General features: G+C 72.2%; 50 protein-coding genes (1 of these 50 running past the window's edge). 26 read left to right on the plus strand and 24 right to left on the minus strand.

The genetic code is table 11. The annotated features are described in order from the left end of the window. Positions 1-120: 120 nt before the first annotated feature. From ACFWI4_RS23740 to ACFWI4_RS23750, 3 genes are all read right to left on the minus strand, one after another. Positions 121-756, minus strand: a complete 636-nt coding sequence (locus ACFWI4_RS23740) for a PDZ domain-containing protein (RefSeq protein ID WP_387199537.1) — start codon at positions 754-756, stop codon at positions 121-123. 105 nt (positions 757-861) lie between these two features. Beyond that, positions 862-3,039, minus strand: coding sequence for a germacradienol/geosmin synthase Cyc2 (gene cyc2, locus ACFWI4_RS23745; RefSeq protein WP_387199541.1), 2,178 nt, complete (start codon positions 3,037-3,039; stop codon positions 862-864). Between the two features lie 160 nt (positions 3,040-3,199). After that, positions 3,200-4,399 (minus strand): damage-control phosphatase ARMT1 family protein, encoded by a 1,200-nt coding sequence (locus tag ACFWI4_RS23750; protein ID WP_387199544.1) that lies wholly within the window; start codon positions 4,397-4,399, stop codon positions 3,200-3,202. A 498-nt stretch (positions 4,400-4,897) separates the two neighbouring features. Here ACFWI4_RS23750 and ACFWI4_RS23755 point away from each other — a divergent pair, with 498 nt between their 5' ends. Next, entirely contained in the window at positions 4,898-5,848 is a 951-nt protein-coding gene (locus ACFWI4_RS23755) for a lytic polysaccharide monooxygenase (protein ID WP_387199547.1), read from the plus strand. An 18-nt stretch (positions 5,849-5,866) separates the two neighbouring features. Here the strand turns inward: ACFWI4_RS23755 and ACFWI4_RS23760 are convergent, their stop codons facing one another. Further along, a complete protein-coding gene (locus ACFWI4_RS23760) occupies positions 5,867-6,532 on the minus strand; it encodes a Tat pathway signal sequence domain protein (RefSeq protein ID WP_387199550.1) in 666 nt (221 codons plus the stop codon). Positions 6,533-7,247: 715 nt separating this feature from the next. Between ACFWI4_RS23760 and ACFWI4_RS23765 the strand changes: the two genes are divergently transcribed. From ACFWI4_RS23765 to ACFWI4_RS23775, 3 genes are all read left to right on the plus strand, one after another. Continuing rightward, complete coding sequence (locus ACFWI4_RS23765) at positions 7,248-7,922, plus strand: DUF6230 family protein (protein WP_387199553.1); 675 nt, start codon at positions 7,248-7,250, stop codon at positions 7,920-7,922. Beyond that, a complete protein-coding gene (locus ACFWI4_RS23770) occupies positions 7,922-8,335 on the plus strand; it encodes a DUF6114 domain-containing protein (protein WP_387199556.1) in 414 nt (137 codons plus the stop codon). Before ACFWI4_RS23765 ends, ACFWI4_RS23770 begins: the two co-directional genes overlap by 1 nt. Positions 8,336-8,531: 196 nt before the next feature. Further along, complete coding sequence (locus tag ACFWI4_RS23775) at positions 8,532-9,776, plus strand: cytochrome P450 (protein WP_387199559.1); 1,245 nt, start codon at positions 8,532-8,534, stop codon at positions 9,774-9,776. On the opposite strand, the gene ACFWI4_RS23780 is transcribed toward ACFWI4_RS23775, so the two are convergent. Further along, positions 9,773-11,260: an ATP-binding protein gene (locus tag ACFWI4_RS23780; RefSeq protein WP_387199561.1), complete on the minus strand. Its 1,488-nt coding sequence runs from the start codon at positions 11,258-11,260 to the stop codon at positions 9,773-9,775. The genes ACFWI4_RS23775 and ACFWI4_RS23780 overlap by 4 nt on opposite strands. A 206-nt stretch (positions 11,261-11,466) precedes the next feature. Here ACFWI4_RS23780 and ACFWI4_RS23785 point away from each other — a divergent pair, with 206 nt between their 5' ends. Further along, positions 11,467-12,438, plus strand: coding sequence for a helix-turn-helix domain-containing protein (locus tag ACFWI4_RS23785; protein ID WP_387199564.1), 972 nt, complete (start codon positions 11,467-11,469; stop codon positions 12,436-12,438). An 81-nt stretch (positions 12,439-12,519) separates the two neighbouring features. Here the strand turns inward: ACFWI4_RS23785 and ACFWI4_RS23790 are convergent, their stop codons facing one another. Next, positions 12,520-13,908 (minus strand): YhgE/Pip domain-containing protein, encoded by a 1,389-nt coding sequence (locus tag ACFWI4_RS23790; RefSeq protein WP_387199567.1) that lies wholly within the window; start codon positions 13,906-13,908, stop codon positions 12,520-12,522. 490 nt (positions 13,909-14,398) lie between these two features. Between ACFWI4_RS23790 and ACFWI4_RS23795 the strand changes: the two genes are divergently transcribed. Beyond that, on the plus strand, positions 14,399-15,487 hold the full coding sequence (locus ACFWI4_RS23795) for a YbhN family protein (RefSeq protein WP_387199570.1): 1,089 nt from the start codon (positions 14,399-14,401) through the stop codon (positions 15,485-15,487). A 26-nt stretch (positions 15,488-15,513) separates the two neighbouring features. Here the strand turns inward: ACFWI4_RS23795 and ACFWI4_RS23800 are convergent, their stop codons facing one another. From ACFWI4_RS23800 to ACFWI4_RS23820, 5 genes are all read right to left on the minus strand, one after another. Further along, positions 15,514-15,915 carry a hypothetical protein gene (locus tag ACFWI4_RS23800; protein WP_387199573.1) on the minus strand — a complete coding sequence of 134 codons (402 nt, stop codon included), beginning with the start codon at positions 15,913-15,915 and terminating at the stop codon, positions 15,514-15,516. A 107-nt stretch (positions 15,916-16,022) separates the two neighbouring features. Continuing rightward, the gene (gene msrB, locus ACFWI4_RS23805) at positions 16,023-16,430 is read right to left on the minus strand and encodes a peptide-methionine (R)-S-oxide reductase MsrB (protein WP_387199576.1); all 408 of its coding nucleotides are present in this window, start codon (positions 16,428-16,430) and stop codon (positions 16,023-16,025) included. Between the two features lie 45 nt (positions 16,431-16,475). Then, positions 16,476-17,864, minus strand: coding sequence for a UDP-N-acetylmuramate--L-alanine ligase (gene murC, locus ACFWI4_RS23810; protein ID WP_387199579.1), 1,389 nt, complete (start codon positions 17,862-17,864; stop codon positions 16,476-16,478). A gap of 134 nt (positions 17,865-17,998) precedes the next feature. Further along, positions 17,999-18,472 (minus strand): indole-3-glycerol phosphate synthase, encoded by a 474-nt coding sequence (locus tag ACFWI4_RS23815; RefSeq protein WP_387199582.1) that lies wholly within the window; start codon positions 18,470-18,472, stop codon positions 17,999-18,001. 112 nt (positions 18,473-18,584) lie between these two features. Then, positions 18,585-19,397, minus strand: a complete 813-nt coding sequence (locus tag ACFWI4_RS23820; RefSeq protein ID WP_387199585.1) for a pyrimidine reductase family protein — start codon at positions 19,395-19,397, stop codon at positions 18,585-18,587. On the opposite strand from ACFWI4_RS23820, the gene zapE reads away from it, so the two are divergent. From zapE to ACFWI4_RS23845, 5 genes are all read left to right on the plus strand, one after another. Then, on the plus strand, positions 19,396-20,541 hold the full coding sequence (gene zapE / locus ACFWI4_RS23825) for a cell division protein ZapE (RefSeq protein WP_387199588.1): 1,146 nt from the start codon (positions 19,396-19,398) through the stop codon (positions 20,539-20,541). The genes ACFWI4_RS23820 and zapE overlap by 2 nt on opposite strands. Before the next feature lie 104 nt (positions 20,542-20,645). Continuing rightward, complete coding sequence (locus ACFWI4_RS23830) at positions 20,646-21,776, plus strand: SPFH domain-containing protein (RefSeq protein ID WP_387199591.1); 1,131 nt, start codon at positions 20,646-20,648, stop codon at positions 21,774-21,776. A 223-nt stretch (positions 21,777-21,999) separates the two neighbouring features. Then, on the plus strand, positions 22,000-22,938 hold the full coding sequence (locus tag ACFWI4_RS23835) for a polysaccharide deacetylase family protein (RefSeq protein WP_387199594.1): 939 nt from the start codon (positions 22,000-22,002) through the stop codon (positions 22,936-22,938). 9 nt (positions 22,939-22,947) lie between these two features. Further along, positions 22,948-23,148 carry a hypothetical protein gene (locus tag ACFWI4_RS23840; protein WP_387199598.1) on the plus strand — a complete coding sequence of 67 codons (201 nt, stop codon included), beginning with the start codon at positions 22,948-22,950 and terminating at the stop codon, positions 23,146-23,148. Between the two features lie 75 nt (positions 23,149-23,223). After that, positions 23,224-23,976, plus strand: coding sequence for a peptidyl-tRNA hydrolase (locus ACFWI4_RS23845; protein WP_387199601.1), 753 nt, complete (start codon positions 23,224-23,226; stop codon positions 23,974-23,976). Between the two features lie 10 nt (positions 23,977-23,986). Here the strand turns inward: ACFWI4_RS23845 and ACFWI4_RS23850 are convergent, their stop codons facing one another. Then, on the minus strand, positions 23,987-24,460 hold the full coding sequence (locus tag ACFWI4_RS23850) for a hypothetical protein (RefSeq protein ID WP_387199604.1): 474 nt from the start codon (positions 24,458-24,460) through the stop codon (positions 23,987-23,989). Positions 24,461-24,751: 291 nt separating this feature from the next. Between ACFWI4_RS23850 and ACFWI4_RS23855 the strand changes: the two genes are divergently transcribed. Both ACFWI4_RS23855 and ACFWI4_RS23860 read left to right on the plus strand, forming a co-directional pair. Further along, complete coding sequence (locus ACFWI4_RS23855) at positions 24,752-24,982, plus strand: DUF397 domain-containing protein (RefSeq protein ID WP_385394385.1); 231 nt, start codon at positions 24,752-24,754, stop codon at positions 24,980-24,982. 129 nt (positions 24,983-25,111) lie between these two features. Next, positions 25,112-26,035 carry a helix-turn-helix domain-containing protein gene (locus tag ACFWI4_RS23860; protein WP_385394383.1) on the plus strand — a complete coding sequence of 308 codons (924 nt, stop codon included), beginning with the start codon at positions 25,112-25,114 and terminating at the stop codon, positions 26,033-26,035. Between the two features lie 28 nt (positions 26,036-26,063). Here the strand turns inward: ACFWI4_RS23860 and ACFWI4_RS23865 are convergent, their stop codons facing one another. Next, the gene (locus ACFWI4_RS23865) at positions 26,064-26,882 is read right to left on the minus strand and encodes an SAM-dependent methyltransferase (RefSeq protein WP_385394380.1); all 819 of its coding nucleotides are present in this window, start codon (positions 26,880-26,882) and stop codon (positions 26,064-26,066) included. A gap of 350 nt (positions 26,883-27,232) precedes the next feature. Here ACFWI4_RS23865 and ACFWI4_RS23870 point away from each other — a divergent pair, with 350 nt between their 5' ends. The 4 genes from ACFWI4_RS23870 to ACFWI4_RS23885 all read left to right on the plus strand — a co-directional run bounded on the left by ACFWI4_RS23870 (position 27,233) and on the right by ACFWI4_RS23885 (position 32,227). After that, positions 27,233-28,687, plus strand: coding sequence for a DUF692 domain-containing protein (locus ACFWI4_RS23870; RefSeq protein WP_387199609.1), 1,455 nt, complete (start codon positions 27,233-27,235; stop codon positions 28,685-28,687). 291 nt (positions 28,688-28,978) lie between these two features. After that, positions 28,979-29,602, plus strand: a complete 624-nt coding sequence (locus tag ACFWI4_RS23875) for a DUF4142 domain-containing protein (RefSeq protein ID WP_387199612.1) — start codon at positions 28,979-28,981, stop codon at positions 29,600-29,602. A gap of 87 nt (positions 29,603-29,689) precedes the next feature. After that, positions 29,690-30,463 (plus strand): TIGR04222 domain-containing membrane protein, encoded by a 774-nt coding sequence (locus tag ACFWI4_RS23880; protein ID WP_387199615.1) that lies wholly within the window; start codon positions 29,690-29,692, stop codon positions 30,461-30,463. 147 nt (positions 30,464-30,610) lie between these two features. Beyond that, positions 30,611-32,227: an alpha/beta hydrolase gene (locus ACFWI4_RS23885; protein ID WP_387199618.1), complete on the plus strand. Its 1,617-nt coding sequence runs from the start codon at positions 30,611-30,613 to the stop codon at positions 32,225-32,227. 119 nt (positions 32,228-32,346) lie between these two features. On the opposite strand, the gene hemQ is transcribed toward ACFWI4_RS23885, so the two are convergent. Continuing rightward, positions 32,347-33,078, minus strand: a complete 732-nt coding sequence (gene hemQ, locus ACFWI4_RS23890) for a hydrogen peroxide-dependent heme synthase (protein ID WP_387199621.1) — start codon at positions 33,076-33,078, stop codon at positions 32,347-32,349. A 5-nt stretch (positions 33,079-33,083) separates the two neighbouring features. Next, positions 33,084-34,538, minus strand: coding sequence for a protoporphyrinogen oxidase (gene hemG / locus ACFWI4_RS23895; protein ID WP_387199624.1), 1,455 nt, complete (start codon positions 34,536-34,538; stop codon positions 33,084-33,086). A gap of 157 nt (positions 34,539-34,695) precedes the next feature. Between hemG and ACFWI4_RS23900 the strand changes: the two genes are divergently transcribed. Next, a complete protein-coding gene (locus ACFWI4_RS23900) occupies positions 34,696-35,850 on the plus strand; it encodes a DUF4349 domain-containing protein (RefSeq protein ID WP_387199627.1) in 1,155 nt (384 codons plus the stop codon). 27 nt (positions 35,851-35,877) lie between these two features. Then, on the plus strand, positions 35,878-37,296 hold the full coding sequence (locus tag ACFWI4_RS23905; protein WP_387199630.1) for an FAD-dependent oxidoreductase: 1,419 nt from the start codon (positions 35,878-35,880) through the stop codon (positions 37,294-37,296). A 279-nt stretch (positions 37,297-37,575) separates the two neighbouring features. Here ACFWI4_RS23905 and ACFWI4_RS23910 read toward each other — a convergent pair whose 3' ends face one another. Then, complete coding sequence (locus ACFWI4_RS23910; RefSeq protein WP_387199633.1) at positions 37,576-37,908, minus strand: hypothetical protein; 333 nt, start codon at positions 37,906-37,908, stop codon at positions 37,576-37,578. Positions 37,909-38,116: 208 nt separating this feature from the next. On the opposite strand from ACFWI4_RS23910, the gene ACFWI4_RS23915 reads away from it, so the two are divergent. Then, the gene (locus tag ACFWI4_RS23915) at positions 38,117-38,935 is read left to right on the plus strand and encodes a rhomboid family intramembrane serine protease (RefSeq protein WP_385394357.1); all 819 of its coding nucleotides are present in this window, start codon (positions 38,117-38,119) and stop codon (positions 38,933-38,935) included. 44 nt (positions 38,936-38,979) lie between these two features. On the opposite strand, the gene hemE is transcribed toward ACFWI4_RS23915, so the two are convergent. Further along, positions 38,980-40,047, minus strand: coding sequence for a uroporphyrinogen decarboxylase (hemE, locus tag ACFWI4_RS23920; RefSeq protein ID WP_387199636.1), 1,068 nt, complete (start codon positions 40,045-40,047; stop codon positions 38,980-38,982). 185 nt (positions 40,048-40,232) lie between these two features. On the opposite strand from hemE, the gene ACFWI4_RS23925 reads away from it, so the two are divergent. The 5 genes from ACFWI4_RS23925 to ACFWI4_RS23945 all read left to right on the plus strand — a co-directional run bounded on the left by ACFWI4_RS23925 (position 40,233) and on the right by ACFWI4_RS23945 (position 47,500). Then, positions 40,233-40,910 carry a DUF3000 domain-containing protein gene (locus tag ACFWI4_RS23925; protein ID WP_387199639.1) on the plus strand — a complete coding sequence of 226 codons (678 nt, stop codon included), beginning with the start codon at positions 40,233-40,235 and terminating at the stop codon, positions 40,908-40,910. Between the two features lie 301 nt (positions 40,911-41,211). Next, on the plus strand, positions 41,212-41,874 hold the full coding sequence (locus tag ACFWI4_RS23930; protein WP_019073943.1) for a response regulator transcription factor: 663 nt from the start codon (positions 41,212-41,214) through the stop codon (positions 41,872-41,874). A gap of 215 nt (positions 41,875-42,089) precedes the next feature. Continuing rightward, positions 42,090-43,367: a ribonuclease D gene (locus tag ACFWI4_RS23935; protein ID WP_387199642.1), complete on the plus strand. Its 1,278-nt coding sequence runs from the start codon at positions 42,090-42,092 to the stop codon at positions 43,365-43,367. Between the two features lie 783 nt (positions 43,368-44,150). After that, a complete protein-coding gene (locus ACFWI4_RS23940) occupies positions 44,151-45,377 on the plus strand; it encodes a thiolase family protein (protein WP_387199645.1) in 1,227 nt (408 codons plus the stop codon). Further along, complete coding sequence (locus ACFWI4_RS23945; RefSeq protein WP_387199648.1) at positions 45,374-47,500, plus strand: 3-hydroxyacyl-CoA dehydrogenase NAD-binding domain-containing protein; 2,127 nt, start codon at positions 45,374-45,376, stop codon at positions 47,498-47,500. Before ACFWI4_RS23940 ends, ACFWI4_RS23945 begins: the two co-directional genes overlap by 4 nt. Positions 47,501-47,607: 107 nt before the next feature. On the opposite strand, the gene ACFWI4_RS23950 is transcribed toward ACFWI4_RS23945, so the two are convergent. Next, the gene (locus ACFWI4_RS23950; protein ID WP_387199652.1) at positions 47,608-48,624 is read right to left on the minus strand and encodes a hypothetical protein; all 1,017 of its coding nucleotides are present in this window, start codon (positions 48,622-48,624) and stop codon (positions 47,608-47,610) included. 159 nt (positions 48,625-48,783) lie between these two features. Here ACFWI4_RS23950 and ACFWI4_RS23955 point away from each other — a divergent pair, with 159 nt between their 5' ends. Further along, positions 48,784-49,176, plus strand: coding sequence for an NTP pyrophosphohydrolase (locus ACFWI4_RS23955; RefSeq protein ID WP_387199655.1), 393 nt, complete (start codon positions 48,784-48,786; stop codon positions 49,174-49,176). A 292-nt stretch (positions 49,177-49,468) separates the two neighbouring features. Here the strand turns inward: ACFWI4_RS23955 and ACFWI4_RS23960 are convergent, their stop codons facing one another. The 6 genes from ACFWI4_RS23960 to ACFWI4_RS23985 all read right to left on the minus strand — a co-directional run. Further along, a complete protein-coding gene (locus tag ACFWI4_RS23960) occupies positions 49,469-50,992 on the minus strand; it encodes an amino acid permease (RefSeq protein WP_387199658.1) in 1,524 nt (507 codons plus the stop codon). A gap of 147 nt (positions 50,993-51,139) precedes the next feature. Beyond that, entirely contained in the window at positions 51,140-53,068 is a 1,929-nt protein-coding gene (gene dxs / locus ACFWI4_RS23965; RefSeq protein ID WP_387199661.1) for a 1-deoxy-D-xylulose-5-phosphate synthase, read from the minus strand. 260 nt (positions 53,069-53,328) lie between these two features. Next, positions 53,329-54,642 carry a sugar ABC transporter permease gene (locus ACFWI4_RS23970; protein WP_387199664.1) on the minus strand — a complete coding sequence of 438 codons (1,314 nt, stop codon included), beginning with the start codon at positions 54,640-54,642 and terminating at the stop codon, positions 53,329-53,331. Beyond that, complete coding sequence (locus tag ACFWI4_RS23975) at positions 54,639-55,430, minus strand: ATP-binding cassette domain-containing protein (RefSeq protein WP_339135838.1); 792 nt, start codon at positions 55,428-55,430, stop codon at positions 54,639-54,641. Before ACFWI4_RS23975 ends, ACFWI4_RS23970 begins: the two co-directional genes overlap by 4 nt. Before the next feature lie 274 nt (positions 55,431-55,704). Continuing rightward, on the minus strand, positions 55,705-56,811 hold the full coding sequence (locus ACFWI4_RS23980) for a sugar ABC transporter substrate-binding protein (RefSeq protein WP_385394314.1): 1,107 nt from the start codon (positions 56,809-56,811) through the stop codon (positions 55,705-55,707). A 121-nt stretch (positions 56,812-56,932) separates the two neighbouring features. Then, positions 56,933-57,033, minus strand: the final stretch of a protein-coding gene (locus ACFWI4_RS23985; protein ID WP_385394311.1) for an ROK family protein. It continues 1,099 nt past the right edge of the window; only the last 101 of its 1,200 coding nucleotides appear in the window; its start codon lies off the right edge, out of view; its stop codon occupies positions 56,933-56,935.

A 57,033-nucleotide genomic window follows, 5' to 3' on the forward strand; every position in this document is an offset into this window, starting at 1 on the left:
TCAATCAGCCCCCGCCCCGGGGGCCCCCCCCCGCGCCCCCCATGCCGCGCCCCCCCCCCGCGCCCGGGGGGGGGGGGGGGGGGGGCCGCCCCGGGGGGGGGGGGGGGGGGGCCGGGCGTCTCAGGTCGCGGTGCCCGGTACCGCCGTCAGATGCCCGCGGCCGCCGTCGGCGTGGCGCACCCGCAGGGTGACCTCACGGCCCGGTGCCGCGTCCGCCACCGCGCGGGCGAGGCCGGCGGCCGAGGTGATCCGGGTCCCGTCGAGGGCGAGCAGGACGTCACCGCGTACGAGACCGGCGGTGCGGCCGGGACCGGGGTCGTGCACCGCGACGACGAGCGCGCCCGCGCCACCGGGGGCGTCGACCGCCTCGACCCCGAGGGTGCCCCGGCGCGCTTCCGTGTCGGCCGGCCCCGGCGCCCCGGACACGGCCGGGGCGGAGGCCGTTCGCCATGGCCACCCCGCCGCCACGGCCTGCTCGCGGAGGCCCGACAGGCCGCCCGCGCCGATCACCGTCACGCCCACCGCGCCGATCCCCACGCCGGACAGCACGAGCACCGCTCCGGCGAGGACCCCGGCCGACAGGGTGAACAGCCGCCCGACGCGCCGCCGCTCCTCGCGCGGGCGCCCGCTTCCACGGGGTGGCCGGGCGCGGTCCGGCGGGCGGGTGCCGCCGGACGCGCGAGCACCGCCGGACGGACCGGTGCCGCCCGGATCCCGGCCCGGCATCGGTTTGGGACGCAACGCGGCCTGTTCCATGAGTCTCCTCCGGCAGGTGTTCCACGGACCGCCTTCGGCTCTTGCCCTACCCATCGCACCGGCGCGCGACGATCCCCGAACGAGTGAGACCGGACGGGCCGTCCGTCAGGGCGCCACGGTCTCCGCCGGCCGGGCCAGGGGCGGCGCGGGCATCTGGTCCGGTACGAAGCCGTGCGCACGGCGGGCCAGGTCGGCCGCGCCGTAACGGCGGCAGTCCTGATGCCATTTCAGGACTCCGGCCAGCCAGTTCTCCAACTCGTGGACGTAGCCGTCCAGTGCCGCACGCTCTTCCTCCGAGAGCTTGAAGTCCTCGTACAGGAGCGGCAGTTCGTGGGCGACGACATGCTGGAACTGCTCCATGCGCCGGGTCATCAGGTCGTGGACGATGCCGAGCGCCGTCGGATAGTCGCAGCCGAAGAAGTTCTGCACGACCAGGATCCCGTTGTGGATCTCGCCCTCGTACTCGATCTCCTTCTGGTACGAGAAGACGTCGTTCAGGAGCATCGCGTAGTCCATGGCCGCGTTCTCCAGCGACCGGACGGGGCCGCTGCGGTACACCTCAGGGGGAACCGTCCGTCCGTGTCCGAGGCGGGACAGGCTCATGGTGAGTTCGGAGCCGAAGGTGGCCCGGCGCATCTCCAGGTAGTCCACCGGGTCCGGGATGCGGTTCTGCGCCTGGTTGGACAGCTCCCACAGCCAGCTCTCCGTCATCACCTCCACCGAGGCGCGCAGGGCGCTCGCCTCCTCCGGGGTCGTCCGCGCGGTGGTGCGCCGCCACAGGTCGGTCAGCCCGCGTTCCATGCCGTTGACCGGGACGGGCGGCTCCTGGCCCTCCTCGGGCATGCAGGCGGACAGGCGCGCGGTGGCGAGCCTGGCTGCGGCCAGGTCACGTCGGTCGCCGAAGTACAGCGGGTAGTAGTCGTCGGCGTACGTGCCCCAGGCCAGCCACTGCGCGCCGAGGTCGAGGGCCTCGGGCGTCGCGTCGGGGTGGATGCCAGCGGCGCAGAGCGGCAGGTCGTACGCGATGAGCTTGTCCTCGTCCCAGACGCCCTCCTGGAGCATGCCCATGGCGTGCATCCAGCCGCCGAGACGGCCGCGGGCGCCCGCGAGGTGCGGGCTGAGGCTGACCTCGAAGGGCATGTGGAAGTCGGGGAGCACGGACGGCCCGACCTTCTGGAACGGGACGTGCGTGTACGCGCGCAGGCGCTCCGCCCCGGCCGCGGAGAGCAGGGCCCCGATGTCCGTGGCGGACGTCCCGGGCCCGCTCGGGACGGGGGTCCGCGTCCCGCCGACGGCTCCCTCGTTCATGTAGCGGCTGGAGCGCAGGTGCCATTCGTGTCCGCCGGACTGCCAGTCCTGGAGGCCCCGCGCGTACGCGGCGACGGCGCCGGCCTCCGCGGCCGTGAGCCCCTTCTCCAGGGCGAGGGCGGGGACCTCGGTGAGCGCCGTGTGCTCGAACTGGTGGAGCCGGGAGGTGAGGACGTCGTTGACGGTCTCGGCGGCCTGCTGCGTCGTGCAGCCGAAGAACGACTCCAGGACGAGGACGCCGTTGCTGAGCTCGCCCTCCTCCTCGACCTCCCGCTGGTAGGAGAACAGGTCGTTGCGCAGGTGGACCCCGTCGGAGAACGTCTCCATCAGGACCCGCAGCGGCCTCGACCCCGCGACGGACTCGGGCACTTCGGCGGTGGCGAACTCCACGAGTCCCGCCGACCAGGGGGCTCCGCCCACCTTGCGGCGCATCTCGATGTACTCGACCGGGTTGGCGATCCGTCCCTCGTCGATGTTGGACAGCTCCCACATCGACTCGTTGAGCAGGTGCTCGGTGGACTCGGCGAACCGCCTGCGCCAGGCCGTGGACATCGAGGGCACCGTGCGCGCCCACAGGTCGGCGAGTCCCGCCTCGACGGGGTTCTCCGGTTCGGGGACGGGGTCCGACAGGTCGAGGGGCATGAAGAGGGGGAGCCGGTCCAGATAGGCCTTGCCCCCGGCGCGGTCCTGGGTGCGTTTGAAGGTCTCCAGGAAGTGGTCGTCGAAGAAGAACACCCACACGTACCAGTCGGTGATGAGGGACAGGGCCGGTCCGTCGCAGTCGGGGTGGGTGTAGGCGCACAACAGGCCGTAGTCGTGGGCGTCGAGGTCGGTCTGCTCCCAGATGCCGGAGCCTTCGAGCATGCCCATGCCGCGGGCCCACTCGGACGAGTGGGCGCGCGCCTCGTCGAGGTGCGGGTTCAGCCGGGCGGCGTAGGGCATGTAGAAGTGCGGGAGTCGGAACGGCTGCGTCATGGCCGGGCCCTACCCAGGGCTCCGCGCGCACATCCGCAGGCCAGAGCATGATCACACCATCGCGTGAACCCGGCCGAAAGCCGCACACGACAGCCATGTCGTCAGGTCGCGGACACTCCGCCCGAAGCGACCTGACCGCTCCTGGCCGACGGGGCGGCGGTCATCCGCGGCGGGCCTGGATCAGCGCGTGCGTTCCGGCGGTACGCCAGCGGTCGCCCTCGGCGGCGTCGAGGTCCGCCTCGACGGCGGCCGTGAGCCCGACGGCCACATCGGACTTGAGCGTCCGCAGCGCGGCCACCGCGCCCGGGAACCCGGCTGTCGCGACGGCGAACGGCGTGGTGGCGGGATGGAGGCGGTCCCCGATGAGCCGACGGTAGTTCAGATCGCCCTTCAGCAGGGTCACGTCGGCCGCCGCGAACTCCCGCCGCAGTTCCTCGGGCAGATCGTCGTACGACATCGGGCCGCAGGCGAACGGATGGGTCCTGACGGTGAGCCGGCCTGTGGACAGGGCGGCCCACAGGCGGTCCCCGGCCTCGCCCGCGGCCCCCTTCGCGGCGGTCAGCCTGCGCAGCGCGTCCAGCACGTCGGCCGTGGTGGCGTCGGAGACGTAGTACGGGTACGGCTTCACGTGCAGGGCGGCCCGCCCGACCCGGCCGTGCCGGAGCAGATGGTCGACGAGGAGGAGGTCGGGGACGAGTTCCCGGCCCGCGTTGTCCGCGACGACGCAGAGGATGCCGCCGGTGAACAGGGACCGCAGCAGCTCCGTGTCGTCCGCCACGAGCCGGTGGTCGGCGGCCGCCGCGCCCGGGCCGCCGGACAGGCTGAACCCGAGGTCGGCGCGGTTGCCCCACAGGGAGCCGTGCAGCAGGGCCGTCTCCTGCTCGTCGGCGGTCCGGAGCGCGAGGTCGTCCAGCGCGGCGAGTTCCGCCGCGGCCTCGGGGGTGTCGAGTTCGGCGAGCTTGAAGGGACGGAAGGGGTCGATGCCCTGCCAGGGTCCGGGCGCGAAGTACCCGACGGCTTCGAGGAGTTTGCGGTAGAAGTAGCTCTCGGACCACAGGAAGGGCAGGTCGAACCAGGACCGGCCGTAGTACTCGCGTCCGCCCCAGGCGTCCCAGCTGTCGCGGTCGGCGGCGGGCTCGGCCAACGGCTCGACGACGCCCTCGGCGCAGTTGCGGAGCAGGGCGTCGAGGGCGTGGCGCTGCTCGGGACCGTACGGGAAGGCGTCCCGCACCTTGCGGATGAGCGCCGGATGCCGCTCCGCCAGCACCGTCCACGGGAACGAGCCCGGGACCGAGCTGACGACGACCGGGACGTCGTCGGGGCCGGCGGCGGACGGGGCGGGGACGTCGGGATCGCGCATGCGGCTCACCGTACCGGCTGAACAGAAGGGGCCGTCCGACGCGATGCGCGCCGGGCGGCCCCTCCCCCCGTAGAGCTCAGCGTTCTGCCTGGGTCGGTCGGCATCGAGCTGTCGGCGCCGCGGTGTGCCGCGCACGGCCCCGGTCACGGGCACGGGGTGCGCGGCCGCCGTCGGCGGTCGCGCTGAACGATAGGCAGGGGGCGGAGCACGGGGATAGCGGGAAAACCCTCGATCCGACGGGCGCACGGCCCTCGATCCGACCGGCACACGGCCCGCGGTCCCGCCGCCCGTCACCGCGAGGCGCGTTCGACGCGGGCCCTTTCAACGCAAGGTGCCTTCAACGCGAGGCCCGATCGACGCGAGGCGCGTTCGACGCGGGCCGCGGCGCTGAACGCACGGCGCCCGGGATCCGTATCCCATCGTGCCCCGCGCGAGGAGCGCCTCCCGGTCCGCGCGCGGTGGCCACCGCTTCGCCCACGCATCGAGGAGACGTCCCGGATGACCGCCTACCGCACCGCCACCGCGGCCGCCGTCGCCCTGGCGGCTCCGCTGCTGCTCACCACGTGGGCCGCGGGGACCGCGTCGGCGCACGGCGCACCCACGTCGCCGGTCAGCCGGGTGTACGCGTGCTCGCCCGACGGCGGCAGCCAGGGCACGGCGGCCTGCCGGGCGGCGATAGCCGCGAACGGCCAGTCGTTCGTGGCGTGGGACAACCTCCGGGTGCCCGATGTGAACGGCCGGGACCGTTCGGTGATCCCGGACGGAAAGCTGTGCAGCGGGAACCTGCCCGCCTACAAGGGTCTCGACCTGGCCCGCGCCGACTTCCCGGCCACGCCGCTGGTGGCCGGCGCGTCCCTGACCATGAAGTACAGCTCGACGATCGCGCACGCGGGGACCTTCAAGCTCTTTCTGACCAAGCAGGGTTACAGCCCGACGCGCCCGCTGAAGTGGTCGGACCTGCCGGACAAGCCGTTCGCGACGGTCACCGACCCGGCGCTGGTCGCCGGCGCCTACCGCATCAAGGCGACGCTGCCGACCGGACGCACGGGCCGTCAGATGCTGTTCACGATCTGGCAGACCTCCAGCACCCCGGACACGTACTACTCGTGCTCGGACGTCGTGTTCTCCGGCGGGAGCGCGGCCTCGGCCGGGAACAGCGGCACTTCGGCGACCGCCGCGAGCGGTTCCGGCGCGAAGAGCGCCAAGGAGTCCCCGAAGGCGACCCGTTCGTCGAGCCCGACGCCGAGCCCCGCGAGCGCGTCACCGTCCGCCGACTCGCCTTCCACCGCGGCCGGTTCGGCCGCCGAGAAGGCGGGGACCGACCATCTGGCCCCCGCCGCCGAGAACACCTCGGGCGGCGGCCCCGCCCTCCCCATGGTCGCCGGAGGGGCGGGAGCGGCGCTGCTGCTCACTGCCGGCGTCGCCGTGGTGCTGCGACGCCGGCAGTGAACCGGTCTCCCGTGGGGGCTAGTTGACGAACACCGCCGGGCTGCCCGTCTGGCTGGTGTCGGTCACCGGTGCGTACTTCGCGGTGAAGTAGCCGTTCGCGAAGCAGAGGGACGAGCCGGAGAACTTGGTGAACTGCTGGCTGGTGAAGTTGATGCTGTTGTCGCTGTTGTCCGCCGTGCCCGAGAGGCTGTTCGCCCGGTAGACGCAGGTCAGCGTGCCCAGCAGCGAGCGCAGCTTGACCGTGGTCTGGATGGTGGAGCCGGCGGCCGGGGTGACCGTGACGGTCCCGTCGGAGCCGACCGTGGTGCTGTAGGGCAGGTTGTCGACGGTGATGCTGGTGACGCCGAGGACGCCGACGACGTTGCTGCTGCACGAACTGGCGTTGAAGGTCTGGCCGGTGAGGGACTCGGTGGCCGTGCCGGGGGACGCCGGGTTGTCGGCGGCTGCGGCCGTGAAGGTCGACGCCGAACAGGAGACACCGCTCGTGCCGGTGCTGCTGGAGTAGAGCGTGGCGTTGGTGCCGCTCGCCAGCGAGGCGGCGAGGACGTCGCCGACCGCGACGGGGGTTCCGGCGGCGCTGCCGGTGGTGAGCACGGCCACGTCGTCGGCGGAGGCCGGGACGACGGCGGACGCCGAGAGGGCCGCGACGACGCCGGCCAGGGCGAGCAGGGTTCGAGTACGCATGGGGGGGTGCCTCTTCTCCGATGGGGGTGTGGGTGCCTGACCGCGCCGGGGCGCGGGGGTGCGGGTCGAGAAGGTGGCGCGTGTGCGGGATGGAACGGCCGCGCGACGGCGGGCGAGGATGCCGTGCCCGCGTGCGGGTGCGGTGCGGGGAGTGACCGCCGCCGGCCCGTGACGCCTTCTCCGTACGCCACGGTCCGGCAGCGACAGCCGGGCGACCGGCACGGCCCTCGGGGGGAAGGTGACCGCACCGGTGCCACGGGAACGGGGAACGGCCGGGAGGCGCGCAATTCGGCGTACGCGCGCCACGGTCGCTCCGGAACACGCCATGACCGCCCCGCAGAGCGGGGTCCGGGAGGTGACGGGCGCGTCGGCCGACGGATCCGGCGCCACGGATCCGTGAAACAGGGAGAGTTGTAGACCTGATGGATGGTCAACGTCAAGGCGCAGCAAGGAAGTTGAAGGTCAGTGCGACTGTCCGGCGGACGACTGTTCACGGGTGGGACACAACTGGCACGGTTTTCCCACACGCGCCTTGACCCGTTCGTGTAACCCCCGGTAACTTCCTCGAAGGCTACTGCCGCGTAACGAGAAAGCCCTTGCAACCGCCGGGAGGCGCGAGGGGGCGTGCGCGGCAGCCGCTGTCCGCGCCAGGACAACGTGCCGATGGAGCCCCACCCGCATCGATATCAGCATCGAACGTGCCCAGGGAGCAGACATGGCCTCGTCCCCGGACGCCACGGCGTCCAACGGTTCCACACCCGAGACCCCGGAAAGCGGTTCAGCCGCCGACGGCCAGGACAGACGCGGACGGGTCCGGCTGCGCCGCGCCGCCGTGATGGCGGTACCGGCCACCGTGGTCGCCGCGGGACTGATGATCGCGACGGCGCAGGGCGCCCTCGGCGTCCAGTTCGCCATCTCCGGCATGCCCTTCACGGTCACAGCGACCGAGCTGAACGGCACCGGCTTCGAGCAGTTCGGCGGCCTCGACAACATGGCGGACGACAGCCCGAACGCCGGCGACACCGGCGGCCAGGTCCTCATCGTCACCTCGGCCATCAAGAACGCGACGCTCGACCACCTGTGCCAGAGCGTCGACCTGGGCGGAACGAACCTGCTCATCACCGCCGGCAGCGGGTCGGACAAGGTTCAGGCGACCGACCTGACCACCGACTCCACCGAGCTGTCGGGCAACGCCTCATTCAACAACATCGAGATCGGCAACGACGCCAGCACGCTCGACAAGGCCGGGGTCCAGGGTCCCAAGGGCGTGTTCAGCCAGCAGGCCGACACCGTGCGCATCGCGAACCTGCGCCAGACCAACTACGCGACCACAGCAGGGGTGTTCAAGCTCCCCGGTCTCAAGCTCCGCTTCAGCGACACAGGCTGCTGATGAGTGCCGAGACACAGGAGGAGGAGGCCCTGGACGTGCGGGAGACCTTCCGGCGGTGGCGCGCGAACCGCCCGTTCTGGGGCGGGCTGTTGCTCGCGCTGGGAGGGGCGGAGATCCTCCTCACCGAGAAGGCGTCGCTGAAGGTCGTCCTGCACATCGGGATGCAGGGCCTCGCGGGGTATCTGCTGCCGACGACGATGCTGCTGTGCGGTCTGCTGATCCTGTTCAACCCGGCCCAGCGGCTGTTCTACTCCCTGCTGGGCATCCTGCTGTCGCTCGGCACCTGGGTCACCTCCAACCTCGGCGGCTTCTTCGTCGGCCTGCTCCTCGGGGCCGTCGGCAGCTGTCTCGCCTTCGGCTGGCTCCCCGACCAGAAGCCGCGCAGGCGGCTGCTGCGGCGCGGGCACGCCTGAGGCGGGGGGAGAGAGAACGGCAGGATCTCGACCCCGGCTGGCCAGCCCGCATACATCAGGAAGGGGCAATTGTCCCCACGCGCAGGGAAGTTGGCACCGTACGCATCCGGCACCACCGGCGTCCCGGCGGTTCCGCGCCGTCGCGTAGCGTGACGCGCCGTATGCGAATCGGAGTTCGACTGCCGGGAGGTTCCCGATGGTAGATGCACGTCCTTTGGTGATCGACGCGACCGGACGCGACATCCATGGAGAGGCCGCCCTGATCCGCGCGAGAGGACCACTGGCCCGGGTGGAGCTTCCCGGCGGTGTGCGGGCCTGGGCGGTGAGCGGTCCCGAGCTGCTGAAGCGGCTGCTCACCGACCCCCGGGTGTCCAAGGACGCAGCGCAGCACTGGCCGTTGCTGGCGAACGGCACGATCACGTCCGAGTGGCCGCTGTTCGCCTGGGTGTCCGTGCAGAACATGTTCACGGCGTACGGGGGTGAGCACCGGCGCCTGCGCACGCTGGTCTCCAAGGCGTTCACCGCCCGCAGGACGGCCGCGCTCCAGCCGCGCATCGAGGAGATCACCCGGGAGCTGCTGGACCGCGTGGCCAAGGCCGGCCGCGGTGCCCAGATCGTCGACCTGCGCGAGGAGTTCTGCTATCCGCTGCCGATCCAGGTGATCAGCGAGCTGTTCGGACTGCCCGAGGACCGGGGCCCCGAGCTGCGCGAGCTGGTGGACAGCATGTTCGACACCTCCGCCGAACCGGGCGAGATGACGGCGGCGTACGAGCGGTTGCTCGTCGTTCTCGCCGAACTCGTCGCCGACAAGCGGAAGTCGCCGGGCGACGACCTGACGTCGGGGCTCATCGCGGCCCGCGACGACGACGACGGCGGCGCGCTCAGCGAACAGGAGCTGCTCGACACGCTGATCCTCATGGTCAGCGCCGGTCACGAGACGACGGTCAACCTCATCGACAACGCCGTGCACGCCCTGCTCACCCGGCCCGAGCAGCTCGCGCACGTCCGGGAGGGCCGGGCCGGCTGGGACGACGTGGTGGAGGAGACGCTGCGCGCGGACGCGCCGGTCGCGAGCCTGCCACTGCGGTACGCGGTCGAGGACATCGACCTCGCCGAACTGGGCGGCCCCGACGGCATCGTGATCGCCCGGGGCGAGACGATCCTCGCGGCGTACGCCGCCGCCGGACGTGATCCCGGACGCCACGGCGAGGACGCCGAGCTGTTCGACGTCACCCGGGCCGACAAGGAGCACCTCGCCTTCGGCCACGGTGTGCACCGCTGCCTCGGGGCTCCGCTCGGCCGTCTGGAGGCCCTGGTCGCCCTTCCGGCCCTGTTCGAGCGCTTCCCCGGGCTCCGGCTCGCCGTCCCGGAGGAGGAGCTGCGGCCGGTGGACTCCTTCATCTCCAACGGCCACCGGTCACTGCCGGTGCACCTCTCCTAGGGACGCGCCCCTGCGTCCGGCGGGACCCCGCCGACGGCCGGCGTGTCATCGGGCGCACCGGCGGCCCGCTCGGGCAGGGCCTGCCGCTCGGGCTCGGCGGCGGTCCGTTCCGAAGGGGCCGGGCGCTCGGTTTCGGCCTCCGCCCGCTGCGACGGGGCCGGGCGCTCAGGTACTGCGGCCGTTCGTTCCGGTGACGTCGGGCTCTCAGGTGCTGCGGCCGTCGGGTCAGGCTGGGCTGCGCGTTCCGGGGCTGGGGCGGCCGGGCGCTCAGGTGCCGCGGTCGTCCGGTCCGGCGGGGCCGGGCGCTGCGGGGCCCTGCGTCGCCGTTTGGGGAGGCCGCCGACCGTGGTCGTGCCGACGGGCGCCGCCGACCGTCGGGTGGGAAGCGGCGACGGTACGGACCCCGCCCTCCCGGCGGTCGGCGCGAGCACGGCCCGCGGGGGCGCCTCCACGGCCGGGACCGGTCGCGTGAGCAGCGCCGCGGGCAGGAACAGCACCGCCCGGACACCGCCCTGGGGCGACCGCTCGTCCACCGCGACGCTGAATCCGTAGCGGGCGGCGAGTACGCCGACGACGGCGAAGCCGAACCGAGGAGGATCACCGAGCCGGGTCACGTCCACCGGGTCGCCGCCGGTCAGCAGCCCGGCCGCCCGCTCGATCGCCCCGTCGTCCATGCCGGAACCGGCGTCGTCGACGACCACGCGGGCACCGTCGCGCTCCGTCAGGACGGTCACCTCGACGGTGGTGCCGGGCCGCGAGTGGCGGGCCGCGTTGTCCAGCAGCTCGGCGACGGCGAGGACCACCGGTTCGACGGCGCGGCCCTCGACGGCGACGTCTGCCTCGCCGTCGACCCGGACGCGCCGGTAGTCACGGACGCGGGAGGCGGCACCCCGCACCACCTCGGTCAGCGCGGACGTGCCGCGCCGCCGTCCGGGCCAGGACCCGCACAGGACGGCGATCGCCTCCGCGCGACGACCGAACTGCGCGTTGGTGTGGTCGATCTCCAGGAGGTCGCGCCGGATGCCGGGGTGGTCGTATCCGTCCCGCATCCCGGCGATGGCCGCCCGCTGCTCGTCGGCGAGGGCCTGGATCGAGCGCATCGAGGCCCTGAGCGCGGACTTCGCCGAACGGTCGGCGCGCGCCCTGGCGTGTCCCACCGCTTCCGAGAAGCGTTCGGCGACGAGGTCGAGCTGCTTCGCGAAGTCCGTGCCGGCCAGCCGCGCGTCGGGCGGGCGGACGGCGGGCCGGCCGGTGTGCCCGGCGCCCTCGTCCAGGTGCCGGTGCGGGGTGTCCTCCGGTGCGGGCAGTCGGAACTCGGCCAGCAGGCGCAGTGCTTCGTCGCGGGCGCGCAGGTCCCGGGAGAGATCGTCCGCCCGTCGGCGCTGCCGTCCGCTGATCCCGCGCTGGCGCGTCAGCAGCACGCCGACCGCGAGCAGGCCGGCGGTCAGGCACCAGGACACGGCCTCCGGTATCCGTTCGGTCATGGTCCTCAAGTCCTTTTGCGCAACGGCGCATCACTGGGGCAGAAGCAGGAAAAGTGAGGGGTGGGGCGCGAGTTGACGGGGCGGACGACGGTAGCCTCACGTCGGTTTTCGGGCTTTCCCTCGCGCGCAAGGAAGTTGCGCCCATGCGCACCGGCTGTGTGCTCTAGGCTGACTCCGCGTAACTGCCCTCACCCGTACGGGAGTCGATGGTGGCCTTGCCCACGGCGAACTACCTGGTGGAAGCCCGGTCGACGGGCTCGGTGGAACCGACCGAGCGGACCGACTTCTGGAGCGAGCACATCGGGTCGTACCAGTCCCGGATGGGCTACCGGTTCGGACGCACCGACGACTTCCGCGGAAGGACGGTCCGTCAGCGTACCGAGGTGTATCAGCTCGTCAGATTCCGGTCGGACGAGATCGAGTACAGCAGGACCGCGCGGCAGATCCGCGAGGACCCCGACGGGGACTACCGGTTGCTGCTTCCGCTGACCGGGCAGATCGTCCTGCGCCAGAACGGTCACGAGACGCGTCTGGCACCGGGGACGGGCACCCTCGTGTCGTTCGGATCGCCCTTCCAGTGTCTCCAGGACGCCTCTACCCAGGCGTTCGTCCTCACGATCCCGGCCCGCGAGCTGGACGGCCCGCTGAACCGCAGGTCGCCGCTGGCCGTCGGCCTGGATCTGAGCAGGGGCCTCGGCCGGGTCGTCCGCTCGATGATCGACGGTCTGTACGCGGAGCGCGAGGACCTCGACGACTGCCAGTTCAACGCCGTGTCCGACCGTGTGGTGGAGCTGCTGTGCATGCTCACCACCGGTGACGACCGGCCCGACGGCGCCGGCCGGCTGACCGACGTGGAGGCGGTGGTGCGCCGCCATGTCCGCGAGCACGCGGCCGATCCCGGTCTCACGGGTACGTCCATGGCCCGCGCCCTGGGCTGGTCGCTGCGCCAGATCCAGCTGGCCCTCCAGCGCGCGGGCACCACACCCCGCGACCTGATCCGCGAGGAGCGGCTGCGTCTGGTCCGCGAACGGCTCCGGTGCGGCGACTGCGAGCATCTGACGATCACGGATCTGGCCTACGCCTCGGGATTCTCGTCGGCGAGCACCCTGAGCACCGCCTTCCGGCAGCGGTACGGGGTGAGCCCCCGGGAGATGCGCAGCGGCGTCCGCGGAACGTGACCCGGGCGGCTCCACGCCACCGACACCGACGCCGACGCCATTGCCGGTACCGGTACCGGCACCGGTCCCCTTCGCAGGGCCTCAGGCGGAGGGCGCGGGACGGCCGGCCCGGTGAGGCGGGTGGGGCGGCGGCTGGGGTGTCAGCCGGTCCAGGCCCTTGCGGTCGTAGTAGCGGGTCATGGCGAACCCGAAGACGAGGGCGAGCACCGCGCCGACGCCGATCATGAGCCAGGCGCGGCCGAGCCCGGCATCCGCCCGGGCGTCGAAGAAGAGGATGGCGCGCACCCCGTCGCTGAGCTGGCGCATGGGCTCGAAGACGGACAGGAAGCGGTAGAAGCCGGGGACGGCCTGGAGCGGGACGGTGGCGCCCGAGGAGGGCAGGCCCAGCACGATGAACACGAACATGGACACGAGCTGCCCGATCCCGCCGAACGCCGCGTTGATCGCCTGGACGCCCAGTCCGACGGCGAGGCTCGCGCAGTAGGAGTAGATCCACAGCAACGGCAGATGGGTGGCGTCCATGCCGAGGATCGCGACGGTGGCCAGCATGACCAGGGAGACCGTGAGCACGGTGATCCCGGCGGTCATGACCATTTTCAGGAGGAGCGTCTGGGTACGGCTGATCGGGACGGTCGGGCGGCGGGTGTGCCAGGGGCCGATCTCGTTGTCGGCGTAGCCGAGGGCCGTGTCGACGCCGGTGCTGATGAGGTTGCCGCCGAGGAACCCGGCGAGCACCAGGAGCAGGGTGTAGTAGAACGCGCTGAGTCCCAGGCCGCTGTGCGCGCCGATGGGGTGCCCGATGCGGGTGACGACCTGGACGGGGTCGGCGAGGAGCAGCCGGGTGGTGGAGTCGGCCCGCGCGGTCACCGGGGACGACGTCAGCTGTTTCCCGATGGTCACGGAGGTCTGCTGCGCCGCGGCCGTGGTGATCCGGCCGGCCAGCGACGAACCCAGGCTGCCCACACCGGGGTTGGTGAGGACCGTGATGGTGGGCCGGACCGTGGCGTTCGCCGTGGTCAGCGCGGTCAGGGAGTCGGTGAAGTCCGCGGGGACGACGAGGGCTCCGTAGATCTTGCCGGAGGAGAGCTGGTCCTGGGCCTGCGCGCGGGTGAGCCGGCGCCAGCTCGCCGCTCCCCCGGTGCCGTTCGCGGCGATGGCCGCGGTGACCTGGGTGCCCACGTTCTGCCGCTGCCCCGGCGGCGGTTTCCCGGTGTCCTCGTTGACCAGCCCGATCGGCAGATGACGCAGATGACCGTTCGGGTTGACGATGCCGCCCATGTAGAGCAACGACAGCAGCAGCGCGAGCAGGCCCGTCAGCACGGTGGGCAGCAGCCACAGTTTCGGGCGGCGCAGGAGGGTCGCGGCGCGGGCCTGGGCGGGGCGTCGAGTGGCGTCACCGGCGCCCGCGTCCGCTGTGTCCCGGGGCTCCTCGGCGCCGTCGTCCGCGGGGTGGTTGCTGTCGGCGTCCATGGTTCTCCGTAGGTTCCGGGGCGGTACGGGGCGGCGCTGGGCGCGCGGCCCCCGGCCGGGGAGTCCGGGACCGCGCGTGAGGTCAGGATCGGGGGTCCGCGCGGGTCACGGACGACGACTCGCCGTACCCGGGACGCCGGCCCCCGGCTTCACCCCGGGCGGCGGCCCCCGGCTTCACCGGCGGCGCTGCACACCCCGGCCGCCGGGCGGCGTCGCACGGCTCCGCATGCGCGCACCCACCGGCGGCCCTGACCCAACCCTTCTCGGCGCCCCTCCCGGGGCCGGATTCTGCGGTCGCGGGGGCGCCCTTCGGGTCGTACGTTCGTCAGCGCGGTCGGCGTCTCCGGCCGTGTCGCCCACACGGTGGTCCCGCTTCCTCTCCCGGACACCGTGGCGTCACACCGAACGGGAACGTTTTCCCCGTCCCCGTTGCATCGCCTCGGATCCGTCCGTCCGTAGCCGGGCGTGACGCGGAAGGACGTCGTGCGCCGTGTCCCTGCCCCCGCTCGAGAGCCTCCCCACTCCCGCCCCGGCCACCGCCACGGCGACAGCCGCACCCGTACCCCCACCAGCACCCGGTGACGGGCCGTGCGTCACCCGATCGGACGCCGCCACCCGCCTGACCTCCCTCACCCGCCTCACGTCCCTCAACCGCCCCGCCCGGCTGGTGCTGGCGCTGCTGCCCCTGCTGATCATCGGAACGTGGGCGGCGCTGGACCGGAGCGCCTGGCACGACGGCGCCGCACGACTGGCGGACGCCGACCCCTGGTGGCTGCTCTCGGGCGTCTTCTTCACCTTGCTGGGGTGGGTGGTCGCCGCGTGCATCCGGCAGGGTGCCCTGCCCGAGAGGCTGCCGCCCGGCCTGCTGCTGGCGTCACAACTGGCCGCGGGCGCCGCCAATCTCGTCCTGCCGTCGAGCCTGGGCGCGCACGCGGTGACCCTGCGGTTCCTCCAGGGCCGGGGCATCCCGCTGGCCCGCGCCACCGCGTCGCTCGCCCTGTACTCGCTGGTCAAGCCGGTGGCGAGGATCCCGGTGCTGATCGTCTTCCTGGTGGCCCTCGAGGACACCCGCAGGCTCGGCGGACTCGTCCCGGACAGCCGGACGCTGCTGCCGGTGGCGGGTGGCGTGGCGCTCGCCCTCGCGGCCGCCTGTCTGCTCCTGGCGGTCGTCCGCCCGCTGCGCCGCCCGTCCCTCGGCTTCCTGCGCACCGCGCTGACCGATGTACGGATCCTGCACACCCGGCCCAGCCGCGTCCTCGCACTGTGGGGCGGGTCGGCCGCCGCCCCGGTGCTCCAGGGGACGGTGATCGCCTCGGTCGGCTTCTCGCTCGGGCTGCCGCTGTCGTGGGCGCAGGTGGTGTTCGCGCTGCTGGTAGCCAGTACGGCGGCCGGTGCCGTCCCCGCGCCGGGCGGGATCGGCCCGGTGGACGCGGCCCTGGTCTTCACGATGGCCGCGCTGGGCGCCCCGATGACCCTCGCGACGGCCACGGTCATCACCTACCGCGTCCTGACGGTCTGGATCCCCCTGCTCCCCGGCACCCTCCTCCTCTCGGCCCTGGTCCACCGAAAGGTGCTGTAGGACCACGAACGCCTGGGCCGACCAGATCAGTTGATGCGTCGAGACCGAGCGTCCAGGGCGACAACCAGGGATCCCGACCCTTCGGCCAGATAGTCGTGTCCCGGAAAGTGGTCCACATGAAGGTGGTCGCCCTGATCCGCCTCCAAAGCGAAGCCTTCGATGTTCTCGGCAAGGAGGGAAAGGGATTCCAGGCCGCCTTCAACCGTCAATGACTCACTGTCCCCGGCGGAGGAAATCCTGATCTTCCCACTCGCTTGGCGAACGTCGATCCGCGCCAAGGATCTGCCGTAAGGAGCCGGATCCGACACCTTCGCGAGCACGGCTTCCCCCTCCCCCCTCCGCAGCTTTCGCCCCAGAGCCAGCAGCTCGGAGGGGCTTCCGGACAGCTCCAGTTCCTCTGTCGAATCGCCGCGCAACACCTTGAGCATGACAACTCCCTCAGCAGGCGCTCCCCGCACGACTGCTCGTGCGGGGAGCGCCTGTGTCCGGGCTCGGGTGGGCCGGACCCGGATCCACGTCCAGGGCCGGTGTCGGGTCAGTTCTCGTCCGGTGTCAGCCGGAGGGAGATGCTGTTGATGCAGTAGCGCTGGTCCGTCGGGGTCGGGTAGCCCTCGCCCTCGAAGACGTGGCCCAGGTGCGAGCCGCAGCGGGCGCAGCGGACCTCCGTGCGGACCATTCCGTGCGAGCGGTCCTGGATCAGCTCGACGGCGTCGGAGTCCTTCGGGTCGTAGAAGGACGGCCAGCCGCAGTGCGACGCGAACTTCTCCGTGGAGGTGAAGAGTTCGGCGCCGCAGGCACGGCAGGAGTAGACGCCCTTGGCCTGGGTGTCGGTGTACTCGCCGGTGAAGGCGGGCTCGGTGCCCGCCTTGCGCAGCACCGTGTACTCGGCCGGGGTCAGCTCCGCGCGCCACTGCTCGTCCGGCTTTTCGATGTCGTACGACATGAAGCTCAACCCCTCACGTTCAAGGAGGCCCCTGGAGGGCCACGGTCACTCGGCCAGGCGGGCGAGGATCTCCGGCCCGAGATCCGTCACGTCGCCGGCGCCCATGGTGAGAACGAGATCACCGGCCTTCGTCATTCCCGCGACGACGGACGGGACCTCGGACTTGTCGTGGACCGGCGTCACCTCGGCGCCCGCGGTCCGCGCGGCCTGGATGATCAGCTCGCTGGTGACCCCGGGGATCGGGTCCTCGCGGGCCGGGTAGATGTCCAGGACGACGGAGGCGTCGGCCAGCGACAGGGCCTCGCCCATCTCCTTGCCCAGCTCCTGGGTGCGGGAGAACAGGTGCGGCTGGAAGACCACGAGGATGCGGCCGGAGGCCCCGGAGCGCATGGCCTCCAGGTCGGCCGTCATCTCGGTCGGGTGGTGCGCGTAGGAGTCGATGACCTGGACGCCGGCCGCCTCGCCCTTGAGCTGGAGGCGGCGCTTGACGCCGGTGTAGGAGGCGAGCGCGGGGGCCAGCTCGGCGGCCGGGATGCCCAGCGCGGCACCGGCGGCCAGCGCGGCCACCGCGTTGTGCGCGTAGTGGCGGCCGGGGACGGAGACCGTGAAGGTCAGCTCGGCGCCGTCCAGCAGGACCGTCACCTCGCTCTTGAGGCCGTGCGGGACCACGGACAGCACCCGCACGTCGGCGTCGGCGGCGTCGCCGTACGTCACCACGCGCACGTCACGGCCGGCGAGGCGCCGGGTCAGCTCGCGGGCGCCCTCGTGGTCCGCCGAGATCACCAGGGTGCCGCCCTCGGTGACACGGCCGACGAACGTCTCGAAGGACTCGTAGATCTCTTCCATGGACGCGTAGTTGGCGTGGTGGTCGAGTTCGACGTTGAGGATGATCGCGACCTCGGGCGCGTACTTGTGGAAGCTGCGGTCCGACTCGTCGGCCTCGGCGACGAAGATCTCGCCCTCGCCGTGCAGGGCGTTCGAGCCGGGGGCGTCGAGGTCGCCGCCGATGGCGTACGACGGGGCGAGGCCCAGCGTCGACAGGGACACGGCCAGCATCGAGGTGGTGGTCGTCTTGCCGTGGGTGCCGGCGACGGCGATCGGGCGGAGCCCGTCCATCAGGCGGGCGAGGGCGTCCGAGCGGTGGACGACCGGGATGCCGAGCTCGGCTGCGCGGGCGAGTTCCGGGTTGTCCGCGCGGATCGCGGAGGAGACCACGACACAGGTGGCGTCCGGGGCGAGGTGGCCTGCCGCGTGGCCGATGTGGACCGTCGCGCCGAGCGCGCGCAGCGCCTCGGCGGTGGCGGACTCCTTCGCGTCGCTGCCCGCCACCACGGCTCCGCGCTGGGCGAGGATCTTCGCGATGCCCGACATCCCGGCGCCGCCGATGCCGATGAAGTGCGGTCGGTCCATCGCGGTAGGAAGGCCGGGTGCCATGCGTGTTTCTCCCCAAGATCCGGTACGAAGGTGGGCGCGCTCTCCCGAGGGGAACGCGGGCCCAGCCTATTGGGTGCGGCGGACCACGCCTCACAAGGGACACCGGGGCGCCGCGCGCGGGGCCGGGGGCCGGGTCACGCCTTGCTGTGCGAGAACAGCTTCAGGACCGGTACGCCCACCTTGTGCCGGGCCCGCGAGGCCCAGTCCCGGTGGAAGAACTCCTCCACGTAGTGGGGGTCGGTCAGCACGATGACCTCGTCGGCCTCCACCTGGTCGACCAGGGTCTTCAGGGCGTCGAGGGGGTGGTCCTCGATCAGCCGGCCCTCGGCGGTGCTGCCGGACGCCCGCAGCGCCACCAGCGACACCTCCAGCGCCCGCTCGCCCTGGCCGGCGGCCTCCTCGCCCTCGGGCGTCTCGCCCTCGCGGGCCGCCTCGTCGATCTCGCCCATCGCGACGTCGTCGATGGCCCGCAGCAGCCGGTCCGCCTGGTCGCCCCGGGGCTGGAGCAGTACGTGGAAGGCGACCGTCTCGTCACCGTGCAAGGTCGTGACGAACTCCACGTCGGCGGACGTCAGGGCCTTCTCGATCATCAATACGCTCGTGAACACGACAGGCGCCCTTCTCGTCCGTGGGCCTCCCGGCCCCCTGCGGAAACCATCCTGCCCCGTAACAACACGGGTACTGCGCGAATTAGTGTGCCCGGGCGAAGAGAAACGGAATCTAGGATTCCGACTGCCGTTCAGGTCGACGGTAGCGGCTGTAGAGGAACCCGGCCTCTTCCAGCAAGGACGCCAGTTCGAACCGCTGGGGAACCGGCACCGAGGGCCCTCCGGCGATCCGCTGGGCGTCACCCGCCGCGAGCATCGGGGACAGCGTCACGCACATCTCGTCCAGGACGCCGGCCGCGATGAACTGGCCGAGCAGCCGGGGCCCGCCCTCGGTGAGCAGCCGGGTGTGCCCGAGGTCGCCCAGGGCCCGTACGGCACGGGCGGGCTCGATCCCCGCGCCGTCCCCGGCGATCACCACCCGCGCCCCCGCATGCTCGGCCGCGGCGACGCGTTCCGGGGCCGCCGCGGCGCCGGTGAGCACCAGTGTGGGCACCAGGGGCGAGGTGAAGAGCGGCAGCGAGAAGTCCAGGTCGAGGCTCGCGGTGACCACCGCGATCGCGGCCGCGGGGCCCTGCCCGGCGGCCTCACGCCGGGCCGCGAAGGCCTCACGCGCGCGGGCCGGCCGGTAGCCCTCCTGCCGGACGGTCTCCGCCCCGACGACCACGACGTCCGCGAGCCCCCTGAGGACTCCGAAGATCCTCATGTCGGTGGCGTTCGAGATGGGCTGCGAGCGCCCTTCGTGCTGGGCTGCGCCGTCGAGGGTGGACACCATGTTGGCCCGCAGCCAGGGCGACCGGACGCCGGGGTAGGCATAGGCGTCGGCCAGCTCCCCGAGCTCCCACTCGCGCTCCGTCACATCCGTCCCGGAGACCTCGGCGGAGGCCTGGGCTGCTGTTTCATAGGTCACAGGGAACAGGCGTCGCATGACGTGCAGTGTGGCACGGCGCATAGAGTGGGGAACCGTGTCGTCCACCTCCACCGCCTCCGCGATCGACCCGATAGCCGAAGCGGCCCCGCTGTCCCTGTGCGCCCGCGAGCCGCACGTCCCCGCCGACCGGCTCGTCGCCGAGATGGTGCCGCCGCCGCGCTTCGACTCGGTCCGCTTCGCCACGTACATCCCGGACCCGAACCAGCCCAGCCAGACCGAGGCCGTCGGCATCCTCGAAGGGTTCGCCGCGGGACTCGGCGGAGCGCACGCCGTGGGCGCGCCCAAGCGCAGGCTCTTCGGCCGCGGCAAGGCCCAGAAGACGCCGACGGGCCCCCGGGGCGTCTATCTGGACGGCGGCTACGGCGTCGGCAAGACCCATCTGCTCGCCTCCCTGTGGCACGCGACCCCGGCGGAGCCCTCGCTCAAGGCGTTCGGCACCTTCGTGGAGCTGACGAACCTGGTGGGCGCGCTCGGCTTCCAGAAGACCGTGGAGACCCTCTCCGGGCACCGCCTCCTGTGCATCGACGAGTTCGAGCTCGACGACCCGGGGGACACCGTCCTCGTCTCCAGCCTGCTCGGCAGACTGGTCGACGCGGGCGTGGCGCTCGCCGCCACCTCGAACACGCTTCCGGGCAAGCTCGGCGAGGGCCGGTTCGCCGCGGCCGACTTCCTGCGGGAGATCCAGGGGCTGTCCGCGCGGTTCCGTCCGCTGCGCATCGACGGCGAGGACTACCGCCACCGCGGGCTGCCCGAGGCACCGGCCCCGTTCTCCGAGGAGCAGGTCACCAAGGCCGCGTACGCGACCGACGGCGCGTCCCTCGACGACTTCCCGCACCTGCTCGGACACCTCGCCCGCGTCCACCCCAGCCGGTACGGCGCCCTCACCGACGGGATCGCGGCGGTGTGCCTCACCGACGTCCAGCCCGTCCCCGACCAGTCGACGGCGCTGCGGCTCGTCGTGCTCGCCGACCGGCTGTACGACCGCGAGGTACCCGTCCTCGCCTCCGGGATGCCCTTCGACCGCCTGTTCAGCGAGGAGATGCTGAACGGCGGCTACCGCAAGAAGTACTTCCGCGCGATCTCCCGGCTGACCGCCCTGGCCCGCGACGCGAAGGGCCTCGTGGAGGGCCCGAAGGCCTAGGACCACAGCGGTACGAACCCTTCCCGGCGGCCCGGCGGCATCCGCGCCCCCGCGACGTAGAGTGGAATTGCCAGACAAACTGGGCGGCTCGGAAGGGGGTCGTCATGGTCCAGGAACTCGTCGTGGCGATCACGGCGGCCTTTTCCGCCTCGGTGGTCTACGTCGCGGCCGGCGCCAAGGTCGTCAAGCAGTACGAACGCGGGGTCGTGTTCCGGCTCGGGCGGCTGGCGGGCGAGGTCCGCTCCCCCGGGTTCACCATGGTCGTGCCGTTCGTGGACCGGCTGCGCAAGGTCAACATGCAGATCGTGACCCTGCCGATCCCGGCGCAGGAGGGCATCACCCGGGACAACGTCACCGTCCGCGTCGACGCGGTCGTCTACTTCCGGGTCGTGGACGCGGCGAACGCCATCGTCCAGGTCGAGGACTACCGCTTCGCGGTCTCCCAGATGGCACAGACCTCGCTGCGGTCGATCATCGGCAAGAGCGACCTGGACGACCTGCTCTCCAACCGCGAAAAGCTCAACCAGGGACTGGAGTTGATGATCGACAGCCCCGCGATCGGCTGGGGCGTGCAGATCGACCGCGTCGAGATCAAGGACGTGTCCCTGCCCGAGACGATGAAACGCTCCATGGCCCGGCAGGCCGAGGCCGACCGCGAGCGCAGGGCCAGGATCATCAACGCCGACGCGGAACTTCAGGCCTCCAAGAAGCTGGCGCAGGCCGCCGAGGTGATGTCGGAACAGCCCGCGGCGCTCCAACTGCGCCTGCTCCAGACCGTGGTGGCCGTGGCCGCCGAGAAGAACTCCACCCTCGTGCTGCCCTTCCCGGTCGAACTGCTCCGCTTCCTGGAACGCGCCCAGGCCGGTCAGCAGCCGGTCCAGCCGCAGCAGGCCACGCCGCCCTCGGTGGACCGGCAGCCCGGGGTCGACCCCGTCGAGCCCCCCGTCACGCCCGAACGGCTCGGCAGGACACTGGGAGCGCTCGGACTCCCGGAGGCGTTCGCGGACACGGACGGGCTGGACACGGACGGGCTCGGGATCCCGGACACGTTCGGGATCCTCGGTGAGCCCAGGGTGCCGCTGGACCCGGAGGGGCCGGAGGGTTCCCGGAGCCCCGACGGGTTCGGGAACGGCACCGTCCCGTCCGGGAACGGAGCAGGCCCGTCCGGGAACGGCGCGGCCCGCCCGTCCGGGACGGCGGAGGAACCCGCGCAGCCGGAGACGCCTACGAGCTAGGGCGTGACCGCGACGTCCCGCCCGCCCGGCGATGCCCGGCACGCTCTCCCGGGCCTTTCGAGCAGGGGGCACCCGAGGCCCCGCAGAACCCCCGGTCACCGTAGAACCGCTGCCGCTCCGCGCGACCCGGCACCAGCCCCGTGCGGGTGACTTCGGGACCGTGTACGGGCGGCACACCCGATGAATGACCGGATCATCACACTTATCTGTCTACCGTCGCACGGTGACCCTCTCTGTACGGAGCATCGCCGTGACCTGCGCCGTGGGAGCCCTCGGCGCCGCTCTCGCCGCGTGTGGCGGCCCGGCCGGTCCGGCGGCGGCCCGTCGCGGGCACCACGCGCCCGCCACCGCCTCGGCCACCTCGGCCGCGAGCACCGGCACCGCACCCTCGCGGCCACCCACCCTCGCGCCCGGCCCCGCCGGTCTGACACCGGTCTTCGAGAACGGGCCGCGCGCCCGGGACAAGGCGGTCGCGCTGACCTTCGACGCGGACATGACCGCGGACGAGGGGGCCCGGGCCGCGGGCGGCGAGCACTTCGACAATCCGCAGCTCATCGCGACGCTGCGGAGGTTCAAGGTGCCGGCGACCGTCTTCATGACCGGACGGTGGGCCGACGAGTACCCGCGGGAGGCGAGGGACATCGGGCGGGACCCGCTGTTCGAGATCGCGAACCACTCGTACAGCCACTACGCCTTCACCAGCGACTGCTACGGGCTGCCGACCGTGCCCGAGGACCGGATGCGCGCCGACGTGGAACGGGCGTACGCCGCGTTCAGGAGAGCGGGGGTGCGGGACGCCATGCCCTACTTCCGTTTCCCCGGCGGGTGTTACGACCGGCGCGCGCTGCGGGCGCTGAGCGCGGCCGGGGTCACCGCCGTGCAGTGGGACGTCGTGAGCGGGGACGCGTTCGCGACGGACGCGGACGCCGTCGCGCGACAGGTCCTGGACGGTGTCAGGTCCGGGTCCGTCGTCGTCATGCACTGCACCCGCAGCGCGGCGCCCGTGACGGAGCGGGCGCTGCGGACGATCGTGCCCGAACTGCGCCGCAGGGGCTTCCGCTTCGTGAAGGTGTCCCAGCTGATCGGCGCCGCCGACCGGTGGCACGGGCCGTCCCCGCGGCCGGCCCGCTCCTCGCCCTCCGCCGTTCCCCGCTCCTCGTAAGCTGGCGGCATGAGCGACGACAGCGGCACGACGGGTGCGGACAGGCGGGCCGGGGACTCCACCGGCGACCCGGCGGGGCCGGGCGGGCCGCCGTACGCGGAGTGCGTGCTGTGCCGCGAGCCGACCGAGTACCCGGAGTCGCGCAAGGGGATCACGCTGTGCCCCGTCTGCGAGTGGCAGGAGGCACAGCGCACCGCGTGCTCGGGCTGAGCGGCGCCGGTGCCGGTGCCGAACCCCGGCGGACCGTCCGTCCGGGGCGGATCTTCCGCCTGGCAGACTGGGGGCGTGAGCAGCGACGACCCGACACCCGCCGACGGCAGCCCCTTCCGTGACGAGCCCACCGCACGCGACGAGGCGCCGCAGTTCGTGCTGCCCCTGGTGGTGCACATCGAGAAGGCCGCTCCCCCGGAGCGCACCGACGCGCTGGAGACCTCGGCGCGGGCCGTGCTGACGATCCTGAGCGACGAGCGTTCCCTCGGGGACGGCGTCTGGGCGCAGGCCGTGCGGGACTGGCAGGACGCCCGGATCCGCAAGGTCGTACGGCGGGCGCGCGGGGCCGAGTGGCGGCGGGCCGAGGCGCTGCCCGGCATCACCGTGAGGGGGCGCTCCGCGGAGGTACGGGTCTTCCCGCCGGTGCCGCTGGACGGCTGGCCCAAGGACCTCGCGCGGCTCCAGGTCTCCGGTACGGACCTCGACGATCCGCTGCCGCCGGGGCCGGCCGATCCGGCGGCGCCCGTGCTGTGGCTCAACCCCGAACTCGACATGTCGGCCGGGAAGACGATGGCGCAGACGGGCCATGGCGCCCAACTGGCCTGGTGGGAACTGTCGGAGGAGGAGCGGACCGCGTGGCGCGAATCCGGCTTCGCCCTCTCCGTACGCATGGCCGATCCGGCTCACTGGCGTGAACTCAGCGTCTCCGACGTGCCGTTGGTCCGTGACGCGGGCTTCACGGAGATCGCCCCGGGACTGACGGTCGCCGTCGAGGGCCACGACCGGGTCGCCGCCCTGCCGAGGCACACGGCGGATCCGGCGGGCTGACGGCCCGGTCTCAGTCGGCCAGGGTGGTGGCGAGTTCCGCGGTGACGCGGACGAGTTCGGTGTCCGGCTCGGCCAGCAGATGCTGGAGGGTGCCGCGATGGGCGCGTACGGCCTGACGGGCCTCGCGCTCCCAGCCCACCCAGTTCTCACGGCGGTTGAGGAGCTTGGGGTAGGCGGCCGCCGTGCGTTCCCACTGCCGGGCCTCGGCGATGTCCCTCAGCAGCTGGATTATCTGGACCCGGCAGGTGACCTGGGGCAGTTCGGCGAGTTCCCACAGGAAGGGGACGGTCGCGGCGGTCGCCTGCTCCACCACGAATCCGAACTGGCAGATTCGTTCCCTCAGGTCCTGGAGGGCCGCCCTGGCCGTCGCGGCGTCACCCCAGGCGACGGTGTTGAGCAGGAAGGGGATGGCCTGCGCCGATCCCTTGGAGTCCTTGATCTCGTCCCATGAGACGCGTTCCAGGTTCCTGAGTGGTGTTGCCATTTCCGCTCCCTCCGAAGGCGTCGGACAGTGACAGGTGCGCGGGCGGGCCACCAGGCCCCTCCCGGACGATCACGCTCCGCGCGGGAGCGGCTGAACCGACGTCAGCAAAGGCCTCTGGTAACGAGGTTGACGCCACGGCTATTATCCACGCTGACAGCGTCTTCGTGCAATTGCACGAGAAATTGCATGAAGCCGGAGAGAGTCATGGGCCACGTGAGGTCCGGCCGGAACCGCGACCGGGCGGGGGACCGGGCGCACATCTGGTGGAACGTCAGCAAGGAGAGTGCGTTGGTGCCATCAGTGCCGAACGGAGTGCGGGCCAGCTCGCTGGGCGCCTCCTGGATCAAGAGCAGGCACAGCAATGCCGAGGGCAACTGTGTCGAGGTGGCCTCCCTCGACGGTGGCGGCATAGCGGTGCGCAACTCCCGTGACCCCGACGGTCCGGCCCTCGTCTACACCCCGGCGGAGGTGGCCGCGTTCCTGGCCGGGGCGAAGGACGGGGAGTTCGACCACCTGCTCTGAGCAGGCCTTTCGCCGCCCCGAACTCCATTGAAACGGAAGGCCAGTTGTCCACTTCTGTCTCCCGCTGCGGCAGAGTGCGGAGCAGTGCGATAATTTTGGCTGCCTTCTGCCGGTCGACAGGGAGTCAGGATGTCCGTCGAGTCACCCCGCACCTCCCGTCTCGAACCGTATCTGAGCCGGGAGGAGCCCGCTCCCACTCTGCTGAAGATGCTGGTCGGCGTTCAGCTGGCAGGCGCCCGCGAGGACGCCGGCCTCTCCCAGGAACAGGCGGCGCGCTCCCTGGGGTTCAGCGCGGCGAAGCTGTCGCGCATAGAGGCGGGCAAGGGCCGCAGGCCTCCCACGGAGACCGACGTCCGCGCCCTGCTCGGCCTGTACGGCACCGAGGACTACGAGGTGTCGGTCCTGCTCCGCCTGCTCAAGCGCGCGGGCGAGCCGGGGTGGTGGCAGCGCTACGACAAGCGGCTGATGCCGGAGTGGTTCGACCGGCTGGTGGGACTCCAGGAGGCGGCCACCACCATCCGCACCTTCGAGATCCAGTACGTTCCCGGCCTGTTGCAGACCGCCGAGTACACCCGGGCCGTGGTGGAACGCGGACTGCCGACGGCGCCGGCCGCCGAGGTGCAGCGCCGGGTGGAGCTGCGGATGCGCCGACGCGAGCTGCTGGACCGGATGGATCCCCCGTATCTGTGGGCCGTCGTCGACGAGTCGGTGCTGCTGCGCGTCCTGGGCAGCCGTGAGGTGATGCGCGCCCAGCTGGAGCATCTGATCGAGATGGCGCAGCGCCCCCATGTGGTCGTGCAGGTCGTGCCGTTGGACGTCACCAACGCCTCGGCGCCGGCCATCCCCGTCACCTATCTGCGTTTCGGCGGCGTCGAACTGCCCGACATCGTCTACCTGGAGCACATCAGGAGCGCCAACTTCCTGGAGGACCGGGACGAGACGGAGGAGTACCGCGTGGTCCTGGACCGCCTGGCCGACGAGGCCCTCAGTCCCCGGGCCTCCCTGGCACTGCTGCGCTCCACGATGGAACAGCGGTACGGCGCGTCCCGCTGACCGGCCCGGACGGGCCCTGGGGCGTGTCCTAGCGGATCCGGCCGACCCCGCCGAACTCGATCCACTCCTGGGTGAGCTGGCGCGGCACGACGTCGGTGTCCGGGCGCCAGGTCGACACCTCGACGAGTCCGGGTTCCAGGATGTCCATGCCGTCGAAGTACCCCTCCACGTCCTTCTCCTGGCGGACCCGGCCCCAGTGCCCCTGCGTCGCCTTGTCCATGAAGCCGGTGACGAAGTCGCGGACCTCGGCGTCCTCGCTGACGAGCTGGCACATCACCATGAAGCTGCCGGGCGCGAGCCGTTCGGCCACGCGGCGGATCACGGGGACGGGACCGTCGGTGTCGCTGTCCGGGATGCAGTGGAACACCGAGTTGAAGAGCACGGCCACCGGCTGCGAGAAGTCGATCAGCCGGCGGGTGTCGGGGTGGGCGAAGATCTCCTCCGTCTGCCGCAGGTCGGCGTGGATGACGGCGGTCCGCTCGTTCTGGTCCAGCAGGGCCCGGCCGTGCACGAGCACCATCGGGTCGCTGTCGACGTAGACCACCCGGGAGTTCTCGTCGACCGCCTGGGCGACCTGGTGGACGTTGTTCTGGGTCGGCAGACCCGATCCGTGGTCGAGGAACTGCCGGATCCCGTACCCGTCGGCCAGGGTCCTGACGACCCGCTGGAGGAAGCGGCGGTTGTTCAGCGCGAGCGCGCGCGTGCTGGGGACGACCTTGTCGAGCTCTTCGCAGGCCGCACGGTCGGCGGCGTAGTTGTCCTTGCCGCCGAGGTAGTGGTCGTACATGCGCGCGGCCGTGGGCACCGTGGCATCGATCGACGTGGACAGCTGCTCGCCAGGCTGCATCGTTCCCCCAGATCCGTGTCGGCCGCCCTGACCGGCCCGACCGGCGATCCATCTTAGGGAAGCGGAAGTTGGCGTTGCCAGCCCCGAACGAGGGACTGAGGAGGGCTTTCGGGCCAAGTTGCGCCCCCGCGTCCGGCGGGGTGGCCCGAAACGGCCGGTGTGCGGACAGGAGGGCGGCCCGGCACGGAAGGCCGGCGGCCCGGCACGGAACCTCAAATGTTGCTCTGAACGTCCGCCCCGGTGGGTTCGGTCCCGGTCCGCGGGGCCATGACTTGGTCACGCCGGTGCGCCGGCCGTCGTGGGGAGCGACGCGGAGCGGGTGCGGCCCGGGCGGTGACGGAGGAGGGGACATGCGGGAAGCGGGACGGCTGGGTACGGGAATCGGGTGGCGGCCGGAGATCGCCGGGGCCGTGGAGAACATGCCGGGCGTCGACTGGGTGGAGGCCGTCGCGGAGAACCTGTGCCCCGGGCATCTCCCCGAGTCGCTGCTGCGGCTGCGCGCGCGGGGTGTCACGGTGGTGCCGCACGGGGTCTCCCTGGGCCTCGGCGGCGCCGACCGGCCCGACGAGGCGCGGCTGACCGCGCTCGCCGAACGCGCCGAGGCGCTGGGGTCCCCGCTGGTCACGGAGCACATCGCGTTCGTCCGGGCGGGCGGCCCGCTCACCGCGTCACCGCTCCTCGAGGCCGGCCACCTGCTGCCGGTCCCGCGCACCCGGGACGCGTTGCGCGTCCTGTGCGAGAACGTCCGGGCGGCTCAGGCCGCGCTGCCCGTCCCCCTCGCCGTGGAGAACATCGCCGCGCTGATCTCCTGGCCGGGCGAGGAGATGACGGAGGGGCAGTTCCTCTACGAACTCGCGGACCGCACCGGCGTACGGCTGCTCATCGATGTGGCCAACCTCCACACCAACCACGTCAACCGCGGCGAGGACCCCGCCAAGGCCCTGGGCGAACTGCCCGTCGAGGCCATCGCCTACGTCCATGTCGCCGGGGGCTTCGAGCGGGACGGCGTATGGCACGACAGCCACGCCCATCCCGTCGCGCAGCCCGTGCTGGACATCCTCGCCGACCTCGCGTCCCGGGTGAGCCCGCCGGGTGTCCTCCTCGAACGCGACGAGAACTTCCCCGAACCGGCCGAACTGCAAAGGGAACTGGCCACGATCCGGGAAACGCTGGAACGGGCGGGAGCAACGGCCCGGGAGACGCCGGAACCGGCGGGAACCACGGCCCGGGCGACGGGAGGGAGTGCCGTGACCCCGGCCGCCGGCCGGGTCGCCTCCCCCGCACCCGCCGGACCGCCGGCGCCGGCAGCCGGTCAAGGGCAGGAGACCCGACCGGCGGCGCACACGGTGACCGGGTCCGCGGAGCCGGGTGGCCTCGCTCCGGTCGGGGACGAGGCGCCCCGCCAGCGGGTGGCGCTGGCGCAGGCCGCCCTGCTGTCCGCGCTCGTCGCCGGGACCCCCGCGCCCGAGGGCTTCGACCGCGTCCGCCTCGGGGTGCAGGCGCGCTCGCTGGCCGCCAAGCGGGCGGACGTCGTGGCGAAGGTGGCCCCGGAACTGCCGGAGATCCTCGGCGACGGCTACCGGCCGGCGTTCCTCGCGTACGCGCAGCGGCGTCCGATGACCGGCGGCTACCGCCGCGACGCCCTGGACTTCGCCGAACACCTGCTGCTCACCGGCCTCCCGGAGGACTCCGGGACACGGCGGCTGCGCGACTGGTGGCTCGAACGCTCGGGCCCGGCCCCGCTGTCCAGGCGCCCCGGGGCCCGGCTGGCCCGCGCCACCCGCAGGGCCCTGCTGCGCCACTGACCCGGGGCGGCGGGCCGCCTCGCCCCGCGCGGCTCACCTCACGTGGACACGCGCGACCCGCCCCGGCCCGTGAAGTGTGCCCGGGATAACACCGCCCCGCGAGAAGACCGGTCGAGCGCCCCGTTCCAGCCGTTTCGCGGCGGTATGACGTGGGCGTGGGCCACCGCAACCGGCGTCCCGCGCCCTCGGCCCGGGCCCGTTCCCCCCGTACGGCGGTCGGCGTAGCGGGCGCGGTCGCCCGGCGGGACGCACCCGGAGGCCACTAGCGTGCGTGCCGCAACAGGAGGCACCATGCGATCCGACAACCGCTCAGGACACGTCGGCGGCACGGGAATCATCGTCACCGTCCTGCTCGTGACCCTGGCCGTGCTGGTCTTTCCCGTCTGGTCGTCCGCGGACCGCGCACTACCCGGGCCGGTCGCACTCGACACCCCCGACACCCGGAGCGTTCCGGCGCCGTACGGTCCGCTGTCGGGCCTGGACCGGGAGTTCGTCACCGGGGAGCGGCTGTCCGGCCTCTGGGAACTGCCCGCGGCCCAGCAGGCCCAGCAGCGCGGCACCACCCCGGCCGTACGGACGGCGGGCCTGCGCCTCGTCGAGGGGCACACGTTCCTCGACGCGCGCGTCCGCAGCGTCGCCGCGCGGCTCGGGGTCGATCTGCCCAACCAGCCCGACGGACGGCAGCGCCGGTGGCTGTCCGCGCTCGGCGCGGCCCACGGCACGCGGTACGACGTGGAGTTCGCGAGCATCCTGCGCGCGGCGCAGGGGCGGACCCTCACCCTGGTCGCCCAGGTCCGCGCCTTCACCAGGAACACGCTCGTACGCGAGCTCGCCGACGACGCGAACACCATCGTGCTCGGCCACATGAGGGCACTGGAGGCGACCGGCTACGCGGACCCCGACGCACCGGTCTGATACGGAACGTCACATACCGGCAACGGCTCCGTCCCACATAGTGAGTGGAGCATGGCGCCCGCCTCTCCCATCGCATAGAAAAACGCCATGTTCTGGGTCCTTCTCCTGCTCATGGCCTGGGCCGCGGCCTGCGTCTCCTGCACCCGGCTGTGTCTGGCCGCGCTCCGTGCCGCCTCGCTCGACGCCGACGCCGGGCGCGGGCACGATCTCACGCTGTACGAGGCCGCGTTCCTGTCCGGCGGCCCGGCCCGGGTCGCCGATCTGACCCTGGTGTCGATGGCCCGTCAGCGCCGGCTGCTGCTCGCGCACACCGGCTGGGCCACGGTCGTCGACCCGTGCGGGCGCGACGACATGGAGCGCTCGGTCATCGGGGCCATCGGGCCCGAGGGCCAGTCCCGGATAGCGCCGCTGCGGGCGGCGACCGCCGCCACCGACTCGGTGCGCCGGCTCGCCGACCGCCTGGTCGCGGCCGGTCTCGCCGTCCCCGACGGGACCCGCACCACCGTCGCCGGGGCCGTCCGCCAGGTCCAGGGCGCCGCGGCCGCGGTCCTCGCGCTGGGCGTCGCGGCCCTGCTGCTGCCGGGCCAGACCCCCGGCAGCGACGTGCCCGTGGCGGTCTGGTTCCTGCTCCCGCTCATCCTGACGGTGAGCTGTCTCGCCATAGCCCGGATCGAGGTGCACCCCTGCACCCGCTGGGCCTCCCCGGCCGGGCAGCGGCTGCTCGGCACCCTGGCCCGGCACTCCGACGTGTCCGGCGACGACCGTACGTATCTCACCTCCGTCGCCGTGCGCGGCATCCGTGCCGTCGGCGAACCGGAACTGCGGGCGGCCCTCGCCCACCGGGACCGCGACACCACGTGAGACGCAAGGGGCTCACTGAAGGGGCGGAAGGCGCCTTCGGGGGCGCATAGGGGTCATTGGGGCCGACACCGGGCGGGCGGTGCTTTACTTCGCCGCCCGCCGAACGAAGCATCCTTCTGTCGCTGCCGCGCGCTGAAGGGATTCTCGATGAGAGCTGCCGTCCTCCACGGAACCGCGGGGTCCCTGCTCCTGACGGGCCTGGTCGCCGCTCCGGCGGGCGGCGCCCCGGCCTGGCCCGGCCCGCTCGGATCCGCCGAGACGCGCGGCACCGCCGTCGCCGCCGAGCGCGCCGCCGCCGCGGGCATCCGTTTCGGCACGTGCCCGAAGGCGGAGCACCTGCCGTCCGACGTCCGGTGCGGCACGGTCACGGTGCCGCTCGACTACGCGCTCCCCGACGGCAAACGGATCAGACTGACCGTCAGCCGCGTGCGGGCGACCGGGAAGGACCCGCACGACACCGGGCACAAGGTGCCGCGCCAGGGCGCGCTCGTCTACAACCCCGGTGGTCCCGGCGGCTCCGGCATGTTCTTCCCGCTGATCGGCTTCCTGCCCGAGTGGAAGCGGATCGGAGCCGCCTACGACCTCGTCGGTTACGCCCCGCGCGGTGTCGGCCGGTCGGCGCCGCTGTCCTGCCGCGACCCCCGGCACCCGCCGAAGCCGCTCCTCCAGTCCCCGACGGTCCCCTCCGAGTCGTACAAGAAGGCGCGGATCGCGGAGGCGAAGGCGTACGCCCGCGGCTGCGCCCGGCGTTCGGGCTCCGCCCTGCGCCACTACACCTCGCTCGACAACGCCCGTGACCTGGACGTGCTGCGTGCCGCGCTGGGCGAGCGGAAGCTGACCTTCATGGGCGCCTCGTACGGAACGTACTTCGGTTCGCTGTACGCGACGCTGTTCCCCTCGCACGTGCGCCGGATGGTCTTCGACTCGGCGGTGAACCCCGACCCCGAGAAGGTCTGGTACGGGAACAACCTGGACCAGTCGGCGGCGTTCGAGGTCCGCTGGGCGGACTTCCGCGCGTGGATCGCCCGGCACCATGCGGTGTACGGGCTCGGCCGCACCGCCGAGGAGGTGCGGCGCTCCTTCGAGAAGGCGCGGACCCGGCTCGCCGCCTCACCGGCGGGCGGCACGGTGGGCCCCGCCCAGCTTCAGGGCGCGTTCCTCCAGGCCGGGTACTACGACGACTACTGGCCGCAGCGCGCGCTGGCCCTGTCCGCCTATCTGAAGGGTGATCCGAAGCCGCTGATCCAGGTGGCGGGACCGCATCCGGAGGCGGCCGCCGAGCAGGAGAACAGCAGCGCGGTCTACACGGCCGTGGAGTGCAACGACGCGCCCTGGCCGACCGACTGGCGGGTCTGGGACCGCGACAACACCCGGCTCGCGCGCGTCGCCCCGTTCGAGACCTGGGACAACGTGTGGATGAACCTGCCGTGCGCTTACTGGTCCGCGCCCCGGCAGAAGCCGCTCGACGTCAGGACGCTGCCCGGGGAGCTGCCGCCGACGCTGATCCTGGCCGCCGAGCGGGACGCGGCGACGCCGTACGAGGGGGCGAAGGAGCTCCAGCGGCGGCTGTGGGGCTCGGTGCTGGTCACCGAGAACGGCGCCGGCACCCACGGGATCGCCGGCGGCCCCAACAAGTGCGTCAACGGCTACCTGGACGCCTACCTCCTGGAGGGCCGGCTGCCCGAACGGAACGCGGCCTGCGCCCCGCACCGGGAGCCCGTACCGCCGCCGTCCGCGAAGCGCGCGGCGCGTCGGGCGTCCTGAACGGAGCCCGGGGAACGGGAGAGGCGGGCGTCCCCGTGGGGGCGCCCGCCTCTCGCCGGTACGGGACCGTCAGGTCTCACCGGAGCCGGGACCTTCGGGTCTCGGCGATACCGGGACCGTCAGGCGAGACCCGCGACCAGGTCGGCGACGTCCTTGCGGCGGCCGGTGTAGAACGGGACCTCCTCGCGGACGTGCATCCGGGCCTCGGAGGCACGCAGATGACGCATGAGGTCGACGATGCGGTAGAGCTCGTCGGCCTCGAAGGCGAGGATCCACTCGTAGTCGCCGAGCGAGAACGAGGCGACCGTGTTCGCCCGGACGTCGGGGTAGCCGCGGGCCATCTTGCCGTGGTCGGCGAGCATCCGGCGGCGGTCCTCGTCGGCCAGCAGGTACCAGTCGTAGGAGCGCACGAAGGGGTAGACGCTGACGTAGTCGCGGGGCGTCTCGTCGGCGAGGAACGCCGGGATGTGCGAGCGGTTGAACTCGGCGGGCCGGTGCAGCGCCATGTTCGACCAGACCGGCTCCAGGGCGCGGCCCAGCTTGGTGCGGCGGAAGAGGTTGTACGCCTCCTGGAGCTGGTCGCTGGTCTCCGCGTGCCACCAGATCATGACGTCGGCGTCGGCGCGCAGGCCCGAGACGTCGTAGGTGCCGCGGATCGTCACGTCCTTGGCGGCCAGCTGGTCGAACAGCTCCTGGACCTCGTCGGCGTAACCGGAACGGTCCTCGGGGAGCACGTCCTTCAGCTTGAAGACCGACCACAGGGTGTAGCGGATGACCTCGTTCAGGTCCTTGGCCAGCTTGCCCTTGTTGGGGATCCTGCCGGCCTCGGTGGTGGGGGCGTCGTCACTCATGGTTCCTATTCTCCTGCTCCGCCGTGCAGACTCTGCACCGGGTTCGCGGTGAGCTCCTGCACACCGCGCGCGTCACCGCCCAGCCGGTCCACCGCGGCGTACGCGCTCGCGATGCAGGCCGGGATGCCGACGCCGTCGTACTGCGCGCCGCACACCGCGAGGCCGGGCAGCTTGGCGACCTCCTCGCGGATGCGGGCCACGCGCGCGTGGTGGCCGACCGGGTACTGCGGCAGACCGTCGTCCCAGCGGGTGACGCGGGTCTCGACCGGCTCCGCGTCCAGGCCGGTGGCCTCGCGCAGGTCGTGCCGGGAGACGTCGACGAGGTCGGCGTCCGCCCGCTCCAGGATCTCCGTCTCGCCGTACCGCCCCACGGAGGTGCGCAGCACCAGCAGGTCCGGGTCCTCGTCGGCGATCCAGCCCCATTTGCGTGAGGCGAAGGTCGAGGCCTTGATCGTGCGGCCGTCGACGGGCGGCACCAGGAAGCCGCTTCCCTCGGGCAGGGTGACGCCGGTACGGCGGTAGGCGAGGGTGACCAGGGCCATGGAGGCGTACTCGACCGTGCGCAGTTCGGCGGCGGCGCCGGGCGACTCGGCGCCGAGCAGCGCGGCCGTGGCCGGGGCGGGGACGGCGACGACCACCGCGTCGGCGCGCAGGACGCGGTCACCGGCGACGACCTGCCAGCCCGCCGGTTCCGTCCGGCGCAGTTCCGTCACCGGGGTGCCGGTCAGGATCTCGCCGCCGCGGTCCGCGACCGAGCGGGCCACGGCGAGCGGCAGCCGGCCGACACCGCCCTCGACGCCCATGAAGACCGGCCCGGTCTGTCCGGCCGAGGCCGCCTTGGCCTGGATCTCCCGGACCGCTTCCGTCAGCGAGTCGTGGGTCCGCGCGGCCTGGAAGAGCTGCGGGACGGCCGAGCGCATCGAGATGCGGTAGGCGTCGCCCGCGTAGACCCCGCCCAGCAGCGGTTCGACCAGGCGGTCGACGACCTCGCGGCCGAGGCGTGCGGCCACGTACTCCCCGACGGCCACGTCGTCGCCGACCTCGGTGCGGGGCAGTTCGGCGTCGCGCTCGATACGGGCGAGGCCCTCGTCCGACAGGACGCCGGCCAGGGCGGCGGAGGTGCCGGGCACGCCCATCACATGGCCCTTGGGCATCGGGCGCAGCGCGCCCCGGGTCCAGATCGAGGCGGTGGCGGTGGCCGGCGGCCTCAGGCTGTCCGCCAGGCCCACCTCGCGTGCCAGGTCCACGGCCTCCGGGCGGCGCGCCAGCATGGACTCGGCGCCGAGGTCGACCCGGACGCCCGCGATCTCCCCGGGAAGCAGCTTGCCGCCGACCCGGTCCGAGGCCTCGACGACCGTCACGCGCGCGCCGCGCCCGAGCAATCGGTGCGCGGCGGCCAGCCCGGCGATGCCGGCCCCGATGACGACGACGTGCTCCGTGTCCGTATGCGCTGCGCTCATGGCTCCACCCTCTCAGACGGCGTCGGCCCTCCCGCCAGGGCCATGCGGCCCCTTCGAGTCCCGACCGTGACCGCATCGGGACCGTGGGCCGCCAACGTCCGGTGCCGCTCCGGCGTCGAAGGACCGTCAGTCGTCACCACCCTGGGGGTAGTCCCGCATGCGCACACACAGTCCCGGACGTCCGGTCCGGTCCACGTCACCCGTCCGGTCCGGCTTCTCCGCGGCGCCCGTACGTCCCGGCCGCCGGGTCCGGGTCCTGTCGGGGGTGCTCCTCGTCGCCGCGCTCGCGCTCACGGGGTGCGGCGCCGGCTCCACGGGGGGCTCGAACGACAAGGCGGCCGCGGGGAGCGCCGGGGACGCGAAGGCCGCCCCGGCGGAGCGGGCGGACTCGGGGGCGGCGGGCAGCGCCGCGTCGAGCGACCGCCGGACCGCCGCCCCGCCCAAGGCGACCGTGAGCAGCATCATCCGTACCGCCTCCCTGACCGTCGTGGTCAAGGACGTTCCGCGGGCGCTGGACGACGCCCGTACGGCGGCCGAGGGCGCGGGCGGCTACGTCGGCGACGAGACCACCACCCGTGACGCGCACGACCACGAGCGCACGCGGGTGGTCCTCCGGGTGCCCTCCGAGCGGTACGACGCGGTGCTCGCCGGTCTGGCGGGCGCCGGCAAGGTCGTCTCGCGGACGGCCAAGGCGCAGGACGTCACCGACCAGGTCGTGGACGTGGACAGCCGCGTCAAGTCGCAGCGCGCCAGCGTGGCCCGGGTCCGCGAGCTGATGGACCGGGCGCAGAAGATCAGCGATGTGGTCGCGCTGGAAGGGGAGTTGAGCAGCCGGGAGTCCGATCTGGAGGCGCTGCTTGCGCAGCAGGCGTCGCTGAAGGACCGGACGAGCCTGGCCACGATCACGCTGACGCTGTCCGAGACGCCGGTGCGGAAGGCCCCGAAGAAGGACGCGGACCCGGGCTTCCTGGACGCGCTCTCGGGCGGCTGGGACGTACTGGTCACGGTGGTGCGCTGGCTGGCCCTGGCGGTCGGGGCGGTGCTCCCGTTCGCGGTGGTGCTCGGCCTGATCGCCCTGGCGTGGCTGCGCGGGGTGAGCCCCCGCCTTCGGCACCACCGGAACCCGGCACCGGCTTCGGGCCCGGCCTCCGTCCCGGCTCCTGCCCCGGCCTCCGTCCCGGCTTCGGGTCCGGTACCCGTCCCGGCGTCGCGCCCCGCTTCCGTCCCGGCATCGGAACCGGCTCCGGGCCCCGCGTCCGGCCCGGCCTCGGGAGGGGTGGATCCGGCTTCGGCGGGCGGCGGGGAAGACTGAAGTGCCGTGCCCCCGTAGCGTGTTCGCATGAGCATCAGCGGCGCGGGCGGCACGGAGAATACGGGCGGGGCACGGGAGCGGCTGGTCGTGATCGGGGGTGACGCGGCGGGCATGTCCGCCGCGTCACAGGCGCGCCGGCTGCGCGGTCCCGGCGAACTGGAGATCGTCGCGTTCGAACGGGGCCACTTCACGTCGTACTCGGCGTGCGGCATCCCGTACTGGGTGGGCGGCGACGTCCCCGAACGCGACCGGCTGATCGCGCGGACGCCCGAGGAACACCGGAAGCGTTCGATCGACCTGCGGATGCGTACGGAGGTCACCGAGATCGACGTCGCGGGCGCGCGGGTGCGCTCGCGGGACCTCGAGACCGGGACCGAGGCGTGGACGCCGTACGACAGGCTCGTCGTCGCGACCGGCGCCCGTCCGGTCCGCCCCGAACTGCCGGGGGCCGACGCGCCGGGGGTGCACGGTGTGCAGACGCTGGACGACGGGCAGGCCCTGCTCGACTCGCTGGCGGTGACCGGGGGCCGCCGTGCGGTGGTCGTCGGCGCGGGCTACATCGGCGTGGAGATGGCCGAGGCGCTCATCAACCGCGGGTACGAGGTGACGGTCCTCAACCGGGGCACCGAGCCCATGTCCACGCTCGACCCGGACATGGGACGCCTGGTGCACACGGCGATGGAGGGCCTCGGGATCACCATGGTCGGCCGTGCCGAGGTCACGGGATTCCTCACGGGTGAGGACGGCCGGGTCCGCGCGGTCGCCACCCGGGACACCACGTACCCGGCGGACGTGGTGGTGCTCGGCATCGGCGTCCGCCCGGAGACGTCGCTGGCCCGCGCGGCCGGCCTGCCGCTCGGCGAACACGGCGGGCTGCTCACCGATCTGTCGATGCGGGTGCGCGGCCACGAGAACATCTGGGCGGGCGGCGACTGCGTCGAGGTCCTCGACCTGGTCTCGGGCCGCGAGCGGCACATCGCGCTGGGCACCCACGCGAACAAGCACGGCCAGGTGATCGGCTCCAACGTGGCAGGCGGCTACGCCACGTTCCCCGGGGTCGTCGGCACCGCGGTGAGCAAAGTCTGTGATCTGGAGATCGCCCGCACCGGACTGCGCGAGAAGGACGCGCGGCGGGCGGGCCTCAGGTTCGAGACCGTCACGATCGAGTCGACGAGCCGGGCGGGCTACTACCCGAACGCCGCCCTCATGACGGTGAAGATGCTCGCGGAGCACCGCACGGGACGGCTGCTCGGGGTGCAGATCGTCGGCCGGGAGGGCGCGGCGAAGCGCGTGGACATCGCGGCGGTGGCGCTGACCGCGGGCATGACGGTGGAACAGATGACGATGCTGGACCTCGGCTACGCGCCACCGTTCTCCCCGGTCTGGGACCCCGTCCTGGTGGCGGCCCGCAAGGCGGTGGCGAAGGTACGCGCGACAGCGGGGTGACGGCCGGACCGGCCCCGCCGCGGTGACGGGCGGCCCCTCTTCCGGAGTGGCAGGCGGACCCGCACCCTCCGGGGTGACGGGCAGACCGGCCCCGCCGGGGTGACGGGCGGCCCCCCGTCCGGAGTGGCAGGCGGACCCGCACCCTCCGGGGTGGCAGGCGGCCCGCCCCGCCGGGGTGGCGGGGCGGGCCGAACGGGCCGGTACGTCCGCGGCGGGGGCGCCGTCGACGGTACGTCCGTCGCGGTACGTCCGTCGCGGGTCCGGCTTCCGGGGTGCCCGCTACGCGGACTCGTTGCCGGCCGATCCGTTGATCCGGTCGATCGCCTGACGGGCCTGCTCGGCGGGCGGCCGGGGCGGCAGCGAGGAGACCGAGGCGGCCGCGGTCACCGCGGGCGCGGTCTGGGCCGGCTTCGCGTGCGCCGCCGGGCGGGAGGACCGCAGACGATGGCTGACGGCCTCGTCCAGCGTCACGGGCCGCTGCATCCGGGCCGCGAGCCGCCCGGCCTCCTGGCCGAGCGCGGCGACGTCCTCCCAGGGGAGGTGCAGCACCAGGGCGATTTCCGCCTCGCCGTCGGGCAGGGCATGCATCGGAGGAGTAACTCGGTCGCTCATGGCCTGTGTCCTCACGTCTTCACGTCGTCGCGTCGTCGTACCCCTCGCGCCGTGGGCGCGGCGCGGGGGGCTGAGAAGACATACGGCCGCAGGGGCACATGTGTTCAGTGCGCCCGGCGGGAACCGTTCCGGCGCCCGGGCGGGCGGGGCACGGACCGGGGCCGGCGCTGCGCGGATTCACCCCGCGCCGCGAGGGCAGTAGTTCCTCGTGGTCATTCCCGTCCATGACGTGAACCCGGTGCGGCGCACGCCCTATGTGACGTACGCGCTGATCGCCGCCAATGTGCTCGTCTTCCTCTACACCCCCGGTCTCGCCGGATCGGTGGCGGGCGACAGCGCCCTGTCGCAGCTGTGCCATCTGCACGCGTTCATCGACCACTACGCCGTCGTGCCGCAGGAACTGATCCACCATCGGATGCCCCGACTGGTGCCCACCGGCGAGGTCGGCGGCGGCCCGAACGGGCCGGGCTGTCTGCTGGGCCCGCCGGACTACGACAAGTCACCGCCGCTGTCGGTGCTCACGGCGATGTTCCTGCACGGCGGCTGGCTGCACCTGCTGGGCAACATGCTGTTCCTGCTGATCTTCGGCAACAACATCGAGGACCGGCTCGGACATGTGCGCTTCACGCTGTTCTACGTGGCCTGCGGCTTCGCGGCGGCGTACGGCTTCGCCCTGGTGAACGAGGACTCGGGCGCTCCGCTGATCGGCGCCTCGGGGGCGATCGCCGGGGTCCTCGGGGCGTATCTCGTGCTGTATCCGAGGGCCAGGGTCTGGGTCCTGGTGCCGTTCCTGGTGTTCCTGCCGCTCCGGCTGCCCGCGTGGCTCGTGCTGGGCTTCTGGTTCGTGCTCCAGGCCGCCTACTCGTCCGGCGCGGCGGCGCCCGAGGCCGGCACCGTGGCGTACGCGTCGCACGTCGTCGGGTTCCTCGCCGGGATGCTGCTGGCCTGGCCGCTGCGTCCGGGCACCCCGCCACCGCCCGAACCGCGCCGTCTGCTGTGGGGCAGACAGGCGCGGCACGGCTGGTGAACCGGCGGCCGGCGGACCGTACGCGGACCGGCGGGTGACGGCTGCTAGCGGGCCGTCTGCGTGTGGACGTACTCCACCAGACGGCTCAGCACGTCGGGGTCCATGCTCGGCATGACACCGTGCCCGAGGTTGAAGACATGGCCCTCCAGACCGGCGGCGGCGTCGAGCACCTCGCGGGTCTTCGCCTCGACGGCCTCGGTGGAGGCGTAGAGGACCGCGGGGTCGAGGTTGCCCTGGAGCGCCTTGCCGGGGCCGACGCGGCGGGCGGCCTCGTCGAGCGGGACGCGCCAGTCGACACCGACCACGTCCGCGCCGGCCTCGCCCATGAGGCCGAGCAGCTCGCCGGTGCCGACACCGAAGTGGATGCGCGGCACTCCGTAGGAGGCGACGGAGTCGAAGACCTTGGCGGAGGCGGGCATCACCGAGCGGCGGTAGTCGGCGGGGGCCAGGGCTCCGACCCAGGAGTCGAAGAGCTGGACGGCGCTCGCGCCGGCCTCGATCTGCACCTTGAGGAAGGCGGAGGTGATCTCGGCGAGGCGGTCGAGCAGATCGGCCCACAGCTGCGGGTCGCTGTACATCAGCGCCTTGGTGTGCTCGTGGTTCTTGGACGGGCCGCCCTCCACGAGGTAACTCGCGAGGGTGAAAGGCGCGCCCGCGAAGCCGATGAGCGGGGTCTCGCCGAGTTCGGCCGTCAGGAGCCCGATCGCCTCGGTGACGTACCAGACGTCCTCGGGGGTCAGATCCCGGAGCTGGGCCAGGTCGGCGCGGGTGCGGATCGGGTTCTGGACGACCGGTCCGACGCCCGGCTTGATGTCCAGGTCGACGCCGATGGCCTTCAGCGGGACCACGATGTCGCTGTAGTAGATCGCGGCGTCCACGTGGTGCCGGCGGACCGGCTGGAGGGTGATCTCGGCGACCAGGTCGGGCCGCGCGCAGGACTCCAGCATGGGGATGCCCTCGCGCACCTTGAGGTACTCGGGCAGTGAGCGGCCGGCCTGCCGCATGAACCAGACGGGCGTGTGCGGCACGGGCTCGCGCCTGCACGCCTTGAGGAAGGCGGACTCGTACGTGGCTGTCGGCTGCTGCCCGGCGGGGCTGTGGTTGGCGCTCACGACGGAAAGTCTCCCACGGTTCACGGACGCCCCGGCCCCGGGCCCCGGTGCGCCCGCCGCCCCGGCCCGGGTGCCGCGGACAGCATGTCCGCACGGCGGTGTCCGCGTGGCGTGATCCGGACAGGGGTCCCACGCACGGGTGTCTCTCCCTGCGCGCGGGCTCCGTTCCCCTTAATCTTCCCGGCATGGCTGCGGCTCAGGGACGACTGTCGGACGGCGCTGGCGGAATGGACGACGCGAGGGAGAAGAAGGAGGGGGACAGGAATGCGGCGGACACGGCCCCGTTGCCCTTCCGGGCGGCCGTCGAAGCACTGCGGGCCGCCCGGCTGAGGCCGGACATCGAGATCGACCCGACCCGACCACCGCAGCGCCTGGCTCCGTACGCGTACGCGCTGGAGGCCGCGGTCGTCGCCGACGACGAGGACCTGGCCGACGGCCGGCTCGTCCTGCTGCACGACCCGGCCGGGCACGACGCCTGGCAGGGCTCCTTCCGCCTGGTGACACTCGTCCGGGCGGAGCTGGAACCGGAGATGGCCGCCGACCCGCTGCTCCCCGAGGTCTGCTGGTCGTGGCTGACCGGCGCGCTCCAGGCCCGCGGTCTGTCGTACGGCGAGCCGAGCGGCACCGTGACGCGCGCGAGCTCGCACTACTTCGGCGGGCTCGCGGAACGCCCGGCCGCCTCGCAGATCGAGATCCGCGCGTCGTGGACGCCCCGGGAGGGACTCGGCGGCGTACCGGACACGGCCGCGCACCTCGCCGGCTGGTGCGACCTGCTGTGCCAGGTCGCCGGACTGCCGCCGGTGACCCCGGGTGACGCCTCGGTGGTCACCCTGCCGCAGCGCCGGGGACCACAGTCCCGCTGACCCCCGTGAGGGCGCGCGCCGACGCGCGCGCCCTTTCCTTTTCCTTACCGGCCGCGTCTCGATACGACCACTTTCGGCCGCGTATTGACGTGGAACGACTCCGAACGACCCGGAACGACTCGGTTCGATCTTCGGATGATCGATCGCTTGTCCGAATTGAACGGATTGTTACTCACCCCATCGTGATCATTCTCTAAAGGTCCACAGGTTTGATGCCGAAGACGTCTGTGACCTTGAAAGCACGGTTCGTCCTGGCTCGCCCCCCCCAGAGCCGGTCCCGTCCCGCCCCCCAGGAGGCCTGGTGTCCGTTCTCCTCGAGCAGCCCGCAAGCCTGGTCGCCTACCGCCCGAACAAGCCGACCGCCATGGTGGTCGTGGCCGACCCCCGGGTCCGTTCCACCGTCACCCGCCATCTGTGGGCGCTCGGAGTGCGCGACGTCATCGAGGCGTCGTCCGTCGCGGAGGCCCGTCCCCGAATCGGCAACCCGCGTGACATCTGCGTCGCCGACGTCCATCTGCCGGACGGTTCCGGCCTCACCCTCCTTTCCGAAACCCGAGCCGCGGGCTGGCCCAACGGCCTCGCCCTCTCCGCCGCCGACGACATCGGCGCCGTGCGCAACGCCCTCGCGGGCGGCGTCAAGGGCTATGTCGTCACCGGCACCCGTACGAACGTCGGGCTCCCCACCCGGCCCGGCGCCGCGCCGATCGGCTCGGCCGCCGCCCGTATGCACCGCCGCCCCCCGGGTGCCCCGAGCCACCCGGGCGGCTACCGCGAACTGTCCGGACGAGAGGTCGAGGTCCTGCGACTGGTCGCGGAGGGCCAGTCGAACAAGGCCATCGGCGTCTCCATGGGCCTGTCCGCCCTGACCGTCAAGAGCCACCTCGCCCGGATCGCGCGCAAGCTCGGCACGGGCGACCGCGCCGGAATGGTCGCGGTGGCCCTGCGGACCGGAATCATCCACTGACCCCTCCGCACCCCGCCCCTCCGTCACACCCCGGCACGACCCCCCAGACGCCCCGACGCCCCGCCCCCGGCACCGGGTGGCCCCGGGCCTCCTGACCGCTTCCCCTCGCGAGTGAACCGCGTCTTGCCCTCACCTGACTGGTTTACGACCATCCGACGCCCGTCGACGGAACGTTCCGTCGACGGGCGTTGTCCATACACGGATACCCTTGACAGGTGACCGACGCCCAAGAGACCGCAGCAGACAGCTCACTGCGAACCACCGGAGGCGGCCCTCCGGACGACGTCGAATCGGCGCCGACCCCTTTGCTGGAGCCCCGAGAAGGCATCCCGCCGGTGATCGCCGACGAAGCGGCGCTCGCCGAGGTGATCGCCGCCTTCGCCGCCGGTACCGGCCCGGTGGCCGTCGACGCCGAGCGTGCGTCCGGGTACCGCTACGGCCAGCGCGCCTATCTGGTGCAGCTGCGCCGCGAGGGCGCCGGCAGCGCGCTCATCGACCCCGTCGCCTGTCCCGACCTCTCCGCACTCGGCGAGGCCGTCTCGGGGGCCGAGTGGGTGCTGCACGCCGCCACCCAGGACCTGCCCTGCCTCCGCGGCATAGGCATGATCCCCACCACCCTGTTCGACACGGAGCTGGCCGGGCGCCTCGCCGGGTTCCCCCGCGTGGGTCTCGGCGCCATGGTCGAGAGCGTCCTCGGCTTCGTCCTGGAGAAGGGGCACTCCGCCGTCGACTGGTCGACCCGCCCGCTGCCCGAGCCGTGGCTGCGCTACGCCGCGCTCGACGTGGAGCTGCTGGTCGACCTGCGTGACGCGCTGGAGAAGGAGCTCGACCGGCAGGGCAAGCTGGACTGGGCCCGGCAGGAGTTCGACGCCATCGCCCAGGCCGAGCCCGCGCCGCCGCGCAAGGACCCCTGGCGCCGTACGTCCGGGATGCACAAGGTGCGCCGCCGCCGGCAGATGGCCGTCGTACGGGAGCTGTGGGAGACCCGGGACCGGATCGCGCAGCGCCGGGACATCTCGCCGGGCAAGGTGCTCGGGGACGCGGCGATCGTCGAGGCCGCGCTCGCCGTACCCGCCAACCTGCACGCCCTGGCCGCGCTGAACGGCTTCGGGCACCGCATGGGCCGCCGTCAGCTGGAGCAGTGGCAGGCCGCGGTCGACCGCGCGAAGGAGCTGCCGGACGCCGAGCTGCCGCAGCCCGGGCAGCCGGTCACGGGGCCGCCGCCGCCGCGGGCCTGGGCCGACAAGGACCCGGCGGCCGCCGCCCGCCTCTCCGCCGCGCGCGCCGCGGTGTCGGCGCTGGCCGAGCGGCTGAACATGCCGCAGGAGAACCTGATCACGCCGGACACCGTGCGGCGCGTGTGCTGGGAGCCGCCCAAGACCCCGGACCCGGAGTCCGTGGCCGAGGCCCTCACGGCCTGCGGCGCCCGCCCCTGGCAGGTCGAACTGGTCACCCCGGAACTGGTGACGGCCCTGACGGTGAAGACGGCCTGACCCACCGGGCCCGCCGAGGCGGGGGAACGCCTGGCCGGGCCAGGGGACGCTCCAGACCTCCGGTCCACCGGGACGAGCCCACGACGCAGCCGTCCCGCTCCGCTGGGGACCGGGCGCCTCGGGCCTCCGTAACCCGTCCGGGCCCTCCGGGCCGGCAAGGGCCCGCGGCCTCCGCGAAGCCCGACCGGACCGGAAGCCGCCGCGTCCGGCGCGTCGGTCCTGGTGGTGTGCGCCGGTGCGCGGTGGCTGACCCGGTCGCCGGGTCGGTGCGCCGGGCGTGCGCCCGTACGCGGTGCGCGCTCCGCGCCTTCGGCTCACTCCAGGTCCTCTCCCCACCTCGGAGGGCCCCACGTACCCCCGGCGGTCCGGTCCGGATCGCTCGATCCCCCGCCGGACGGGCCCCCGTCCGGAATCGACCCGTCGAACGGGCGTCGAGATCACGCCAAGATCCTGGGGCTCCCGGCGGAGAGGCCCGCACACCCGGAACCCCGGCCCTCGGGCCCCGTCCGAACGGCGTCGTGGCAGGCCGGGGAGCCGGGGACCGGTCGTCCGCGACGGCGGCGATCACCGGCGTCGGCACAACGCGCCCGGGCGACGGGCGGGCGCGGGACCCGCGCGCGCGAGCGGCCGGGCCGGATCGTGCAGGCCTTCCGGATGTGACCTTCGCCGCTCCCGCGCCCGGGACTGGGCAGGCTGGTTACTCGTAAGTAGCATGGGTGCTGAGCGCGCGCTCAGGCGTGTGTCCGCGCAGCAGTGCCATCCCGCATCTGGAGGAGAGCCATCGTGCCTCGTACCGTCAGGGACGTCGTCTTCGTCGACGGCGTCCGCACCCCGTTCGGCAAGGCGGGCCCGAAGGGCATCTACCACGAGACCCGCGCCGACGACCTCGTCGTGAAGGCCATCCGGGAGCTGCTGCGCCGCAACCCCGGTCTTGACCCCAAGAAGATCGACGAGGTCGCCATCGCCGCGACCACGCAGATCGGTGACCAGGGTCTGACCCTGGGCCGCACGGCCGGCATCCTCGCCGGACTGCCGCAGTCGGTCCCCGGTTACTCCATCGACCGTATGTGCGCGGGCGCGCTGACCGCCGTCACCAGCGTCGCGGGCTCCATCGGCTTCGGCGCGTACGACGTCGTCATCGCCGGCGGTGTCGAGCACATGGGCCGTCACCCCATGGGCGAGGGCGTGGACCCGAACCCGCGCTTCGTCAGCGAGAAGCTGGTCGACGAGTCCGCCCTGTTCATGGGCATGACCGCCGAGAACCTGCACGACCGCTACCCGACCATCACCAAGCAGCGCGCCGACGAGTACGCCGTGCGCTCGCAGGAGAAGGCCGCCAAGGCGTACGCCAACGGCAAGATCCAGCAGGACCTGGTGCCGATCTCGGTGCGCAACACCAACCCGGACGCCGGTGAGACGGGCTGGGGCCTGGTCACCGCCGACGAGCCGATGCGCCCGGGCACCACGCTGGAGAACCTGGCCGGCCTGAAGACCCCGTTCCGTGTGCACGGCCGGGTCACCGCGGGCAACGCGGCCGGTCTGAACGACGGTGCGACCGCGTCGATCATCGCGTCCGAGGACTTCGCCCGCGAGAACGGCCTGCCGGTCAAGATGCGCCTGGTCTCGTACGCCTTCGCGGGTGTCGAGCCGGAGGTCATGGGCTACGGCCCGATCCCCGCCACCGAGAAGGCCCTGGCCCAGGCCGGTCTGTCGATCGAGGACATCAACCTCTTCGAGATCAACGAGGCCTTCGCCGTCCAGGTGCTCGCGTTCCTTGAGCACTACGGCATCGCCGACGACGACGCCCGCGTCAACCAGTACGGCGGCGCCATCGCGTACGGCCACCCGCTCGCCTCCTCCGGCGTCCGTCTGATGACGCAGCTGGCCCGCCAGTTCGAGGAGCAGCCGGAGGTCCGCTACGGCCTCACCACCATGTGCGTCGGCTTCGGCATGGGCGCCACGGTGATCTGGGAGAACCCGCACCACAAGGACGCCGGAGGCGACAAGTGAGCACCGCTGAACTCCTCAAGGGAGCGGCCGAGCTGTTCCCCGACGAGGTCGTGACCTCGGCGAACGTACGCCACCTCGACCTGCCGTTCGGTGCCGGGCGCTTCGCGCTCATCACCCTCGACAACGGCTTCGACCACACCAAGCCGACCACCTTCGGCCCGGCGTCGCTGGCGAACCTGGACACCGCCATCGACCAGGTCGAGCGGGAGGCCGCGGCCGGCGAGATCGTCGGTATCGGTGTCACCGGCAAGCCGTTCATCTTCGCGGTCGGCGCCGACCTCAAGGGCGTCGAGCTGCTGAAGAACCACGACGACGCGCTCGCCATCGGCAAGGGCGGCCACGAGGTCTTCAAGCGTCTGTCGGGCCTCGCGGTCCCGACCTTCGCGTACTACAACGGCGCGGCGATGGGCGGTGGCGTCGAGGTCGGTCTGCACTGCTCGTACCGGACCGTCTCCGCGGCCCTGCCGGCGTTCTCGCTGCCCGAGGTCTTCCTCGGTCTGGTCCCCGGCTGGGGCGGCTGCACGATCCTGCCGAACCTGATCGGCGCGGACAAGGCCGTCTCGGTGATCATCGAGAACTCGCTCAACCAGAACAAGCAGCTCAAGGGCGGTCAGGTCTACGACCTCGGCATCGCCGACGCGCTCTTCGAGGGTGCGGACTTCCTGGAGCAGTCGCTGCTGTGGACGGCCGCCGTCCTCAAGGGCGAGATCGCGATCGAGCGCCCGGCGATCGACCGCGGCGAGGCCTGGGACCAGGCCGTCGCGCGCGGCCGCTTCATCGCCGACAGCAAGGTGCACGGGGCCGCCCCGGCCGCCTACCGCGCGCTGGACATCATCGCCGCGGCCAAGGACGGCGACCTCCAGAAGGGCTACGACGCCGAGGACGTGGCGCTCGCCGACCTGATCATGGGTGGCGAACTGCGCTCCGGCATCTACGCCTTCAACCTGGTGCAGAAGCGCGGCAAGCGCCCGGCCGGCGCGCCGGACAAGTCGCTCGCACGTCCGGTCACCAAGGTCGGCGTCGTCGGCGCGGGCCTGATGGCCAGCCAGCTCGCCCTGCTCTTCCTGCGCCGCCTCGAGGTCCCGGTCGTCCTCACGGACATCGACCAGGAGCGCGTCGACAAGGGTGTGGGCTACGTCCACTCCGAGATCGACAAGCTGCTGCTCAAGGGCCGCGTCAACCAGGACAAGGCCAACCGCCTCAAGGCGCTGGTCTCGGGCGTCCTCGACAAGGCCGAGGGCTTCTCCGACGCGGACTTCATCATCGAGGCCGTGTTCGAGGAGATCGGTGTCAAGCAGCAGGTGTTCGCGGAGGTCGAGGCCGTCGCTCCGGCGCACGCGATCCTCGCGACCAACACCTCGTCCCTTTCCGTGTCGGAGATGGCGTCGAAGCTGAAGAACCCCGAGCGGGTCGTCGGCTTCCACTTCTTCAACCCGGTCGCGATCCTCCCGCTCCTGGAGATCGTGCGCGGCGAGAAGACGGACGACGCCTCGCTGGCCACGGCGTTCGCCGTCGCCAAGAAGCTGAAGAAGACCGCGGTCCTCACCAAGGACGCCCCGGCGTTCGTCGTGAACCGCATCCTGACCCGCTTCATGGGCGAGATCCAGAACGTGATCGACGAGGGCACCCCGGTCGAGATCGCGGAGAAGGCGGTGGAGCCGCTCGGCCTGCCGATGTCTCCCCTCGTCCTCCTGGAGCTGGTCGGCCCCGCGATCGGTCTGCACGTCTCGGAGACCCTCAACCGGGCGTTCCCGGACCGCTTCACGGTCTCCCCGAACCTCGCGGCCGTCGTCAAGGCGGGCAAGCGCGGCTTCTACGTCTACGACTCCGGCAAGCCGGAGCTGGACCCCGAGGTCGCCGCTCTCCTCAAGCAGGGCGACGTCGTCCTGACCGAGGAGCAGGTACGGGACCGGGTCCTGGACGCGGTCGCCCAGGAGATCCGCCTCATGCTCGACGAGGGCGTCGTCGCCGAGGCCCAGGACATCGACCTGTGCCTGATCACCGGCGCGGGCTGGCCCTTCCACCTGGGCGGCATCACGCCGTACCTGGACCGCGAGGGCGTCTCCGAGCGCGCGACCGGCAAGCGTTTCCTTGAGCCGGGCGTGGCGTCGGTTCCGGCGTAACGGCCTCACGGCACAAGCGAAGAGGGCCTCCGCGCGGCGCGCGGAGGCCCTCTTGCGTTCCAGGAGGACGCGCGTCGTCCGCGGGTTCCCTCCGGGCGACACGGGATTCAGACCGCCTGCCACGCCTCCAGGGCGATGCCGGGTTCGTCCTTGCGGCGGGTGACGCGGAGTTCGCCGGTCTCCGGGGAGAACGTCGCGGCGACCACCCGGCCTTCCTCGTCCTCGGCCAGTGACAGCAGGGCGTCGGCGGGGAGTTCGGGTCCCGACTCCGTCCACCACGCGCCCGCCGACTCGTCCTCGGTCGGATAGGCGGCGAACGCGATCCGGCCGCTCGCCGCGCGCTGCGCGAGCAACGTGCAGTCGTGGCCGTCGAGTTCACAGCGGATGACCCGGACGGGGCCCGGGCCGGCCGAGGTCAGGAGCGTCACCGGCCTGGCTCCGGGACGCCAGGCGCACACGTCTCCCGAGTCGTCGGTGAAGAAGAGCGTGGTGGAGCCGGCCGAGGTGGCGAGCGCCTGAAGGGTGTCCGGGCGGACCCGCGCCTCCAGCGCCTCGTCCAGCGCGGGCACCTCGCCCGCCTCCTCCTGGCTCCAGTGCAGGACACCGCCCGCCACGGCCGCGTACAGCTCGACCCGGCCGGACATGCCCGTCACGGCCGCCAGGTCACCGCGGACGTCATGCCCCTTGAGGTCGTGCCAGGGTCCCCAGCCGCCCTTCTCCTTCTGCGCGATCATGCTGACTCCGCCGCCGCCGTTGCGGACGAAGACATGGGCGCGCCCCTCCGCGTCGACCGCGACCGCGGGGTTGCCCGTCCGGTCCCCTGAGCGGTTGGGGTGACCGATCGGGTTCCAGTCGAGGGCGGCGAGGTCCGGCCGGAAGTGGGTCGAGTGGACGAGGCCCGCCTGGTCCTCGACGGTCGGGCGCCAGGAGACCAGATGGGTGTATCGGTCGGGCCCCTGACCCAGGGCCAGTACGGAGTGCAGGCGCTGAGTGCCCCCCACGGTGCGGGGAGGATCCCAGGGGCCGCCGGGTCCGTGCTCCGCCCGGCAGCGGACGGTGGCCTCCGACAGCAGGTACACACTGAGCCTGCCGTCGCGACCGCGTATGAGCCAGTCGACGTTCACCGTTTCACCTTAATCGCGGGCGGCCCGGGCGGTGACCTGGGGCAGGCCCTGGCCGGGGACCGCCGGCGGTCGCCGTCCCCCGGCGGGCCGCCGCGGTCTCCGGGCCTTCCCGGCCGTCACCCGGCTCCGGACCGGCGGGAGTCACGGCAGGATGAGGTCATGACGACTTCTCCGGACCTGCCGACACTGATCGTCGTGGACGGCGCCAACGTGGTGGGGTCCGTCCCCGACGGCTGGTGGCGGGACCGGCGCGGTGCCGCCGAGCGGCTCAGGGACCGGCTGGCCGAGCTCGCCGGGCCGGGGCTGCCCGGTCACCCCGGCCCGCTGGAGATCGTCCTGGTGGTGGAGGGCGCGGCGCGCGGGGTGGACCCCGTCCCGGGGGTCCGGGTGGACGAGGCCCCGGGCAGCGGCGACGACCGCATGGTGGAACTGGTGGCCGGGGCGCGCGACCGCCGCCGCCTCGTGGTCACGGCCGACCGCGAACTGCGCCGACGCGTCGTCGAACTGGGCGCCGAGGTCACGGGCCCGCGCACGGTACGCCCCCACGCCTGACACCGAACACACGCAGGCTATACGGGATACGGGGCACGCAACGGGCACCTGCCAGGCACGACGCCGGCCACGGGACCGGCACACCCCAGGCACACGCCGGGGCCTGCCAGGCACACGCCGGCTACGCGACCGGCACACGCCGAGTACCGCGCCGGGTACCCGCACGGCAGGCGCCAGCCACACGCACACGTCGGCCCCGTGCCCCCGGAGTGCGGGATCACGGGGCCGAAGGAGGCCGCGCGGCGAGGTCCTGACGGTCCGTCCCCGCCGCGCCGAGCAGGGGACCGGGTCGTCACCCGGCCGTGCCGCCCGGTGGGGTCCGGGTGCTGCCCGAACCCGTCTCGGGGTTGCGGGCCAGACGGCTGTGCGAGCGCCCGTACAGGAAGTACACGGCGACGCCGATCACCATCCAGATCACGAACCGCAGCCAGGTCTCCGCCGGCAGGTTCAGCATCAGCCACAGGGTCGCGAGCACCGACAGGATCGGCACCCACGGCACCCACGGGGTCCGGAAGGCGCGGGGCAGGTCGGGGCGGGTGTGGCGCAGGACGACGACGCCGACCGCGACCACGATGAAGGCGAAGAGCGTGCCGATGTTGACCAGTTCGGCCAGTGCGCTGAGGCTGGTGAAGCCCGCGAGGATCGCGATGATCACGCCGAGCAGGATGGTCGGCCGGTGCGGGGTGCGGAACCTCGGGTGGACGCGGGAGAAGAAGCGCGGCAGCAGTCCGTCGCGGCTCATCGCGAAGAAGACGCGGGTCTGGCCGAGGAGCAGGATCATGCACACGGTCGTCAGGCCGACGGCGGCGCCGAAGCTGATGACGCCCGCGTACCAGGGGTGCCCGGTCGCCTTGAACGCGTCCGCGAGCGGTGCGTCGACGGACAGCTCGGTGTACTTCTGCATGCCGGTGACCACGATCGACACCAGGACGTAGAGCGCGGTGCAGATCACGAGCGACCCGAGGATGCCGCGCGGCATGTCCCGCTGCGGGTTCTTCGTCTCCTCCGCGGCCGTCGCGACCACGTCGAAGCCGATGAAGGCGAAGAACACGACGGAGGCCGCGGTGAAGATGCCCATGATGCCGAAGTTGGTCGGTGCCCAGCCGAACATGATCTGGATCAGCGGCGACTTGATGCCGCTGCCCGCCTCCACGGCCTGCGCCGGGGGGATGAACGGCTTGTAGTTCTTGCCCTCGATGAAGAAGGCGCCCGCGATGATCACGATGAGGACGACGGTGACCTTGATCGCGACGACCAGGGTGGTGATCCGGGCGGAGAGCTTCACGCCGATGACGAGGATGGCGGTGAGCACCAGCACCAGCGCGGCGGCGAGGATGTCGAAACCGAACCCGTGCGCCCCGTCGCGCCCGCCGAGCGAGTCGGGAAGGTGCCAGCCCGCGTTGTCCAGCAGCGAGCGCACGTAGCCGGACCAGCCGACGGCCACCACCGCCGTGCCGAGCGCGAACTCCAGGACCAGGTCCCAGCCGATGATCCAGGCGGGCAGCTCGCCCAGGGAGGCGTACGAGAACGTGTAGGCGGAGCCCGCGACCGGGACCGTCGAGGCGAACTCCGCGTAGCAGAGGGCCGCCAGCGCGCAGGCGACACCCGCGGCGACGAAGGCGAGCGAGACGCCGGGTCCCGCGTTCTCCTTGGCCACCTTGCCGGTGAGGACGAAGATGCCGGTGCCGATGATGACACCGACGCCGAACACGGTGAGGTCCAGAGCGGAAAGCGACTTCTTGAGGGCGTGCTCCGGCTCCTCAGTGTCCAAGATCGACTGTTCGACCCTTTTCGTCCTGAAGAGGGTGTTGCTCACGGACGTACCTCCCACGCTTGTCGTCCTCGACATGATCGAGAGGGCAGGTAGCACGTATCCCCCGACGCGGCCCCTTTCACGCAGATGGGCCGGTTTCACCACCCGTACAGGGTGCTGAAACCGGCCCGTCGGCCGTGTGCGGCGGCGTCAGTCGCGCGCGGGCTGTACGGCGTCGACCGCCTGGGCCGCGCCGTCGAAGCGGCCGTCCAGCTTGGAGACGAGGCCGGTGACCTGCCGGGCGATGTCCGGCGCGGTCAGTCCGATCTCGGCCATGACCTCGGCGCGCGAGGCGTGGTCGAGGAAGCGCGGCGGGATGCCGAAGTCGCGCAGCGGCATGTCGACGCCCGCGTCGCGCAGGGCCTGCGCGACGGCCGAGCCGACACCGCCGACCCGGGAGTTGTCCTCGACGGTGACGACCACGCGGTGCCGCTCGGCGAGCGGCGCCATGGCCTCGTCCACCGGCTTGACCCAGCGCGGGTCGACGACGGTGGTGGAGATGCCCTGCCGGTCCAGCAGGGCGGCGATCTCCAGGCACATCGGGGCGAGCGCGCCGACGGAGACCAGCAGCACGTCGGGCGTGTCGGTGCCGGGCTCGCGCAGGACGTCCATGCCGCCGATCCGGCCCACGGCGGGGACGGCCGGGCCGACCGCGCCCTTGGAGAAGCGCACCACGGTGGGCGCGTCCTTCACCTCGACGGCCTCGCGCAGCTGGGCGCGGACCTGGTCGGCGTCGCGGGGGGCGGCGAGCCTGAGGCCCGGGACGACCTGGAGGATCGACATGTCCCACATGCCGTTGTGCGAGGCGCCGTCGGTGCCGGTGACGCCCGCGCGGTCCAGGACGAAGGTGACGCCGCACTTGTGCAGGGCCACGTCCATCAGGACCTGGTCGAAGGCGCGGTTGAGGAAGGTCGCGTAGACGGCGAAGACGGGGTGCAGTCCGCCGGTGGCGAGCCCGGCCGCGGAGACGGCGGCGTGCTGCTCGGCGATGCCGACGTCGTACACCCGCTTCGGGAACGCCTTGGCGAACCGGTCGAGGCCGACCGGCTGGAGCATCGCGGCGGTGATCGCGACGATGTCCTCGCGCTCCTTGCCGAGGGCGACCATCTCCTCGCCGAAGACGGAGGTCCAGTCGGCGCCGGAGGAGGCGATCGGCAGGCCGGTGTCCGGGTGGATCTTGCCGACCGCGTGGAAGCGGTCCGCCTCGTCCTGGAGGGCCGGCTGGTAGCCGCGGCCCTTCTCGGTGAGGCAGTGCACGATGACCGGGCCGCCGAAGCGCTTGGCGCGGGCGAGCGCCGACTCCAGGGCCTCGATGTCGTGGCCGTCGATCGGGCCGACGTACTTCAGGCCGAGGTCCTCGAACATGCCCTGGGGGGCGATGAAGTCCTTCAGGCCCTTCTTGGCGCCGTGCAGGGTCTCGTAGAGCGGCTTGCCGACGACCGGCGTGCGCTCCAGGAGGTCCTTGCCGCGGGCCAGGAAGCGCTCGTAGCCGTCGGTGGTGCGCAGGGTCGCCAGGTGGTTCGCGAGCCCGCCGATGGTCGGCGCGTACGAACGCTCGTTGTCGTTGACGACGATGATCAGCGGGCGGTCCTTGGCGTCGGCGATGTTGTTCAGCGCCTCCCAGGCCATGCCGCCGGTGAGCGCGCCGTCACCGATGACGGCGACCACGTGGTCGTCCTTGCCCAGGACCTCGTTCGCCTTCGCCAGGCCGTCGGCCCAGCCGAGGACCGTGGAGGCGTGCGAGTTCTCGATGACGTCGTGCTCGGACTCGGCCTGTGCGGGGTAGCCGGACAGGCCGCCCTTCATCTTCAGCCGGGAGAAGTCCTGGCGGCCGGTGAGCAGCTTGTGGACGTAGGACTGGTGGCCCGTGTCCCACAGCACCCGGTCCCTGGGCGACTCGAAGACGCGGTGCAGGGCGATGGTCAGCTCCACCACACCGAGGTTGGGGCCGAGGTGGCCGCCGGTCTTGGAGACCGCGTCGACGAGGAAGGTCCTGATCTCGCCGGCCAGCTGGTCCAGCTGCTCCAGGCTGAGCCGGTCCAGATCGCGCGGTCCCGTGATGCGGGTCAGCAGCGGCACCCGTGCCTCCTTGCAGTAGAGCTGTTGCCGGGCTTGGTCGAGTCTAATGTTCCGTCTTTTCGGGCGCGGGCCGGGCCTGGCGATCTACGCCACACGAACGGCCCAACCGGATGGGAACGCGTGTTCCCGTCCGGGCATGGCTGCGCCCGGCACCACGACGGGTGCCGGACGTGACTGTGCCCGGCGCCGCCATTGGCGCCGGGCACAGGATCTTTCGCGGGGGACGGACCGCGGTTGCCCGCGGCGTCCTCTGCGGAGTGTTACGCGCGGCCCGCGGCCTTCTGGCTCTTGCGCGAGACCGAGTCGATGACGACCGCGCCCAGGAGCACCGCACCCGTGATCATGTACTGGATGGAGGTGTTCATGTTGAGCAGGTCGAGGCCCGTCTGGATCGACTGGATGACCAGCATGCCCAGGAGGGCCGACCAAACGTTTCCGCGTCCACCGAAGAGGCTCGTACCACCGATGACGGCCGCCGCGATGGCGAGCATCAGGGTGTTGCCGCCGCCGGCGTTGAGCGTGGCGCTCGCGGTCTGTCCGGCGAAGAACATACCGCCGATGGCGGCGAAGGCGCCCGAGATGGCGAAGACGCTGATACGGACCATGGAGACGCTGATGCCGGAGCGTCGGGCCGCCTCGATGCCACCGCCGACCGCGAAGATCTTGCGACCGTAGGTGGTGCGGCGCAGGATGAAGTCGACGATCACCAGGGAGATCAGGAAGATCACCAGGGCGTTGGAGACACCGGACGCGTTGTTGAGCACGGCGGCGGAGACGAAGGCCGCCACGGCGAGCGCGATGACGCGGAGAAGGATCTCGCTGGTGGGCCGGAAGGGCACACCGGCGGCCTTGCGGCGGCGCTGGTCCATGAACGAGCCCACGAGCATCGACAGGACGGCGAGGCCGGCCAGCAGGTAGGCGCCGACGACGGCCTGGTCCATGAAGAAGGAGCTCTGGCCGAGCAGGTGCACCGGGCCGCTGTCGGACGGGATGTTGATGGTGCCGCTCGAACCGAGCAGCCACAGCATCAGACCGCTCCAGCCGAGGAAGCCGGCCAGGGTCACGACGAAGGCGGGAACGCCGATCTTGGCGAAGAACCAGCCCTGGAGCGCGCCGATGGCGGCACCGGTGGCGATGGTCAGGACCAGGGCCAGCCAGGGGTTCATGCTGTGGTTGACCACGAACACGGCGAAGACCGTGGACGCGAGACCGCTGACCGAGCCGACGGACAGGTCGATCTCACCGAGCAGCAGGACGAACACCAGGCCGATGGCCAGCATGCCGGTGGCCGACATGAAGTAGCTGATGTTCGACAGGTTGTCGGCGCTCAGGAACCGGGAGTTCTGCGTCTGGAAGATCGTCCAGATGACGACCAGGCCGACGAAGACCGGCAGGGAGCCCAGCTCGCCGCCCTTGATCTTGCGCTTGAACTCGGTGATGTAGCCCTTGAAGCCCTCTTCGCGGACCAGCAGGCGCGGGTCGACGACGGTGACCGGCGCGGCGGTGGGGTCGCTGGCGGGAGCGACGGTGGTCTGCTCCACCTCCGCCTTGGAAACCTTGGACGTGTCGCTCACTTTGCGGCCTCCGTGCTGCGACGCCCCGCACGACGGGTCACGGCGTTCTCCGTGGCTCCGGTGATGGCGGCGATGATCTCTTCGTGGCTGGTGTCCTTCACGGAGAAGGAGCCGTTGTTCTTGCCCAGGCGCAGGACGGCGACGGTGTCCGCGACGGCCTTCACATCGGCCATGTTGTGGCTGATGAGGATGACGCCGAGACCACGCTCGCGCAGTCGCTCGACCAGGTCGAGGACCTGAGCGGTCTGCTCGACACCGAGAGCGGCGGTCGGCTCGTCGAGGATGACGACCTTGGGGTCACCGATGAGCGCGCGGGCGATCGCCACGACCTGGCGCTGACCGCCGGAAAGGCTCGCGATCGGGATGCGCACGCTCGGGATGCGGATGGAGAGCGTGCTCAGCAGCTCGCGCGCCTTCTGCTCCATGGTCACCTCGTCGAGGACGCCGCGGTGCAGCAGCTCCCGACCGAGGTAGAGGTTGCCGACGACGTCGAGGTTGTCGCAGAGCGCGAGGTCCTGGTAGACCGTCGCGACGCCGAGTCCCTGGGCGTCGTGCGGCTTGTTGATGCTGACGGCCTGGCCGTCCCACTCGATGACGCCCTCATCGATGGGGTGCACACCCGCGATCGTCTTGACCAGGGTGGACTTTCCTGCACCGTTGTCGCCCACCAGGGCGACCACTTCTCCGGCGTGAACCTCGAGCTCGACATCGGTGAGAGCCTGAACCGCACCGAATCGCTTTGAGACTCCGCGCAACGCCAGCACGGGCGTAGCGGACACGTGAACCATCTCCTTCGCCGCCTGACCGGCGGGGATGCCGCGCTCGAACCAACCGGCGCGGAAGACTGTGCAAAAAAGCACGAGATTACATATTGAACATGCGCGAATCCGCTGCACTTCGCAACGGTTCCATCCGACGCCCGCCCCGCAGCGGGGTTTGAAGGTGGGGCAGGCGTCGGACAGGTTCACGGGACCGCCCTGGAGCGGTCACGACCGCCCCGGGGGGGCGGTCACGAATCGGGCGGCTACTCGTTGTGCGAGTAGTCGCCCGAGACGATGGTGCTTACTGGAGGCCGGCAGCCTTGCAGGCCTTGGCGAAGTCCGCGGTGCAGATGTCGGAGACCTTGTACAGGCCGTCCTTGATCACCGTGTCCTTGATGTTGGCCTTGGTGACCGAGACCGGGACGAGCAGCTGCGAGGGGACCTTGTCGCCGGAGCCGCTGGTCAGCGTCTGGTTGGCGAGGGTCTTGATGTCCTTGCCCTCGAGCAGGTTGACCGCGAGCTGGGCAGCGGCGTCCGCCTCCGGCTTGAAGGCCTTGTAGACCGTGGAGGACTGGGTGCCGGCGACGAGGCGCTGGATACCGGCGAGCTCGGCGTCCTGGCCCGTCAGCGGGATGCCGCTGATCTTCGCACCCTTGAGGGTGTTGGCGATGCCACCGGCCATGCCGTCGTTGGCGGAGTAGACGCCCGCGATGTTCTTGGCACCGAGCTGCGTGATGGCAGCGGACATCTTCTGCGCGGCGACGGTGTCCTTCCAGAGGCCGGACTGCTCGTAGGCGATGTCGACCTTGCCGTCGAGGGCCTTGTGGGCACCCGCCTTGAACTGACCGGCGTTCGGGTCGGCGTCGTCACCGTTGATCATGACGATCTTCGACTTCTTGGTGGCCTTGGAGCCGAGCGAGGTCAGCAGCGCCTGACCCTGGAGCTCGCCGACCTTCTCGTTGTCGAAGGAGACGTACGCCGAGACCGGACCCTGGGCGAGGCGGTCGTACGCGACGACCTTGATGCCCTTGTTGACCGCGGTCTGGATCGAGGACTTGATGGCGGCCGAGTCCTGCGCGCTGATCACGAGGACCTTGACGCCCTGGGTGATCATGGTGCTGACCTGCTGGGCCTGCTTGGCGGCGTCGCCGGCCGCGTTCGCGTACTGGACCTTGCAGTCCGGGCACAGCTCCTTGACCTTGGCCTCGAAGAGCGGGTGGTCGAACTTCTCGTAGCGCGCAGTGACGCTGTCGGGGAGCAGGAGACCGATGGTCTTGCTGCCCGAGGAGGAGGAAGAGCTGCTGCTGTCGCTGGAGCTCTTGTCTCCGGCCTTGCCACAGGCGGCCACCGAAAGGGCCATGGAAACCGCGGCGGTGCCGATGACGACTCTGCGCATCGTGTTGTTCATTGGTGGTGCCTCCCTGACAGGGTCGCAACGCTGCGACCGAGGTGGGTTGGAGTCAACTCGGCCGCTCGTTCGACGTCAAGAAGTAAATACTTAACGGGTTGGCAACGGCGTGTTTCGTTCTCTAAGTGAAGGCAGGCGCAGCGGACGTCAGCGACCCGTCCAAAAGGGTCGAATCACCCATCTCGCTGAGCGCCAGGGCCAGTGCTCCGAGCACCTCCGCGC

The sequence above is a fragment of the Streptomyces sp. NPDC127038 genome, from assembly GCF_042725875.1.
Lineage (GTDB): Bacteria > Actinomycetota > Actinomycetes > Streptomycetales > Streptomycetaceae > Streptomyces.

Excerpts from the sequence above, each read along its gene's own strand:
- ACFWI4_RS23740 (WP_387199537.1), bottom strand. The coding sequence starts at position 756 with ATGGAACAGGCCGCGTTGCGTCCCAAACCGATGCCGGGCCGGGATCCG.
- cyc2 (WP_387199541.1), bottom strand. The coding sequence starts at position 3,039 with ATGACGCAGCCGTTCCGACTCCCGCACTTCTACATGCCCTACGCCGCC.
- ACFWI4_RS23750 (WP_387199544.1), bottom strand. The coding sequence starts at position 4,399 with ATGCGCGATCCCGACGTCCCCGCCCCGTCCGCCGCCGGCCCCGACGAC.
- ACFWI4_RS23755 (WP_387199547.1), top strand. The coding sequence starts at position 4,898 with ATGACCGCCTACCGCACCGCCACCGCGGCCGCCGTCGCCCTGGCGGCT.
- ACFWI4_RS23760 (WP_387199550.1), bottom strand. The coding sequence starts at position 6,532 with ATGCGTACTCGAACCCTGCTCGCCCTGGCCGGCGTCGTCGCGGCCCTC.
- ACFWI4_RS23765 (WP_387199553.1), top strand. The coding sequence starts at position 7,248 with ATGGCCTCGTCCCCGGACGCCACGGCGTCCAACGGTTCCACACCCGAG.
- ACFWI4_RS23770 (WP_387199556.1), top strand. The coding sequence starts at position 7,922 with ATGAGTGCCGAGACACAGGAGGAGGAGGCCCTGGACGTGCGGGAGACC.
- ACFWI4_RS23775 (WP_387199559.1), top strand. The coding sequence starts at position 8,532 with ATGGTAGATGCACGTCCTTTGGTGATCGACGCGACCGGACGCGACATC.
- ACFWI4_RS23780 (WP_387199561.1), bottom strand. The coding sequence starts at position 11,260 with ATGACCGAACGGATACCGGAGGCCGTGTCCTGGTGCCTGACCGCCGGC.
- ACFWI4_RS23785 (WP_387199564.1), top strand. The coding sequence starts at position 11,467 with ATGGTGGCCTTGCCCACGGCGAACTACCTGGTGGAAGCCCGGTCGACG.
- ACFWI4_RS23790 (WP_387199567.1), bottom strand. The coding sequence starts at position 13,908 with ATGGACGCCGACAGCAACCACCCCGCGGACGACGGCGCCGAGGAGCCC.
- ACFWI4_RS23800 (WP_387199573.1), bottom strand. The coding sequence starts at position 15,915 with ATGCTCAAGGTGTTGCGCGGCGATTCGACAGAGGAACTGGAGCTGTCC.
- msrB (WP_387199576.1), bottom strand. The coding sequence starts at position 16,430 with ATGTCGTACGACATCGAAAAGCCGGACGAGCAGTGGCGCGCGGAGCTG.
- murC (WP_387199579.1), bottom strand. The coding sequence starts at position 17,864 with ATGGCACCCGGCCTTCCTACCGCGATGGACCGACCGCACTTCATCGGC.
- zapE (WP_387199588.1), top strand. The coding sequence starts at position 19,396 with ATGACGTGCAGTGTGGCACGGCGCATAGAGTGGGGAACCGTGTCGTCC.
- ACFWI4_RS23820 (WP_387199585.1), bottom strand. The coding sequence starts at position 19,397 with ATGCGACGCCTGTTCCCTGTGACCTATGAAACAGCAGCCCAGGCCTCC.
- ACFWI4_RS23830 (WP_387199591.1), top strand. The coding sequence starts at position 20,646 with ATGGTCCAGGAACTCGTCGTGGCGATCACGGCGGCCTTTTCCGCCTCG.
- ACFWI4_RS23840 (WP_387199598.1), top strand. The coding sequence starts at position 22,948 with ATGAGCGACGACAGCGGCACGACGGGTGCGGACAGGCGGGCCGGGGAC.
- ACFWI4_RS23850 (WP_387199604.1), bottom strand. The coding sequence starts at position 24,460 with ATGGCAACACCACTCAGGAACCTGGAACGCGTCTCATGGGACGAGATC.
- ACFWI4_RS23860 (WP_385394383.1), top strand. The coding sequence starts at position 25,112 with ATGTCCGTCGAGTCACCCCGCACCTCCCGTCTCGAACCGTATCTGAGC.
- ACFWI4_RS23865 (WP_385394380.1), bottom strand. The coding sequence starts at position 26,882 with ATGCAGCCTGGCGAGCAGCTGTCCACGTCGATCGATGCCACGGTGCCC.
- ACFWI4_RS23870 (WP_387199609.1), top strand. The coding sequence starts at position 27,233 with ATGCGGGAAGCGGGACGGCTGGGTACGGGAATCGGGTGGCGGCCGGAG.
- ACFWI4_RS23875 (WP_387199612.1), top strand. The coding sequence starts at position 28,979 with ATGCGATCCGACAACCGCTCAGGACACGTCGGCGGCACGGGAATCATC.
- ACFWI4_RS23880 (WP_387199615.1), top strand. The coding sequence starts at position 29,690 with ATGTTCTGGGTCCTTCTCCTGCTCATGGCCTGGGCCGCGGCCTGCGTC.
- ACFWI4_RS23885 (WP_387199618.1), top strand. The coding sequence starts at position 30,611 with ATGAGAGCTGCCGTCCTCCACGGAACCGCGGGGTCCCTGCTCCTGACG.
- hemQ (WP_387199621.1), bottom strand. The coding sequence starts at position 33,078 with ATGAGTGACGACGCCCCCACCACCGAGGCCGGCAGGATCCCCAACAAG.
- hemG (WP_387199624.1), bottom strand. The coding sequence starts at position 34,538 with ATGAGCGCAGCGCATACGGACACGGAGCACGTCGTCGTCATCGGGGCC.
- ACFWI4_RS23900 (WP_387199627.1), top strand. The coding sequence starts at position 34,696 with ATGCGCACACACAGTCCCGGACGTCCGGTCCGGTCCACGTCACCCGTC.
- ACFWI4_RS23905 (WP_387199630.1), top strand. The coding sequence starts at position 35,878 with ATGAGCATCAGCGGCGCGGGCGGCACGGAGAATACGGGCGGGGCACGG.
- ACFWI4_RS23910 (WP_387199633.1), bottom strand. The coding sequence starts at position 37,908 with ATGAGCGACCGAGTTACTCCTCCGATGCATGCCCTGCCCGACGGCGAG.
- ACFWI4_RS23925 (WP_387199639.1), top strand. The coding sequence starts at position 40,233 with ATGGCTGCGGCTCAGGGACGACTGTCGGACGGCGCTGGCGGAATGGAC.
- ACFWI4_RS23955 (WP_387199655.1), top strand. The coding sequence starts at position 48,784 with ATGACGACTTCTCCGGACCTGCCGACACTGATCGTCGTGGACGGCGCC.
- ACFWI4_RS23975 (WP_339135838.1), bottom strand. The coding sequence starts at position 55,430 with ATGGTTCACGTGTCCGCTACGCCCGTGCTGGCGTTGCGCGGAGTCTCA.
- ACFWI4_RS23980 (WP_385394314.1), bottom strand. The coding sequence starts at position 56,811 with ATGAACAACACGATGCGCAGAGTCGTCATCGGCACCGCCGCGGTTTCC.